The 56085-nt window shown below is 72.0% G+C and carries 53 protein-coding genes and 1 riboswitch (2 of these 54 only partly in view); of the genes, 26 read left to right on the forward strand and 27 right to left on the reverse strand.

Features of this window, described 5'->3' with window-relative positions; all coding sequences use genetic code 11:
- Positions 1 to 796, reverse strand: partial view of a DUF4349 domain-containing protein gene (locus tag BJ982_RS21385; protein WP_184882719.1) — the 5' portion only. 242 nt of this gene lie to the left of the window's left edge; the window shows 796 of its 1038 coding nt (coding positions 1-796); its start codon is at positions 794 to 796; the stop codon falls past the left edge of the window.
- A 202-nt stretch (positions 797 to 998) separates the two neighbouring features.
- Between BJ982_RS21385 and hemG the strand changes: the two genes are divergently transcribed.
- The 5 genes from hemG to ligD all read left to right on the forward strand — a co-directional run bounded on the left by hemG (position 999) and on the right by ligD (position 5989).
- A complete protein-coding gene (hemG, locus tag BJ982_RS21390) occupies positions 999 to 2459 on the forward strand; it encodes a protoporphyrinogen oxidase (RefSeq protein WP_184882721.1) in 1461 nt (486 codons plus the stop codon).
- A 95-nt stretch (positions 2460 to 2554) separates the two neighbouring features.
- Positions 2555 to 3256 carry a hydrogen peroxide-dependent heme synthase gene (gene hemQ / locus BJ982_RS21395; protein ID WP_311772282.1) on the forward strand — a complete coding sequence of 234 codons (702 nt, stop codon included), beginning with the start codon at positions 2555 to 2557 and terminating at the stop codon, positions 3254 to 3256.
- Between the two features lie 124 nt (positions 3257 to 3380).
- Complete coding sequence (locus BJ982_RS21400; RefSeq protein WP_184882723.1) at positions 3381 to 4031, forward strand: hypothetical protein; 651 nt, start codon at positions 3381 to 3383, stop codon at positions 4029 to 4031.
- 83 nt (positions 4032 to 4114) lie between these two features.
- Positions 4115 to 4516, forward strand: coding sequence for a peptide-methionine (R)-S-oxide reductase MsrB (msrB, locus tag BJ982_RS21405; RefSeq protein WP_184616887.1), 402 nt, complete (start codon positions 4115 to 4117; stop codon positions 4514 to 4516).
- A 459-nt stretch (positions 4517 to 4975) separates the two neighbouring features.
- Positions 4976 to 5989: a non-homologous end-joining DNA ligase gene (gene ligD, locus BJ982_RS21410; RefSeq protein WP_184882725.1), complete on the forward strand. Its 1014-nt coding sequence runs from the start codon at positions 4976 to 4978 to the stop codon at positions 5987 to 5989.
- Between the two features lie 66 nt (positions 5990 to 6055).
- On the opposite strand, the gene BJ982_RS21415 is transcribed toward ligD, so the two are convergent.
- The 3 genes from BJ982_RS21415 to BJ982_RS21425 form a co-directional block, all read right to left on the reverse strand.
- On the reverse strand, positions 6056 to 6271 hold the full coding sequence (locus BJ982_RS21415) for a hypothetical protein (protein ID WP_184882727.1): 216 nt from the start codon (positions 6269 to 6271) through the stop codon (positions 6056 to 6058).
- Positions 6272 to 6416: 145 nt separating this feature from the next.
- Complete coding sequence (locus BJ982_RS21420) at positions 6417 to 7259, reverse strand: LLM class F420-dependent oxidoreductase (RefSeq protein WP_184882729.1); 843 nt, start codon at positions 7257 to 7259, stop codon at positions 6417 to 6419.
- Positions 7260 to 7406: 147 nt separating this feature from the next.
- Positions 7407 to 8555, reverse strand: a complete 1149-nt coding sequence (locus tag BJ982_RS21425; protein WP_184882731.1) for a PfkB family carbohydrate kinase — start codon at positions 8553 to 8555, stop codon at positions 7407 to 7409.
- Positions 8556 to 8688: 133 nt separating this feature from the next.
- On the opposite strand from BJ982_RS21425, the gene BJ982_RS40535 reads away from it, so the two are divergent.
- Together BJ982_RS40535 and BJ982_RS21435 are read left to right on the forward strand one after the other, a co-directional pair.
- Positions 8689 to 9441 carry a DeoR/GlpR family DNA-binding transcription regulator gene (locus BJ982_RS40535; protein ID WP_184882733.1) on the forward strand — a complete coding sequence of 251 codons (753 nt, stop codon included), beginning with the start codon at positions 8689 to 8691 and terminating at the stop codon, positions 9439 to 9441.
- Between the two features lie 43 nt (positions 9442 to 9484).
- A complete protein-coding gene (locus tag BJ982_RS21435; protein ID WP_184882735.1) occupies positions 9485 to 10837 on the forward strand; it encodes a 6-phospho-beta-glucosidase in 1353 nt (450 codons plus the stop codon).
- 22 nt (positions 10838 to 10859) lie between these two features.
- Here the strand turns inward: BJ982_RS21435 and BJ982_RS21440 are convergent, their stop codons facing one another.
- Positions 10860 to 11426 carry a Clp protease N-terminal domain-containing protein gene (locus tag BJ982_RS21440; protein ID WP_184882737.1) on the reverse strand — a complete coding sequence of 189 codons (567 nt, stop codon included), beginning with the start codon at positions 11424 to 11426 and terminating at the stop codon, positions 10860 to 10862.
- A complete protein-coding gene (locus tag BJ982_RS21445; protein ID WP_184882739.1) occupies positions 11423 to 11662 on the reverse strand; it encodes a helix-turn-helix domain-containing protein in 240 nt (79 codons plus the stop codon). The genes BJ982_RS21440 and BJ982_RS21445 overlap by 4 nt, the downstream gene beginning before the upstream one ends.
- A gap of 275 nt (positions 11663 to 11937) precedes the next feature.
- Here BJ982_RS21445 and BJ982_RS21450 point away from each other — a divergent pair, with 275 nt between their 5' ends.
- Both BJ982_RS21450 and BJ982_RS21455 read left to right on the forward strand, forming a co-directional pair.
- Positions 11938 to 12672: an AfsR/SARP family transcriptional regulator gene (locus tag BJ982_RS21450; protein WP_184882741.1), complete on the forward strand. Its 735-nt coding sequence runs from the start codon at positions 11938 to 11940 to the stop codon at positions 12670 to 12672.
- A 143-nt stretch (positions 12673 to 12815) separates the two neighbouring features.
- Entirely contained in the window at positions 12816 to 13466 is a 651-nt protein-coding gene (locus tag BJ982_RS21455; protein WP_184882743.1) for a hypothetical protein, read from the forward strand.
- 67 nt (positions 13467 to 13533) lie between these two features.
- On the opposite strand, the gene BJ982_RS21460 is transcribed toward BJ982_RS21455, so the two are convergent.
- The 4 genes from BJ982_RS21460 to BJ982_RS21475 form a co-directional block, all read right to left on the reverse strand.
- Positions 13534 to 14637, reverse strand: a complete 1104-nt coding sequence (locus BJ982_RS21460; protein ID WP_239122808.1) for an ATP-dependent DNA ligase — start codon at positions 14635 to 14637, stop codon at positions 13534 to 13536.
- Positions 14637 to 15356, reverse strand: coding sequence for a pyrimidine reductase family protein (locus BJ982_RS21465; RefSeq protein WP_239122806.1), 720 nt, complete (start codon positions 15354 to 15356; stop codon positions 14637 to 14639). Before BJ982_RS21465 ends, BJ982_RS21460 begins: the two co-directional genes overlap by 1 nt.
- Before the next feature lie 57 nt (positions 15357 to 15413).
- Complete coding sequence (glgX, locus tag BJ982_RS21470) at positions 15414 to 17549, reverse strand: glycogen debranching protein GlgX (protein ID WP_184882745.1); 2136 nt, start codon at positions 17547 to 17549, stop codon at positions 15414 to 15416.
- A gap of 419 nt (positions 17550 to 17968) precedes the next feature.
- Positions 17969 to 18397: an OsmC family peroxiredoxin gene (locus BJ982_RS21475; RefSeq protein WP_184882747.1), complete on the reverse strand. Its 429-nt coding sequence runs from the start codon at positions 18395 to 18397 to the stop codon at positions 17969 to 17971.
- A gap of 438 nt (positions 18398 to 18835) precedes the next feature.
- Between BJ982_RS21475 and BJ982_RS21480 the strand changes: the two genes are divergently transcribed.
- On the forward strand, positions 18836 to 19378 hold the full coding sequence (locus tag BJ982_RS21480) for a hypothetical protein (protein WP_184882749.1): 543 nt from the start codon (positions 18836 to 18838) through the stop codon (positions 19376 to 19378).
- A 183-nt stretch (positions 19379 to 19561) separates the two neighbouring features.
- Positions 19562 to 21577 carry an ABC1 kinase family protein gene (locus tag BJ982_RS21485; protein WP_203958917.1) on the forward strand — a complete coding sequence of 672 codons (2016 nt, stop codon included), beginning with the start codon at positions 19562 to 19564 and terminating at the stop codon, positions 21575 to 21577.
- 71 nt (positions 21578 to 21648) lie between these two features.
- Here the strand turns inward: BJ982_RS21485 and BJ982_RS21490 are convergent, their stop codons facing one another.
- The gene (locus BJ982_RS21490; protein WP_184882751.1) at positions 21649 to 22173 is read right to left on the reverse strand and encodes a DUF4396 domain-containing protein; all 525 of its coding nucleotides are present in this window, start codon (positions 22171 to 22173) and stop codon (positions 21649 to 21651) included.
- 346 nt (positions 22174 to 22519) lie between these two features.
- On the opposite strand from BJ982_RS21490, the gene BJ982_RS21495 reads away from it, so the two are divergent.
- Together BJ982_RS21495 and BJ982_RS21500 are read left to right on the forward strand one after the other, a co-directional pair.
- Positions 22520 to 22801 (forward strand): metal-sensitive transcriptional regulator, encoded by a 282-nt coding sequence (locus BJ982_RS21495; protein WP_184882753.1) that lies wholly within the window; start codon positions 22520 to 22522, stop codon positions 22799 to 22801.
- A 38-nt stretch (positions 22802 to 22839) separates the two neighbouring features.
- Complete coding sequence (locus tag BJ982_RS21500) at positions 22840 to 25089, forward strand: heavy metal translocating P-type ATPase (protein ID WP_184882755.1); 2250 nt, start codon at positions 22840 to 22842, stop codon at positions 25087 to 25089.
- A gap of 70 nt (positions 25090 to 25159) precedes the next feature.
- Here BJ982_RS21500 and BJ982_RS21505 read toward each other — a convergent pair whose 3' ends face one another.
- From BJ982_RS21505 to BJ982_RS21515, 3 genes are all read right to left on the reverse strand, one after another.
- A complete protein-coding gene (locus tag BJ982_RS21505; protein WP_184882757.1) occupies positions 25160 to 25741 on the reverse strand; it encodes a sigma-70 family RNA polymerase sigma factor in 582 nt (193 codons plus the stop codon).
- A gap of 123 nt (positions 25742 to 25864) precedes the next feature.
- Positions 25865 to 26410 carry an MFS transporter gene (locus BJ982_RS21510; RefSeq protein WP_184882759.1) on the reverse strand — a complete coding sequence of 182 codons (546 nt, stop codon included), beginning with the start codon at positions 26408 to 26410 and terminating at the stop codon, positions 25865 to 25867.
- Between the two features lie 239 nt (positions 26411 to 26649).
- On the reverse strand, positions 26650 to 27204 hold the full coding sequence (locus BJ982_RS21515) for a hypothetical protein (RefSeq protein ID WP_184882761.1): 555 nt from the start codon (positions 27202 to 27204) through the stop codon (positions 26650 to 26652).
- Positions 27205 to 27479: 275 nt separating this feature from the next.
- Here BJ982_RS21515 and BJ982_RS21520 point away from each other — a divergent pair, with 275 nt between their 5' ends.
- Together BJ982_RS21520 and BJ982_RS21525 are read left to right on the forward strand one after the other, a co-directional pair.
- Positions 27480 to 28535 carry an enolase C-terminal domain-like protein gene (locus tag BJ982_RS21520; protein ID WP_184882763.1) on the forward strand — a complete coding sequence of 352 codons (1056 nt, stop codon included), beginning with the start codon at positions 27480 to 27482 and terminating at the stop codon, positions 28533 to 28535.
- 318 nt (positions 28536 to 28853) lie between these two features.
- Positions 28854 to 29999 (forward strand): MFS transporter, encoded by a 1146-nt coding sequence (locus BJ982_RS21525; protein WP_203958916.1) that lies wholly within the window; start codon positions 28854 to 28856, stop codon positions 29997 to 29999.
- On the opposite strand, the gene BJ982_RS21530 is transcribed toward BJ982_RS21525, so the two are convergent.
- Positions 30000 to 31004 carry a pyridoxal-phosphate dependent enzyme gene (locus BJ982_RS21530; RefSeq protein ID WP_203958946.1) on the reverse strand — a complete coding sequence of 335 codons (1005 nt, stop codon included), beginning with the start codon at positions 31002 to 31004 and terminating at the stop codon, positions 30000 to 30002.
- Positions 31005 to 31427: 423 nt separating this feature from the next.
- Between BJ982_RS21530 and BJ982_RS21535 the strand changes: the two genes are divergently transcribed.
- From BJ982_RS21535 to BJ982_RS21545, 3 genes are read left to right on the forward strand one after another with little or no spacing between them, the layout of a single operon-like run.
- Complete coding sequence (locus tag BJ982_RS21535; protein ID WP_184882769.1) at positions 31428 to 32189, forward strand: class I SAM-dependent methyltransferase; 762 nt, start codon at positions 31428 to 31430, stop codon at positions 32187 to 32189.
- Positions 32186 to 33409 (forward strand): ATP-grasp domain-containing protein, encoded by a 1224-nt coding sequence (locus tag BJ982_RS21540; RefSeq protein WP_184882771.1) that lies wholly within the window; start codon positions 32186 to 32188, stop codon positions 33407 to 33409. Before BJ982_RS21535 ends, BJ982_RS21540 begins: the two co-directional genes overlap by 4 nt.
- An 18-nt stretch (positions 33410 to 33427) precedes the next feature.
- Positions 33428 to 34186 carry a class I SAM-dependent DNA methyltransferase gene (locus tag BJ982_RS21545; RefSeq protein WP_184882773.1) on the forward strand — a complete coding sequence of 253 codons (759 nt, stop codon included), beginning with the start codon at positions 33428 to 33430 and terminating at the stop codon, positions 34184 to 34186.
- Here BJ982_RS21545 and BJ982_RS21550 read toward each other — a convergent pair.
- Genes BJ982_RS21550 through BJ982_RS21565 form a run of 4 tightly spaced genes read right to left on the reverse strand, consistent with a single transcriptional unit; the run spans position 34156 to position 39534 of the window.
- Positions 34156 to 34959: an ATP-binding cassette domain-containing protein gene (locus tag BJ982_RS21550; RefSeq protein WP_184882775.1), complete on the reverse strand. Its 804-nt coding sequence runs from the start codon at positions 34957 to 34959 to the stop codon at positions 34156 to 34158. The two genes, BJ982_RS21545 and BJ982_RS21550, sit on opposite strands and share 31 nt — an antisense overlap.
- A gap of 2 nt (positions 34960 to 34961) precedes the next feature.
- Positions 34962 to 36950 carry a dipeptide/oligopeptide/nickel ABC transporter permease/ATP-binding protein gene (locus tag BJ982_RS21555; protein WP_184882777.1) on the reverse strand — a complete coding sequence of 663 codons (1989 nt, stop codon included), beginning with the start codon at positions 36948 to 36950 and terminating at the stop codon, positions 34962 to 34964.
- Positions 36947 to 37963 (reverse strand): ABC transporter permease, encoded by a 1017-nt coding sequence (locus BJ982_RS21560; protein WP_184882779.1) that lies wholly within the window; start codon positions 37961 to 37963, stop codon positions 36947 to 36949. Before BJ982_RS21560 ends, BJ982_RS21555 begins: the two co-directional genes overlap by 4 nt.
- Entirely contained in the window at positions 37960 to 39534 is a 1575-nt protein-coding gene (locus BJ982_RS21565; protein ID WP_184882781.1) for an ABC transporter substrate-binding protein, read from the reverse strand. Before BJ982_RS21565 ends, BJ982_RS21560 begins: the two co-directional genes overlap by 4 nt.
- Before the next feature lie 514 nt (positions 39535 to 40048).
- Between BJ982_RS21565 and BJ982_RS21570 the strand changes: the two genes are divergently transcribed.
- Positions 40049 to 41635, forward strand: a complete 1587-nt coding sequence (locus BJ982_RS21570) for a tetratricopeptide repeat protein (RefSeq protein ID WP_184882783.1) — start codon at positions 40049 to 40051, stop codon at positions 41633 to 41635.
- A gap of 2 nt (positions 41636 to 41637) precedes the next feature.
- Complete coding sequence (locus BJ982_RS21575) at positions 41638 to 42636, forward strand: hypothetical protein (RefSeq protein ID WP_184882785.1); 999 nt, start codon at positions 41638 to 41640, stop codon at positions 42634 to 42636.
- A 335-nt stretch (positions 42637 to 42971) separates the two neighbouring features.
- Here BJ982_RS21575 and BJ982_RS21580 read toward each other — a convergent pair whose 3' ends face one another.
- Positions 42972 to 44600, reverse strand: a complete 1629-nt coding sequence (locus tag BJ982_RS21580; protein WP_239122801.1) for an isovaleryl-CoA dehydrogenase — start codon at positions 44598 to 44600, stop codon at positions 42972 to 42974.
- Positions 44601 to 44748: 148 nt separating this feature from the next.
- Between BJ982_RS21580 and BJ982_RS21585 the strand changes: the two genes are divergently transcribed.
- The 3 genes from BJ982_RS21585 (at position 44749) to BJ982_RS21595 (ending at position 47146) form a co-directional block, all read left to right on the forward strand.
- Positions 44749 to 45309 (forward strand): RNA polymerase sigma factor, encoded by a 561-nt coding sequence (locus BJ982_RS21585; protein ID WP_184882788.1) that lies wholly within the window; start codon positions 44749 to 44751, stop codon positions 45307 to 45309.
- A complete protein-coding gene (locus BJ982_RS21590; RefSeq protein WP_184882790.1) occupies positions 45309 to 46250 on the forward strand; it encodes a maleylpyruvate isomerase family mycothiol-dependent enzyme in 942 nt (313 codons plus the stop codon). The genes BJ982_RS21585 and BJ982_RS21590 overlap by 1 nt, the downstream gene beginning before the upstream one ends.
- Positions 46251 to 46330: 80 nt before the next feature.
- Positions 46331 to 47146, forward strand: a complete 816-nt coding sequence (locus tag BJ982_RS21595; protein ID WP_184882792.1) for a DUF1707 SHOCT-like domain-containing protein — start codon at positions 46331 to 46333, stop codon at positions 47144 to 47146.
- Positions 47147 to 47322: 176 nt separating this feature from the next.
- On the opposite strand, the gene BJ982_RS21600 is transcribed toward BJ982_RS21595, so the two are convergent.
- Genes BJ982_RS21600 through BJ982_RS21610 form a run of 3 tightly spaced genes read right to left on the reverse strand, consistent with a single transcriptional unit; the run spans position 47323 to position 49186 of the window.
- Positions 47323 to 47955 (reverse strand): GOLPH3/VPS74 family protein, encoded by a 633-nt coding sequence (locus BJ982_RS21600; protein ID WP_184882794.1) that lies wholly within the window; start codon positions 47953 to 47955, stop codon positions 47323 to 47325.
- Positions 47955 to 48242: a type II toxin-antitoxin system antitoxin gene (locus tag BJ982_RS21605; protein WP_239122799.1), complete on the reverse strand. Its 288-nt coding sequence runs from the start codon at positions 48240 to 48242 to the stop codon at positions 47955 to 47957. Before BJ982_RS21605 ends, BJ982_RS21600 begins: the two co-directional genes overlap by 1 nt.
- Positions 48239 to 49186, reverse strand: a complete 948-nt coding sequence (locus BJ982_RS21610) for an SPFH domain-containing protein (RefSeq protein WP_184882796.1) — start codon at positions 49184 to 49186, stop codon at positions 48239 to 48241. The genes BJ982_RS21605 and BJ982_RS21610 overlap by 4 nt, the downstream gene beginning before the upstream one ends.
- 635 nt (positions 49187 to 49821) lie before the next feature.
- Between BJ982_RS21610 and BJ982_RS21615 the strand changes: the two genes are divergently transcribed.
- Positions 49822 to 50115, forward strand: a complete 294-nt coding sequence (locus BJ982_RS21615) for a hypothetical protein (RefSeq protein ID WP_184882798.1) — start codon at positions 49822 to 49824, stop codon at positions 50113 to 50115.
- 18 nt (positions 50116 to 50133) lie between these two features.
- On the opposite strand, the gene BJ982_RS21620 is transcribed toward BJ982_RS21615, so the two are convergent.
- From BJ982_RS21620 to BJ982_RS21635, 4 genes are all read right to left on the reverse strand, one after another.
- Positions 50134 to 50937, reverse strand: a complete 804-nt coding sequence (locus BJ982_RS21620) for a sirohydrochlorin chelatase (RefSeq protein WP_239122798.1) — start codon at positions 50935 to 50937, stop codon at positions 50134 to 50136.
- An 86-nt stretch (positions 50938 to 51023) separates the two neighbouring features.
- A complete protein-coding gene (locus tag BJ982_RS21625; RefSeq protein WP_184882802.1) occupies positions 51024 to 51752 on the reverse strand; it encodes a phosphoadenylyl-sulfate reductase in 729 nt (242 codons plus the stop codon).
- A gap of 89 nt (positions 51753 to 51841) precedes the next feature.
- Entirely contained in the window at positions 51842 to 51985 is a 144-nt protein-coding gene (locus BJ982_RS21630; RefSeq protein WP_184616917.1) for an Insertion element protein, read from the reverse strand.
- 37 nt (positions 51986 to 52022) lie between these two features.
- The gene (locus tag BJ982_RS21635; protein ID WP_184882804.1) at positions 52023 to 53705 is read right to left on the reverse strand and encodes a nitrite/sulfite reductase; all 1683 of its coding nucleotides are present in this window, start codon (positions 53703 to 53705) and stop codon (positions 52023 to 52025) included.
- 637 nt (positions 53706 to 54342) lie between these two features.
- On the opposite strand from BJ982_RS21635, the gene BJ982_RS21640 reads away from it, so the two are divergent.
- Entirely contained in the window at positions 54343 to 55341 is a 999-nt protein-coding gene (locus BJ982_RS21640) for a YihY/virulence factor BrkB family protein (protein ID WP_184882806.1), read from the forward strand.
- A riboswitch (ZMP/ZTP riboswitch) is annotated at positions 55338 to 55419 on the forward strand. Its footprint overlaps the gene before it by 4 nt.
- A gap of 27 nt (positions 55420 to 55446) precedes the next feature.
- Positions 55447 to 56085: the 5' portion of a serine hydroxymethyltransferase gene (glyA, locus tag BJ982_RS21645; protein WP_184882808.1), read on the forward strand. 618 nt of this gene lie beyond the right edge of the window; only the first 639 of its 1257 coding nucleotides appear in the window; its start codon is at positions 55447 to 55449; its stop codon lies off the right edge, out of view.

Raw genomic sequence — 56085 nt, forward strand, 5'->3', positions numbered from 1 at the left:
CGTCCCGCAGTCCGCTCAGGAAGCCCTGTTCCTCCGGCTCCGGCTCGGTGACCACGGCGGCGGGCCCGATGAGGCGCAGCGTCAGCGTGGCGGCGGCCGTCTGCGCGGCCAGGGCCTTCTGGCGGGCCTGCAGGGACTCCAGGTCGGCCTCGCGGGAGGAGATCTCGCGCTCGACCGACAGGACCTCCCCGATGGTCTTGGCCTTGCCCAGCAGCGTGCGAAGCTGGCCCAGGGACGCCTGAGCCGACTTCAGCCGGCTCTCGACGTCGGCGACCTGCTCGGTCACGTCCTCGGTGGACTGGCGCAGCGACCTGCGCTCGCCGAGGTCCTTGCCCAGCTGGGCGACGACGCGCTGGTACGCGTCCGGGGGGACCTTGAAGACCAGCGTCGCGTCCCCGTGCCGTCCGGACGAGGACGACTCCTCGCTGTCCAGGCGCCCGCCCGCCGCGGTGACGATCTGCTTGGCGTTCTCGGCCGCCGCGGTGACGTCCTTGGCCCGGACCGTCATCTCGCCCGTGTAGACGATCGTCCGCGCGGGCCCGGCGATCTCCACGCCGGAGCCGGTCCCGGTGGCGGCCTTCGTCCGCCCGGCCGCGGGCCTGCGCTGGGCGGCCTCTCCGGAGCCCCCGCTCTGGTCGGCGCTCTCGGCCTTGGCCGCGGGCACCGGCGCCCCGGCCGGGGCCTGGTCGTTGGTGGCGATGGAGCCGCGGTCGCCCCCGCCGCAGCCTGACAGCAGCAGGAGGCCGGCCACCACGAAAGCCGCCGGCAGCGCCGTGCGGCACCGTAATCTGCTCATGCCTTGTTGACGGGCGCGGCGCGCCCCTGGTTGGGCGGCCCGCGTCACAATGCCGTCACGGTCCCCGGCGCCCGGGTCGCGGGGCCGTTCGCCGTCCGGTGGGGGGCGGCCGTCCCCAGGCCCGGCCGGATTTGGCCGCGTCGTCCACAGCAGGCCCGGCCGCCGCGCGGGGCGGCGGCACCGGCGGGTAACGTCTTGGGACATGGAAGGCACTCGGCGGCACGTCGTGGTCGTGGGCGGGGGAATCGCGGGGCTGGCGGCGGCGTGGCATCTGCGCCAGGACGGTGACGATCTCGCGGTCACCGTCCTCGACGGCGCCCCGCGGATCGGCGGCAAGCTCCGCGTCTCTGAGATCGCGGGCATCCCCGTCGACGAGGGGGCCGAGGCCATGCTCGCCCGCCGCCCCGAGGGCCGCGAGCTCGCCCGCGCCGCCGGGCTGGCCGGCGAACTGGTCGGCCCCGCGTCCGTCGGCGCCGCCGTCTGGAGCAGGGGCGCGCTGCGCGCCATGCCCAAGGGCCAGGTCATGGGCGTCCCCGCCGACCTCGGCGAGCTGGCCCGTTCGGGCATCCTCTCCCCGGCCGGGCTCGCCCGCGTCCCCGCCGACCAGATCCTCCCGGCCACCCTCATCACCTCCGACGTCTCCGTGGCCGCCTACATCCGGGCCCGCATGGGCGGCGAGGTCGTCGACCGCCTGGTCGAGCCGCTGCTCGGCGGCGTGTACGCGGGCCGCTCGGAGTCCCTCTCGCTGGACGCGACCATGCCGCACATCGCGGCCCTGGCCCGCACCGAGCGCTCCCTGCTGAAGGGCGCCCGCGGCATCGTCGGCGACGCCCCGAAGGACGCCGGGCCGGTCTTCACGACGCTCAAGGGCGGCCTCGGCGGCCTGCCCGAGGCCGTCGCCCGCGCCTCGGGCGCCGAGATCAGGACCGGCGTCATGGTGCGCGAGCTGCGGCGCACGGCCGAGGGCTGGCGCCTGGTGGCCGGCCCCACCAGGGCGCCCGAGACCATCGAGGCCGACGCCGTGGTGGTCGCGGTCCCGGCCCCCGCCGCGAGCCGGCTGCTCGCCCCCGACGTCCCCAAGGCCGCCGCCGAGCTCTCCCGCGTCGAGTACGCCAGCATGGCGATCGTCACCCTGGCCTACCCGCGCGCCGCGTTCCCCGAGCCGCCCTCCGGCAGCGGCTACCTGGTGCCGCCGGTCGAGGGCCGTCCGGTCAAGGCGGTCACGTTCAGCACGGTCAAGTGGCCTCATCTGGCCGAGGCCGATCCCGGCGTGCTGGTCCTGCGCTGCTCCATCGGCCGCCTCGGCGAGGAGTTCCTGCTCCAGCGCGACGACGACGAGCTGGTGGCCCTCGCGATGAACGAGATGGCCGAGATCATGGGCGTGCGCGGCCTTCCCCTGGACACCCGGGTCACCCGCTGGGGCGGCGCCCTGCCGCAGTACGAGGTCGGCCATCTGGACCGCGTGGCCCGCGTCCGGGCGGCGGTCGCGGTCCAGCCCGGCCTGGCCGTCTGCGGGGCCGCCTACGACGGTCTCGGCGTCCCCGCGTGCGTCGCCTCGGCCCGCGCCGCGGCGGCGAGCGTCCTGGCCTACTTCGCCGACCGCCACGACGACGAACGGCACACCCCGGGGCGGCGGAGCGCCCCCGCCCCCGGCCCCCACTGACCCCTATGCCCACCTGGGGGTGGGGGACGAAGTGGTGCGGGCGGGTGGTTGGGTTGTGGTAAGAGCAGTGTTCTGATGGAAGGCGAGTGCGTTCAGTGACGGAGAGCAGTCCGCGGCCGAAGGCCCGCGATCTCAACCAGGTCATCCGCTACACCATGTGGTCGGTCTTCCGGGCGCGCGATCCTCTGCAGGGCGACCGTCAGCAGATGGCGCACGAGGTCGAGGCCGTGTTCACGCAGGCCGCGGAGAAGGACGTCGTGACCCGGGGCGCGTACGAGGTGGCGGGCTTCCGTGCCGACGCCGACTACATGTTCTGGTGGCACGCCTCGACCCCGGAGGATCTTCAGGAGGTCTACGGCCGCTTCCGGCGCACCGCCGTCGGCCGCGCGGGCGAGCCTGTGTGGTCGGTCATGGCGCTGCACCGCCCGGCAGAGTTCAACAAGTCGCACATCCCGGCGTTCCTGGCCGAGGAGGAGCCGCGCGGCTACGTCTGCGTCTACCCGTTCGTGCGCTCCCTGGAGTGGTACCTCCTGGAGGACTCCGAGCGCCGGGCCATGCTCGCCGAGCACGGGAAGATGGCGCGCGACTACCCCGACGTACGGGCCAACACGGTGTCGTCGTTCGCGCTCAACGACTTCGAGTGGATCCTCGCCTTCGAGGCCGACGAGCTGCACCGCATCGTGGACCTGATGCGCCACCTGCGCGGGGCCACGGCCCGCAGGCACACCCGGCTGGAGATCCCCTTCTACACCGGCACGCGCAAGCCGCTGGAGGAATTGCTGGCCGCGCTGCCGTAGCCCCAAAACTGGATAATGCGGACAACTGTCACTGAAGCCCCAAACGTCACCATGTCTGATATTGCCGGAACAAGTCACGCGCGTTCCTGATCTTTGGCATACTCAGGTTGATTCCGGTGTCGACGTGAGGCAGACGGTGAACGGGGGCAAAGGGGTGGCGCGTTCCACGCGCGGGGGGCATCGGCGGCGCAGGCCGCGCCGGGTGCTGGTGCTGGAGGTCTTCTCGGGAGCGACCGCCGTCGCGGTGGTCGGCCTGGCCGTGGGCGGGGTGCTGGCGCGCCCGGGCGACCTCGCGGCCGCGGCGCCCGTGCCGTCCGCGCCCGCCGTCTCGCCGGGCGCGGACGCCCCGGCGGTCCCGGGTGAGGCGGGCGGCGAGGTGACGGCCGCGAGCGCGGGGACGGCGAAGAAGGCCGCCAAGAAGCGGCGCGACGCCGAGGACAAGGCCTCGGGGCCGTCGAAGCACACCGACGCCAAGGCGGTCAGCTACTTCAAGGAGCGCTGGGCGGGCGACAAGGCCGTCAAGCGCATCACCGACATCAGGTCGGGAGGGAAGTACCTGCGCATCTACACCAACCTTCCCGAGACGGCGCACAACTCCAAGGCCGCGCTGGACCTGTGCAAGCGCGGCATGGAGTACCTCCTGCAGGAGGTCGGCGACCAGAGCCCGGTGGTGTTCGTCCAGGCCCGGTACGGCCAGAACGGCAACCCCGTCCTCGCCAACATCGCCGGCTCGCGCGACACCTCCTGCCGCCTCAGCGCCCCGCGTCCGCGCTGACGCTCCGCCGCCCGCGCCGGCGGCCCGGGCGGAACGGCGTTCCCGCGAGGGCGCCGGGGTCGGGCCGCGCATAGGCTGAGGGCATGGAAAAGGTGGTCAAGAGCGACGCCGAGTGGCGCGTCCAGCTGTCCCCCGAAGAGTTCCACGTGCTGCGCGAGGCGGGCACCGAGCGCGCGTTCACGGGCGAGTACGTCGACACCAAGGTCGAGGGCGTCTACTCGTGCCGCGCCTGCGGCGCCGAGCTGTTCCGCTCGGACGGCAAGTTCGAGTCGCACTGCGGGTGGCCCTCGTTCTTCGAGCCGTCGAAGTCGGAGGCGGTGACCCTGGTCGAGGACCGCTCGCACGGCATGGTGCGCGTCGAGGTGCGCTGCGCCCGCTGCGACTCCCACCTCGGGCACGTCTTCCACGGCGAGGGGTACCCGACGCCCACCGACGACCGGTACTGCATCAACTCGATCTCCCTGCGCCTCGAACCGGCCGGCTGACGGCCCGGTAGCCCTCCACCGAGCGGGGCGGGCCGCCGCGGCGGCCCGCCCTGCCGGCGCGCCCGCGCGCCCATCCGGGAGTGATCGTGTGCCTGCGAAGAGTAATGAAGGGCGCATGAGCGCGCCGGGGGAGGGTAAACCCGCAACGGGGGTGCGGCACCCGCAGACTCTGGTTCCGTGATGTCTGGAGCTCTGTGCACATACGCCACAGGTGGGAGACCATCGAGGCCATCGGCCAGGTGGTGACCCAGCGATGCGAGATCTGTGGCAAGACCCGGGTACGGGTGATGAAGCCCCCGAAACCCCCCGAAACGCCGCCTGAATGACGAGACCGGACCACTCCGGCGGTTCGCCCCGCGTCATCGCGGGACGCCCCCCGTGCCCCCGATTTCCGGACCGCCGCCGGGCCGATCGGAGCCCGGCCGCTTTCTGTCGTCCCGGCGGGGTACGGTCGGAACCATGGCGTCGCCGTTCATCGAGCTCACCGTCGGGGACCGGATCATCAAGGTCACGAACCCGGACAAGATCTACTTCCCCGAGATCGGGGCGACCAAGCGCGAGCTGGTCGAGTACTACCTATCCGTGGGCGACGGCGCGCTGCGCGCGCTCAGAGACCGGCCCACCTACCTCAAGCGCCATCCGGACGGCGTCGCCACCGAGGCGATCTACCAGAAGCGCATCCCCCCGAAACACCCCGACTGGCTCCAGACCGTCACGATCCGCTTCCCGAGCGGCCGCTCGGCCGACGCCCTGCGGGTCACCGAGCTGGCCGCGATCGCCTACTGCGCCAACCTGGCCACGATCGACTTCCACCCCTGGCCCACCCGCGCCGACGACGTCGAGCATCCCGACGAGCTGCGCATCGACATCGACCCCCAGCCCGGCACCGGCTTCGACGAGGCGCGCGTCACCGCCTTCGCCGTCCGCGAGGTCCTCGACGAGCTCGGCATGCGCGGCTTCCCCAAGACCTCGGGCACCCGCGGCATCCACATCAACGTGCGCATCGAGCGCCGGTGGTCGTTCACCGAGGTCCGCCAGAGCGCCATCGCCCTGGCCCGCGAGGTCGAGCGCCGCCGCCCGGACCTCGCCACCACGGCCTGGTGGAAGGAGGAACGCGGCGAGAAGGTCTTCATCGACTACAACCAGAACGCCCGCGACCGCACCATCGCCAGCGCCTACTCCGTGCGCGCCCGCCCGCACGCCCCCGTCTCCACCCCGGTGACCTGGGAGGAACTGGCCGACGTCGACCCGCGCGACTTCGACATCCGCACGGTGCCGCCGCGCTTCGCCCGGCTCGGCGACGTCCACGGCGAGATCGACGACCGCGCCTTCACCATCGAGCCGCTGCTGGAGTGGTACGCCAAGGACGAGCGCGGCGACATGCCGTACCCGCCGAACTACCCCAAGATGCCCGGCGAGCCGCCGCGCGTCCAGCCCTCACGAGCCCGTCCCCAGGCGGAGGACGCCGGCTGAGCCCGCCGCGGGCGCTGTCCGCCGTGCTCCGCGGCGCCTGGTCAGGGGAACGCGGCGCGGGGCGGGTCAGCCGAAGACGATGTGCCAGCCGAACCAGCCGAGGAAGCCGAGCAGGGCCGCGCCGGTGGCGAGCCGCCAGTGTTTCACCGGCCTGATGCCGAGCCACTCGCGCAGGCGCTCCGACAGCGTGTCGCCCTCCTGCTTGGTGAGCAGCGCCCACGTCTCCAGAATGGCGAACGAACCCAGCGCCAGACCGGCCCACCACAGCCACACCGTGTTCATCGGCTTCACCGTCCGTCGGTTCCGCGCCTCGTCGGCCCGTCGCCCGCGGACGGGTGTCGCCCGGCGGGCGACACCACAATAACCGCCGGACCCGCCCCGGACGGAGGGCGTTCGTCCGGACATCCGCCCCGGGCCAGGGCTTCGGTCAGGAGGGGAGCAGGGCCTCGGCGAGGGCGCGGTAGCCGTCCAGGGGGTCCTGCCCGGATGAGGTCAGGAGCTGGATGTTCACGTGGTCGGCGCCCGCGGCGAGGTGGGCGTCCACGCGTTGCCTGATCGTGGACGGGTCGCCCAGCGCGACCACCGCCTCGATCAGCCGGTCACTGCCCCCGCCCGCCAGGTCCTCGTCGCCGAACCCGAGCCTGCGCAGGTTGGCCGCGTAGTTGGCGAGGCCCAGGTACGGCGCCACGGCCCGCCGGGCGACCGCCCGCGCCTCCCGCGGGTCGTCCGACACCACGACCTTCTGCTCGGGCGCGAGCAGCGGCCCCGCGCCGAGGATCTCGCGGGCCTGCCGCGTGTGCTCAGGGGTGGTCAGGTAGGGGTGGGCCCCGGCGCTGCGCGCGGCCGACAGCCGCAGCACCCGCGGCCCGAGCGCGGCCAGCGCCCTGCCCTCCACCGGCACCCCGGCCGCGTCCAGGCCGTCGAGGTAGGCGTTCAGCGCCTCGTACGGCTTGGCGTAGTGCGCCGTGGCCTCGCGGTGCCCGGCGCCGACGCCGAGCAGGAACCGCCCCGGGTGGGCCTCGGCGATACGCCGGTAGGCGGCCCCGATGGCGGCGGCGTCGTCGTTCCAGATGTTGACGATGCCGGTCGCGACGGTGAGCGTGGAGGTCGCCGCGAGCACCTCGTCCACCTTGCGCAGGTCGCCGCCGGGGGACCCGCCGAGCCAGATCGCGCCGTAGCCGAGCTCTTCGAGCGACGACGCCAGGGCGGGCGTGACCTGCGCGGCGACGCGCCACACCCCCACCTCGCCGAGCGCGGGCCATGTCGTCATGGTGCTCCTTCACGGTCGGTCGGTCATCCGAGAGCGCGGACGTCCCGCAGGACGTTCCCGATCATCGGGTGTCAGTGCCAACCCTGCCATGCGACCGGCCATTCCCGGGGGCGCCGGCCGGAGTCCGCGCGGCACGCCCGGCGGGCGTCAGCCCTTGCGCCGGTCGGGCAGGTCGGCCCCCGCCGCCACGTCGGCGTGCAGGGACATGGTGGCCGCCGCGCGCCGCACGGCGCCGACGGGCACGGTCGGGACGAGCCTGTCGAGGAAGGCGTAGCGGCGGGCCAGCGACTCGACGTAGGCGCCGCCGTGCCCCGCGGCCTCCCGCACGTCGTGCCACCAGTCCGCGATGTCCCCCCAGCCGGGCGCGGCGAGCGACCCGCCGAACTGCTGCACGGCCAGCGCCGAGCAGACCCCCGCGAACGCCAGCCGGTCGGCCAGCGGCCAGCGCGCCAGCGTTCCCAGCACGAGCCCGGCGCCGAACACGTCCCCCGCGCCCGTCGGGTCCAGCGCGGTGACCCGCAGGGCGGGCACGTACGCCTCCTCGCCGCTGGTGGAGTCGATGGCCATCGCGCCGTTGGCGCCGTCGGTCACCACGGCCAGCGGCACCCGGTCGGCGATCGCGTACAGCGCCTCACGGGGCGTCTCGGTGTGGGTGTAGGCCATGGCCTCGACGGCGTTCGGCATGAACGCGTGGCAGACCTCAAGCTGGTCGAGCAGCGAGGGGGCCCAGGTCTCCGAGGGGTCCCAGCCCACGTCGGCGAAGACCAGCGCGCCGTCCTTGCGCGCCAGGTCGGCCCAGGTGCCGGAGTCGGAGCTGCCGAGCGGCTCCTCGACCGACAGCGGCGCGATGACGGCGCTGGAGCGCGGCGGGCGGCCGATCATCTCCGTGGCGCCCATGGGCGGCGGGTGGCCGTGGGTGACCATGCTGCGGTCGCGGTTGACGGCCATGGAGACGGTGACGGGGGAGTGCCACTGCCGGAACCTGCGCGACCGGGACAGGTCCACCGACTCCTGCTCGGACAGGATGCGCCAGTTGAAGGCGGCGTAGTCGTCGTCGCCGAACGCGGCGGCCATGGAGGTGCGCAGTCCGAGGCGGCTGGCGGCGATGGCGAGGTTGGCGATGCCGCCGGGGCAGGACCCCATCCCCTCCGCCCACACCTCGGTGCCGGCGGCGGGCATCGCATGCAGGCCGGTGAAGACGATGTCCAGGAACACGGTTCCGGCGGTGAACACGTCGAACTCCGGCCCGCCGGGAGTGCGTAGTGCGGCCAGTGGGTCGTAGGACTTGACTGACACGAAGCGGGCCCTCCTCGACACTGCGAAGAATGTGCGCACTCTTGCATGTTTTGGTTGCCCGTATCAAGAGTCGACGGTCATTGGTGCTCATTTTTGCTTAGTTGTGCGCGCTGATGACTGATACGATCCTCGCGTGCTCCAGCGCGCCCGGCATGCCGAGATCATGCGGCGTGTCCGTCTCGCCGGGGCGACGAGCGTCCGCGAGCTGGCCGCCCAGTTCGGCGTCAGCCCCTCGACCATCCGCCGCGACCTTCGCGTCCTCGACCGCGACGGCACGCTCCGGCGTGTGCGCGGCGGGGCGCTGGCCGACGCCGATCCATCTGCCGGGCCCGCCGCCTCCGCGGCCGATCCCGACCCCGAGGAGGAGGCGGTGGCCGCCCGCGCCGCCGCGCTCGTCGGCGACGGCGACGTCGTGCTGCTCGACGCCGGCACGACCACCACCCGCCTCGCCCGCCACCTGCGCGGCCGGCCCGTCACGGTGGTCACCTCCAGCGTGGCCGTCCTCGACGTCCTGCGCGGCGATCCCGCGGTCGAGATGCTGCTGCTCGGCGGCATGCTGCGCCGCGCGCGCCACTCGCTGGTCGGCGTGCTCACCGAGCAGGCCCTGCGCCAGGTGTCCGCCGACCACGTCTTCCTGGGCGCCGGCGGGGTACGGCCCGACGGGCGGGTCACCGACTCCGCCCGCGCCGAGGTGCCGCTGAAACGCGCCATGATGGCGGCGGCGAGCCGTGTGGTCCTGCTGGTGGACCGGCACAAGTTCCCCGGCACCGGCGCCCTGCGGGTGTGCGGGCCCGACGAGATCGACATCGTGGTGACCAACGACGGCGCCGACGAGGCCACGCTCCGCGCGCTCCGCGGGGCGGGCGCGCAGGTGCTGCTCACATGACCGGCCGGCCCGCGCCCGGGCCCGGCGAGCACGAGGAGCAGGCATGAGGTTGACCATCCTCGGGGGCGGCGGCTTCCGCGTCCCGCTGGTGTACGGCGCGCTGCTGCGCGACGCCGGCCGTCCACGGGTGGAGGAGGTCGTCCTGCACGACCTGTCGCCCGAGCGCCTGACCGCCGTCGGCCACGTCTGCGCCCAGCTCGCCGCCGGGCACGACGACGCGCCCCGCGTGCGCCTCACCACCGACCTGGACGAGGCCCTGCGCGACGCGGCGTTCGTCTTCTCCGCGATCCGCGTCGGCGGCCTGGAAGGGCGCACGGCGGACGAGCGGGTCGCGCTGGACCTGGGGCTGCTCGGCCAGGAGACCACGGGACCCGGCGGCGTCGCGTTCGGGCTGCGCACGATCCCGGTGGCCCTGCGCGTCGCCGAGCGCGTCGCCGCCGTGGCGCCCCGCGCGTGGGTCATCAACTTCACCAACCCGGCCGGCATGATCACCGAGGCCATGCAGCGGGTGCTGGGCGACCGCGTGATCGGCATCTGCGACTCCCCGCTGGGGCTGGTCCGGCGGGCGGCGCGGGCCCTCGGCGTGGAACCCGGCCGCGTGGCGGCCGACTACGCCGGGCTCAACCATCTCGGCTGGCTGCGGGGCCTGACCTACGAGGGCAGGGACGTGCTGCCCGACCTGCTCGCCGACGACGCCGCGCTCACGGGGGTGGAGGAGGCGCGGCTGTTCGGCGCCGACTGGGTGCGCTCGATCGGCGCGCTGCCCAACGAATACCTCTATTACTACTACTTCACCCGCGAGGCCGTGGCCGCCATCGGCGGCGCTCCGCGCACCCGGGGCGAGGCGCTGCTGGAGCAGCAGTCCCGGTTCTACGCCGCCGTCGCCCGCGAGCCCGGGCACGCCCTCGCCGAGTGGCGGCGGGCGCGCCGGGAGCGCGACGCCTCCTACATGGCCGAGACCCGCGACGCGGCGCAGGCGGGGGAGCGCGACGCGGCGGACCTCCAGGCGGGCGGGTACGAGGGCATCGCGCTCGCGCTCATGTCCGCCATCGCGCGGGGCGGCACCACCACCATGATCCTCAACGTGCGCAACGGCTCGGCGGTGGCCGGGCTGCCGCAGGAGGCGGTGGTGGAGGTGCCGTGCGTCGTGGACCCGGGCGGCGTGCGGCCCCTGGCGGCCCGCCCCCTGCACGGCCAGTTCCTCGGCCTGATCCAGCAGGTCAAGGCGGTCGAGCAGCTCGCTATCGAGGCGGCAGTCACCGGCTCGGCGCGCGTCGCCCTGCGGGCCTTCGCCGCACACCCGCTGGTCGACTCCGTCCCGGTGGCCCGCGCCCTTCTGGACGGCTACCGCACCCGCATCCCCGAACTGGCATCCGTCCTCCACCCGGCCGGGTAGCCCTCCGACCGCGCGGCGTGGGTCAGGCGGCCGGGCGTGCGGAGCCCAGCTCGGCGGCGAGGCCGCAGATGTCCACTCCGCCGGCGCGCAGCACGCGCAGTGCGGGGTTGGTGTGGTCGCAGAGCACGCCCCACAGCAGGTCCTCGCCGCGCACCGGCCCCGGCGCGCGCCAGGCGGCGACCTCGATCACCTTCCTGGCCTTGCCGGTGAGGACCAGATCGCCCGGAGGGCCGGACAGGGTCACCCGCAGGGGGCGCAGCCGGGCCCGGTGGAGCCTCCACAGCGCCGGGTCGCCGGAGGGCGCCGGCCCGCGCAGGCGGCGGCGCACCTCGTCCAGGTCGATGCCCAGCGTGGCGAGCAGGACGCGGTCGCGCGCGTCCTGATCGTCCGTGATCTCCATGACGGCCCGCGCCGCCTTCGGGGTCAGGGTGAAGGCGGTGGGGGGTCGTTCGAAGGGGCGGGTCTCGGTCAGGGCGAGGAGGAGGTGGACGTCGTCGACCGTCCGGTGTCCGGCGCCGGCGGCGAGCACGCCCGCCCGGGCCATGGCCCGCCGGGCCGCGGTCGTGTAGGTGTCCAGGGCGTTGGTCATTCGTGTTCCCCCGTCACGGGCGTGATGATCCGGCGCGCGTGCTTGCGGTGGGCGGTCTGCCGTTTGACGCCGAGGGCGGCGGCGATGGCCTCCCAGGACCATCCCTGGGCCCGGGCGTTGCCGACGTGCGCCGCCTCCACCTCCTCCAGCAGGCGGCGCAGGGCGGCCACGGCGGCCAGGCCGACGGCGGGGTCACGGCTGTCGACCGCCTCGGCGAGTCGGGTCGCTGTCGTCATGTACGTCAGCATAAGCTGACATATGGCTCTCTGTCAGCATCAGCTGACATCCCGATCGCGCGTCCGGGCCGACCCCCGCAGGCGCATGCCGGCGCGGGAACCCGGCCATGACGCGGGCATGACGTCCGCGTGACGCCGCCGCCGCGCCTGAGTTCCGCAAACGATGCGCAAGACCGGACGAATGCCCACAAACCCGGGTACATAGCGGGGAGGAACGGCGACGGGAGGGGCTGCTAACCAGACGATTCGCTTTCCGCGTGAGAGGTAGCGGAGCTATGGAGAGCGGCGACCGGCCCGCGATGCGGGTCGTTCTTCTGGGTGGCTTCCGGCTGCTTGCCGGAGACGAGCAGGTGACGGTCTCGGGCGGATCCGAACGCCTTCTGTCCTTCGTGGCCCTGTCAGGCCAGGCCGTCCCCCGCACGCTCATGGCCGGCCGGTTGTGGCCGGACAGGCCGGAGCGGCGCGCGTACGCGAGCCTGAGGTCCGCGCTGGCCAGGCTGGAGGACGCCGGGCGGCGGGCCCTGGACATCGCCGCGGGCGAGGTGCGCCTCAGCCAGGACGCCAGGGTCGACGTCGAGGAGGCGCGGGCGCTGGCCCGCCGCGTCCTGGACCCCGGGCTCGCCACGCCCGTGCGCGACCTCAGCGCCGACTCGGTGGAGACCCTGTCGGTGGACCTGCTCCCCGGCTGGTACGACGACTGGGCCGTCCAGGAGGCCGAGGAGTGGCACCAGCTGCGCCTGCACGCGCTGGAGGCGCTCGCCGACGACTTCGTCGCGGCGGGCAGGTTCGCCGACGCCGTCGCCGCCGCGGGCGTGGCCGTCCGGGCCGAGCCCCTGCGCGAGAGCTCCCACGCCGCGCTCATCCGCGCCCACCTGGCCGAGGGCAACCAGGCCGAGGCGCTGCGCGACTACGAGCGCTACGAGCAGCTCCTGGATGCCGAGATGGGGCTGCGTCCCACCGCGCTCGTCAGCGATCTCGTCGCCGGGCTGCGCGCGGTCGCTCAGCCCTGACGCCGGCGGGCGGGACGCTCGCCGGTCACGTCCGCGTCACGGTGCCGTGGCGGGCCGCCCGTAAGGCTGAGGTTCGACGCCACGAGGCCACCAGGAGCGTCCGAACGATCAGCATGGGTGGCCCGCGACGAAAGGATTCGGCCATGGTCAGCAAGCGTCGCCTGATGGTTCTGGGGCCGGCGGTCCTGTCGCTCGGCCTCTTGTCGGCAGGGGTCGCGCAGGCATCCGCCGCACAGCCCTCCCTCGCGCGGCCGGTGGTCGCCTCCGGCGCCGTCACGACGGCGAACCCGGACCTCTTCCCGCGTGACGCGAAGGACGAGGCCGACTTCAACCGGGGCTACACCGCCGGGCACGCCAGCGGGCGGACGGCCTGTCTGGCGTCGCTGCGCAGCTCGCAGGAGATGCCGAGCGTCGCCGGCGTCTCCGAGTTCTACAAGTCCGGCGTACGCCAGGGCTTCGCCGACGGGCTCGCCGTGTGCGAGGCCAACAAGAAGGCACCGGGGGAGACCCCCGGCGAGACCCCGGGGGAGACCCCTGGCGAGACGCCGGGTGAGGCGCCGGGCGAGGGCCTGCCTCCGCAGGGCGAGGAGCCCGGCGAGATCACTCCTCCGCGGTCACAGCAGGAGAAGCCCGGCCACAGCTCCGGATCGGAGAAGGGCCAGACCTCCGAGAAGCCGGGCAAGACCTCCCAGACCACCGGTGAGATCGGCGGCATCTCCCGCGAGCGCATCGCCACCGGCGGGATCTCGCAGCAGCCCCTCCAGAAGCCGATGACCGAGCGGTCCGGGGAGTAGCCCCGGCGGCCGGGACCGGACGAGGGACGCGGGCGGCCGCCCGTGTCCCTCCTGCCCGCCCCGGCGCTCAGCGCGCCAGGATGTCGTCCAGGTTGTAGCCGAGCGGCAGGTCGAGCTGGTCGTAGGTGCAGGACTCGGGGGTGCGGTCGGGGCGCCACCGGCGGAACTGCGCGGTGTGCCGGATCCTGTTCCCCTCCATCTGCCCGTAGGCGACCTCGACCACCAGGCGGGGCTCCAGCGGGATGAACGACAGGTCCTTGGTGGCGTTCCACCGGGAGATCGCGCCCGGCATGCGCTGGGTGGTGTTCTCGTCCTGCGACGTCCACGAGCTCCACGGGTGGGCGCTCAGATCGGTGAGAAGGTACGGCTTGAGCTCGTCGATCAGCTCGGCCCTGCGCTTCATCGGGAAGGACGCCGACACCCCCACGTGGTGCAGCACGCCCGCCGCGTCGTACAGGCCGAGCAGCAGCGACCCGACGATCGGGCCGGACTTGTGCTCGCGGTACCCGGCCACGACGCAGTCGGCGGTGCGCTCGTGCTTGACCTTCAGCATGGTGCGTTTGTCCGGCTCGTACGGCTGGTCGGCGCGTTTGGCGACGAGGCCGTCCAGCCCGGCGCCCTCGAACATCTCGAACCACTCCGCCGCCCGCTCGTCGTCGGCGGTGACCGGGGTCAGCCGGATCCGCGCGCCCGCCCCGGCCAGCGCCTCGACCAGGCGGGCGCGCCGCTCGGCGAACGGGGCCTCCATGAGGTTGTCGTCGCCGAGGGCGAGCAGGTCGAAGGCGATGAACGACGCCGGGGTGGCCTCGGCGAGCAGCCGGACCCGCGAGGCGGCCGGGTGGATGCGCTGCTGCAGGGCGTCGAAGTCCAGGATCTGACCCTTGCGCAGCACGATCTCGCCGTCGACCACACAGCGCTCGGGCAGCTCCCGCTTGACCGCCTCGATCAGCTCGGGGAAGTAGCGGTTGAACGGGCGCTCGTTGCGGCTGCCCAGGTACACCTCGTCGCCGTCGCGGAACACGATGCAGCGGAAGCCATCCCATTTCGGCTCGTACAGCATCGCCCCGTCCTGCGCGGGCACGCTCTTGATCGCCTTGGCGAGCATCGGCGCGACCGGCGGGACGACCGGCAGGCTCATCTCGGGGAACGTCGGTTCCTGCGGCGCTGGCATCACGGCTCCCGGGTGTACTTGCAGAAGAGGAAGCCATCTTCCTCAAGGACGTGCGCGAGGGCGAGGCGGACGAGCGAGGCGGGGCCGTTGAGGATGCGGGCGGCGTCCCCTCCGGTCAGGACCGGGCTGATCGTCAGGCACAGCTCGTCCACCTGCCCGGCCGCGGCGAGCTGGGCGTTCAGCCGGGGGCCGCCCTCGCACAGCACCCGGCCGAGGCCGCGCTCGCGCAGCGCCTCGACGGCCAGGGCGAGGTCGACGCGCTCGGCCCCCGCCACGATGACCTCGGCGTTCTCGGCGGCCTCCGCGCGGCGGCCGGCGGGCGCGCCCTCGGTGGTGATCACGATGGTGCGCGCGGTGGGCTCGGCCTCGGTGAACAGCGGCCCGCCGAGGTCCAGGTCCAGCTGGCGGGTCACGACGGCGACGGGCGGGACGGGCGGGCGTCCCTCGCGCAGCGCCGGCCACGACGGGCCCGGGCGGGCCGGGCCGTACCCCTCGGTGCGCACGGTGGAGGCCCCGGCCAGCACGACGTCCGCCAGCCCCCGCAGGACGTGGAAGACCCGGCGGTCGCCCGGCCCGGAGAGCCCCTTGGACACCCCTTTCAGCCAGGCGCCGCCGTCGGCTCCGGCGACCATGTTGAGGCGCAGCCAGTGGTCACGCGGGTAGGCGTAGGCCTCGGCGAGATCCACTTCGCCCGCGGGGGTGGGAAGGACGCGTCGCACGCTCTCTACCTTGGCACACGGGCCGGGTGGGGCGTGCGCGCGGCCCCATCGGCGCCGTCAGCGCCGCGCGGTGGAGCGCAGGACGCGTATCGAGCGGCCGGTCACCGGGACCGCGGCCCCCGGCTCCCACTTCTCGCCCGTGCGGTCGTCCCGGCAGGGCTCCTCGTCGGCGGTGTCCAGCACGGCCTGCCATCCGGGGGCGAACTCGGGGCCGGGCAGCGTGAAGGTGATGTGCTCGTGGTGGCCGTTCACCGCCAGCAGGAACGAGTCGTCGGTGATGCGCTCGCCGCGCGGCCCCGGCTCGCTGATCGCCTCCCCGTTGAGGAACACGGCCATCGCCTTGCCGAACCCGCTGTGCCAGTCGCCGGGCGTCATCTCCTTGCCCGAGGGGGTGAGCCAGACGATGTCCCCGAGGTCGCCGCGGTCGGCGCCGCCGGGCGCGCGGCCCTGGAAGAAGCGGCGGCGCCGGAACACCGGGTGGTCCCTGCGGAAGCGGGCCAGCGTCCTGACGAACTCCAGCAGGTCCTGCTCGTGCCGCAGGGTCGACCAGTCGACCCAGGAGACCTCGTTGTCCTGGCAGTAGGCGTTGTTATTGCCCCCCTGGGTGCGGCCGATCTCGTCGCCGTGCAGCAGCATCGGCACGCCCTGCGAGACGAACAGGGTGGTGAGCAGGTTGCGGCGTTGCCGCCGCCGCAGCCGGACGACCGCCGGGTCCTCGACCGGGCCCTCGGCGCCGCAGTTCCACGAGCGGTTGTCGTCGGTGCCGTCGCGGTTGTTCTCGGCGTTGGCCTCGTTGTGCTTGCGGTTGTAGGAGACCAGGTCGGTGAGGGGGAAGCCGTCGTGGCAGGTGACGAAGTTGATGGAGGCGACCGGGCGGCGCCCGCTGGAGGCGTACAGGTCGGAGGACCCGGCCAGGCGCGAGGCGAACTCCGGCAGCACCGAGGGGCTGCCCCGCCAGAAGTCGCGCACGCTGTCGCGGTACTTGCCGTTCCACTCGGTCCACAGCGGCGGGAAGTTGCCGACCTGGTACCCGCCCGGCCCGACGTCCCACGGCTCGGCGATCAGCTTGACCTGGGAGATCACCGGGTCCTGCTGGATGAGGTCGAAGAACGCCGACAGCCGGTCGACGTCGTGCAGCTCGCGGGCCAGGGCGGCGGCCAGGTCGAACCGGAAGCCGTCGACGTGCATCTCCATCACCCAGTAGCGCAGCGAGTCCATGATGAGCTGCAGCGCGTGGGGGGAGCGGACGTTCAGGGAGTTGCCGCAGCCGGTGTAGTCGAGCAGCAGGCGGCGGTCGCCGTCGATCAGGCGGTAGTAGGAGGCGTTGTCGATGCCGCGGTAGGCGAGGGTGGGCCCCATGTGGTCGCCCTCGGCGGTGTGGTTGTAGACGACGTCGAGGATCACCTCGATGCCGGCCTCGTGCAGGGCCTTGACCATGGCCTTGAACTCCAAGACCTGCTCGCCGCGCTGCCCCGAGCCGGAGTAGGCGTTGTGCGGGGCCAGGAAGGCGATGGTGTTGTAGCCCCAGTAGTTGGTGAGGCCGCGCGCCACCATGGCGTGCTCGGGCACGAACTGGTGCACCGGCATGAGCTCGACGGCGGTCACGCCCAGGCTCTTCAGGTGGTCGATCACGGCGGGGTGCGCCAGGCCGGCGTAGGTGCCGCGCTGGGCCTCGGGCACCTCGGGGTGGCGCATGGTGAGCCCGCGCACGTGCGCCTCGTAGATCACGGTCTCGTGGTACGGCGTGCGGGGCGGGCGGTCGTTGCCCCAGTCGAAGAACGGGTTGACGACGACGTTCTTCGGCATGTTCGGCGCGCTGTCCTCGGTGTTGCGCAGGCCGGGGTCGGAGAACTGGTAGGAGAACAGCGAGCGGTCCCAGCGGACCTCGCCCTCGATCGCCTTGGCGTAGGGGTCGAGGAGGAGCTTGGCGGGGTCGCAGCGGTGCCCGGCCGCCGGGGCGTACGGCCCGTGGACGCGGTAGCCGTAGCGCTGCCCGGGCAGGACGCCGGGCAGGTAGCCGTGCCAGACGAAGCCGTCGACCTCGGGGAGGTCGACGCGGCTCTCGTGGCCGTCGTCGTCGAAAAGGCAGAGCTCGACCCGCTCGGCGACCTCGGAGAAGAGCGAGAAGCTCGTTCCGACGCCGTCCCAGGTGGCGCCGAGGGGGTACGGCTCTCCCGGCCAGACCTCACGCATGTAGCCTCATTGTCGTCGTGGAACGGTCCGCGGTGCCGCTCGATCGCGTGCCTTGTCTCGCTCGTCTCCCTCTCATGTTCCGGTGCCTCGTGTCGCCTCCTTGAAGGCTCCGTCCGCGTCGTCGTGCGGGAAGTGCGGGGGTCATGCCTGCGTCCGGCTCTACCGTCGATAGTAGGGCCGGTGGTCCGAATTTCCAGACACTTCCGAGCAGGTGGGGGCGCTCGCCGGACGTCCGCGGGATCGGTGGCGGCGAACCCCGACTTCCGGGTCGCGGGCCAACAATGTACAACAAAACGGACAGCGGTGTATATACCGCTTTTACTATCCGTTAACCCGACAGATAGGATCAAGTCGGACGTGGCGCGGCCCCCGTGCGCCGGGTCGCGCGCGGGGGCCGCGGGCCGGGTCCCGGGTGGGGCTCAGCCGGCCAGTTCGGCGTTCAGAGTGATCGTGGTGCCGGCGAGGGCCTTGCTGACCGGGCAGTTGGCCTTGGCGTTCTCGGCGGCGGCCTGGAAGTCCTCCGCGGAGATGCCCGGGACCTGCGCCCGCACCGACAGCACGATGCCGGTGATGCCCTCGCCCGGCTGGAAGGTCACGTCGGCCCTGGTCTCGACGCTCTGCGGCGGCGTGCCGGCCTGGGCCAGGCCGTGCGACAGGGCCATCGAGAAGCAGGACGAGTGGGCGGCGGCGATCAGCTCCTCGGGGCTGGTCTTGCCGCCGGCCTGCTCGGCGCGCGAGGGCCAGGAGACCTCGAACCTCCCGGCCCCGGAGGTGTTCAGCGCGACGGTGCCATAGCCGTCCAGCAGCGCGCCCTTCCACTCCGTGGTCGCGGTACGTGTCGTCGCCATAGCGATCATCCCTTCGATCATGAGGTGATTCCTAGCCGAACCTACACGCGCTCCCGTCGCGCGTGACGCTCGGCTCGGACCACATCCTCCCGCCCGGCCGGTCCCCGCCGGGCCTTCCCCGGCTCGTGCCGCGAGGCGCCCGTCCCGAAAATGTTTTTCGTCTCATCCCAATCGCCGGGAAGAACGTGAACGACGCGACCCGACGCGTGCGGAAACTTCTCTAGAAAGCGGGGGCCCATAGCACATTGTCAAAATTGCCCTGACTTCTGGGGTGCGGTAGGGGTTGTGTGGGGTGTTGAATATGCCCCGAAGGTCCCATTGGAGAAGGGAGGTCCGGGACCGACGCCGGCCCTCCGGCGCCTGGAACCGCAGCCAGCGGATCGGCGTACCGGGAGGCGTAAGAAACAGTCGCAAGTGGTAAATGGAAAGGGGCCTACTATGGCCATCGCCGAAGGACGCACACCCCCCCTCGTCCGTGCCGGCTCCTCGGAGGTCACAGTCCCCGCCCAGTACATCTGGGCAACCGCACGTATCGCCCTGGGATGGGTCTTCCTGTGGCCGTTCCTCGACAAGCTGTTCGGCCTGGGGTACGCCACCCCGGCCGACCGCGCGTGGATCGCGGGCGGCAGCCCGACCACAGGATTCCTCAAGGGCGCCGGCGAGAACAGCCTCGGCGGGTTCTTCACCGGCCTCGCCGGGCACGCCTGGGTCGACTGGCTGTACATGCTCGGATCGCTGGGCATCGGCGGCGCGTTGATCGTCGGAGCCGGCGTGCGGATCGCCGCGATCACCGGCACCATGCTGCTGCTCATGCTGTGGGCGGCCCAGCTCCCGCTCGTCTACAACCCCTTCCTGGACGAGCACCTGCTCTACGCCATCGTGCTGATCGGCCTCGCGTCGGTCTCCGCCGGGGACACCTTCGGCATCGGCAGGTGGTGGGGCGAGACCGCCCTCGTGCACAGGTATCCCATCCTCAAGTGACCGATACCTGACGATCCTCGCAGTGCCCGTCGCGGACGGGCACTGCGGTACGACGCCCGGAACCCCGCTCCGGGCGTCACCCTCCGGCGACATGCATATCCCCAAAATCCCGATAAGTAGCGCGATAGGGTCGGCGCAGCGACGGTGGAGGCCGTCACCGGAGTTCCCGGGGGAGGGACGTCTGTGGACTTCGTGGCGACGATCGTCATCGTCGTCGCGATCCTCGTCCTGATCGGCCTGTTCTCGCTGGTCGCCAGGCGGCTGCTCGACCTGCGGTTCGGCCTGGTGCGGGCCTTCCTGGCCGGGGCGCTCGCCTACCTGCTGGCCGGGCCGCTCGCCCAGGCGCTCGCCGGGTCCGTCCCGCTGGGAAGCCCCGGCATCACGCCGCTGTGGTTCCTGATCCTCGCCATCGCCTGCGCGCTGCTCGCGGCCATGACGTTCCTCGCCATCGCCGAGGCCCTGGTGCCCACCGGGTCCGTGCCGGGCCCCATCGAGCTGGCCCGGTCGCTGCGCGGCAGGGTCGTGCGGTCGCGCCGCTACTTCGCCATCGTGCGCGTCCTGGTCCGCCACGGCCTCGGCCCGTACCTGCGCGGCCGGCGCCCGGACGTCGAGGCCCCCTCCGGGCGGGCGCGGCTCGCCCGGTCGCTGCGCGGCGCCCTGGACGACGCGGGCGTCACCTTCGTCAAGCTCGGCCAGATCCTCTCCACCCGCCCCGACCTGCTCTCACCCGAGTTCATCGACGAGCTGACCCTGCTGCGGGACAGGGCGGCGCCCGCGCCCTGGGACGAGGTCGAGAGCGTGCTCGCCGCCGAGCTGCCCGGCCCCGTCGAGGAGGTCTTCGCGGAGTTCGACCGCCGTCCGCTCGCCTCGGCGTCGATCGCCCAGGTCTACGCGGCGCGGCTGCGCTCGGGCGAACGGGTGGTGGTCAAGGTGCAGCGTCCCGGCATCGCCGACGTCGTGGAACGCGACCTCGACATCATGGCCAGGCTGGCCGGCTCGCTGGAGGTCCGCACGCGGTGGGGGCGCGCCCTCGGGGTGCGCGACCTGGTGCGCGGGTTCGCCGACGCGCTGCGCGAGGAGCTGGACTTCCGCATCGAGACGGCCAACATGACGGCGGTGGCGGCGGTCTCGGCCGGCACGGCGGTGCGCGTGCCCGCCGTCCACGCCCCGCTCTGCGGGCGACGGGTGCTCGTCATGGAACGCCTGGACGGCACCCCCCTCGGCGAGGACCCGGCCCCCTCCCGCGCCCACGCCGCGTCAGGGGAGCCCGCCGGTCGGCCGCCGGGCAGGCCGGAGACGACCCCCGCGGACGCCGGCCGCGCCGAGCTGGCCCGGACGCTGCTGGACGCGCTGCTCCGGCAGATCATGCTGGACGGCGTCTTCCACGCCGACCCCCATCCGGGCAACATCATGCTGCTGACCGACGGCCGGCTCGGCCTGCTGGACTTCGGGTCGGTGGGACGGCTCGACGCCTCCCTGCGGGCCTCCCTCCAGCGGCTGCTGCTTGCGATGGATCGCGGCGACCCCCTCGGCGTGTCCGACGCGTTGCTGGAGGTCGTCCCGCGCCCCGGCGAGATCGACGAGCCGCGCCTGGAACGCGAGCTGGGGCGCTTCATGGCCCGCCACATGAACCACGGCCCGGCGGGCGGCGTCCGGATGTTCACCGACCTGTTCCGGATCGTGTCCGGCCACGGCCTGGCCGTCCCGCCCGAGGTGGCGGCCGTCTTCCGGACGCTCGCCACCGTCGAGGGGACGCTCACCGGGCTGGCCCCCGGCTTCGACCTGATCGGCGAGGCGCGGGCGTTCGCCGCCCGGCACTTCGCCGAGCGGCGCGACCCCGCGGCGATGAGGAAGGCCGCCACCGACGAGCTCGCGGCCCTGCTGCCCATGCTGCGCAGGCTGCCCCGCCGCGTGGAGCGGATCGTCGGCGCGGCCGAGCAGGGCAGGCTCACCGTCAACGTCCGGCTGCTCGCCGACGAGCGCGACCGGCGGCACGTCACCGGGATGCTCCACCAGGTGCTGCTGACCGTCCTGGCCGCCACCACGGGCCTGATGGCCGTCCTGCTGCTCGGCGTCGAGTCGGGGCCGAAGGTGACCGGCGCGGTCACCCTCTACCAGCTCTTCGCCTACAACCTCCTGGTCGTCGCCGCCGTCCTGGCCCTGCGCGTCCTCGTCCTGATCTTCCGCCGCGATCCGTGACCGCCGCTACAGGGCTCCCTGGCCGGCGGACCGGGACGACGAGAGGCCGGTCGCCCCTGTTCTCGCGGTGATCAGTGGTAGGCGTGGACCACGGCATGGCCCTTGCCGCGGCCGATCAGCCAGCGGTTGACCGGCAGGGTCACCGTGAACGCGAGCGCCAGGGAGAAGGCGAGCGCGGCCCAGAACAGGACGGTGCCGAGTCCCGCGTCCATGGCGCCGGGCACGGCCACCATGACGGTGTTGTCGATGATCTCCATCACGGCGATGGACACGGTGTCGGCCGCGATCGCGACCTTCAGGGCCTGCCGCAGCGGCACGTTCGCACGAAGGACCCCGCGGACGGTGAGCGCGTAGCCGAAGACGAAGGCCAGCGCGATCGAGATCACCACCGTGGCGGCATTGTGCAGGCCGGCCGCGGTGCCGATCACCATGCCGAGCACCTCGCCGATGGCGCAGCCCGTCAGGCAGTGCAACGTCGCCTGGGCGGCCGTCCGCCACGAGGTCCTGGCGCCGCTTCCGTGGCGCTCGCCGTGCCCCCCGTGCCCCTCGGTTCCGTGTCCGGGGCTTTCGTGGTGAACGTGCGCGGAGTGGTCCATGACGTGTCTGCCTTTCCTAGCCGGTCGATGTGACCGGGTCTGCCCGAGATGCTTCTCTTCACACCCCTAGGGGGTATGGTAGCGTACCGCCGAGCGATACCCCCAGTAGGTAAATGAAAGGGACATCATGTGCACTGCGTGTGCTTGTGGCACCGAGGACCGGACCCCGGAGCCGGTCGCCGTCGCCGACGCCGACGAGAAGGCCGGTGACGAGTTCGCCGAGGCCGCGTCCTAGGCGATCGGGCGGTGGGCGCGTACTCATGCGCGCCCACCAGCGAACTTCCCGGAATACCTTATAGGGGTATGGTGTTCCCTACATAGAACGTCAACGGGGGGAGGCCGCGAGATGGCGGGATACAGCGGTACCAAGCAGGACCATATGCGGCGGCTGCGCAGGATCGAAGGTCAGGTGCGCGGCCTGCAGCGGATGGTCGAAGAGGACAAGTACTGCATCGACGTCCTCACACAGGTCTCGGCGAGCACGAGCGCCCTTCGATCCTTCGCGCTCGCCCTGTTGGAAGAGCACCTGGCGCACTGCGTCGCGGACGCCACCGCCAAGGGAGGCGACGAGGCCGCGCTCAAGGTCAAAGAGGCGTCCGACGCCATAGAGCGCCTCGTGCGCTCCTGAGATCGTTGAAATGCCCCGATCACCAGAGGAGGGAAAGAATGTCCTCGTTCACCGATGAAAGGCCGCCGGGCGCCGGCGGGTCGGTCGAGCTCTCGATCGGCGGCATGACCTGCGCGTCGTGTGCCAACCGCATCGAACGCAAGCTCAACAAACTCGACGGCGTGACGGCGACCGTCAACTACGCGACCGAGAAGGCCAAGGTCAGCTTCCCTGAGGGCCTGGATCCGCAGGCGTTGGTCGCCGAGGTGGAGAAGGCCGGGTACACCGCCGAACTGCCCGCTCCGCCCGCCCGGGAGGGCGAGCCGCAGACCGAGAGCACCGACGAGCCGGCTCCCCTGCGGCAGCGGCTCATCACGGCCGTCGTCCTGTCGGTCCCGGTCATCGCGATGGCCATGATCCCGGCGCTGCAGTTCTCCAACTGGCAGTGGCTGTCGCTCACCCTCGCCGCACCCGTCGTGGTGTACGCGGGATGGCCGTTCCACAAGGCCGCCTGGACGAACCTGCGCCACGGCGCCGCCACCATGGACACCCTGGTCTCGCTGGGCACGATCGCCGCGCTCGGCTGGTCGTTGTGGGCGCTGTTCCTCGGCCGGGCGGGCATGCCGGGCATGACCCACCCGTTCGCGTTCACCATCGAGCGCACCGACGGCTCGGGCAACATCTACCTGGAGGCCGCCGCGGGCGTGACGGCGTTCATCCTGGCGGGCCGCTACTTCGAGGCCCGCTCCAAGCGCCGGGCGGGCGCCGCGCTGCGGGCGCTGCTGGAACTGGGCGCCAAGGACGTCGCCGTGCTGCGCGGCGGCGCGGAGGTGCGCGTCCCCAGCGATCAACTGGTGGCCGGCGACCGGTTCGTCGTCAGGCCGGGGGAGAAGATCGCGACCGACGGCGTGGTCGAGGAGGGCTCCTCGGCGGTGGACGCCTCGATGCTGACCGGCGAGTCGGTCCCGGTGGAGGTCGGCCCCGGTGACGCGGTGACCGGCGCGACCGTCAACGCGGGCGGGCGGCTGGTCGTGCGCGCCACCCGCGTCGGGTCCGACACGCAGCTCGCGCAGATGGCCAGGCTGGTGGAGGAGGCGCAGACCGGCAAGGCCGCAGTGCAGAGGCTCGCCGACCGCATCTCGGGGGTGTTCGTCCCTGTCGTGATCGCGCTCGCGCTCGGCACGCTCGGATTCTGGCTGGGCGCCGGCGCCGGCCCCGCGGCCGCCTTCACCGCGGCGGTCGCCGTGCTGATCATCGCCTGCCCGTGCGCCCTCGGCCTCGCGACGCCCACGGCCCTGCTCGTCGGCACCGGCAGGGGCGCCCAGCTCGGCATCCTCATCAAGGGTCCCGAGGTGCTGGAATCCACGCGGGCGGTCGACACGGTCGTCCTGGACAAGACCGGCACCGTGACCGAGGGCAAGATGTCGCTGGCCGAGATCCACGTGGCCGAGGGCGAGGACGAGACCGAGGTGCTCCGCCTCGCCGGCGCGCTGGAGCACGCCTCCGAACACCCCATCGCCCAGGCCGTCGCACGGAGCGCGGCGGAGCGGACGGGCCGGCTGCCCGCGCCGGAGGAGTTCGCCAATATCGAAGGGCTCGGCGTCCAGGGAATCGTCGACGGGCACGCCGTGCTGGTCGGCCGCCGGCGGCTGCTGGAGGAGTGGTCCCAGCGTCTTCCGGCCGACCTGGAGCGCGCCGCCCACGCCGCCGAGGCGGCCGGCCGTACCGCCGTCGCCGTGGGATGGGACGGCCGGGCCCGCGCGGTCCTGGTCGTCGCCGACACCGTCAAAGCCACCAGCGGGCAGGCCGTACGGGACCTGCGGGCCCTCGGCCTCACGCCCGTCCTGCTGACCGGCGACAACGAGGCGGTCGCCCGCACGGTGGCCGCCGAGGTCGGCATCGAGGAGGTCATCGCCGAGGTGCTCCCCGCGGACAAGGTCGACGTCGTCAAGCGCCTGCAGTCCGAGGGCCGTACGGTCGCGATGGTGGGGGACGGCGTCAACGACGCCGCCGCGCTCGCTCAGGCCGACCTGGGCCTGGCCATGGGAACCGGCACCGACGCCGCCATCGAGGCGTCCGACCTGACCCTGGTGCGCGGCGACCTGCGGGTGGCCGCGGACGCCATCCGCCTGTCCCGCCGCACTCTCGCCACCATCAAGGGCAACCTGTTCTGGGCCTTCGCCTACAACGTCGCCGCCCTGCCCTTGGCGGCCGCGGGCCTCCTCAACCCGATGATCGCCGGCGCCGCCATGGCCTTCTCGTCGGTCTTCGTGGTGACCAACAGCCTGCGCCTGCGCCGCTTCACCTGAACGACACGGCGGACGCGCGGACGATGCCCGCCGGGCCGGGGCACGGTGGCCCGGCCCGGCGGGCATCCGGTCAGGCGGCCTTCTCGGCCTCTGTCAGTGAGGTGAGAAGCTGGTCGCGGGCCCGGGCCACCCGGGAGCGTACGGTGCCGACCGGGCAGCCGATCAGTTCCGCCGCCTCGGAGTAGGGGAGGCCGAGGAGTTGGGTGAGGACGAAGGCCGCGCGCCGGTCGCCGGGAACCTTGTCCAGCAGGTCGGCGAGCGCCACGCCGTCATCCGCGCCGGGCAGGCCGCGCGGCTGGCGTCGTTCGGCGGCGAACTGCCAGTCGGGGACGTCGGCGATGACCGGGCGCGCCGCCGCCATGCGGAAGCGGTCGATGACGACCCGGCGGACGATGGACAGGAGCCAGGTGCGGGCGGAGGAACGTCCGGCGAACCCGGGCAGGCTGCCCAAGATGCGCACGAACGACTCCTGGGTGAGGTCCTCGGCCGATTGGGGGTCGGTCAGGTAGGTGGTGAACCGCTGGACATCCGGATAGATCTCGCGGGTGAAGGCCTCGATGTCGGCGGGGCCTCCTTCGCGCGCGGCCAGGGCGAGGACCGTCAGGCGCCGGTCCTCGTCGGGGGTGCGGTGCCGGGTGCCGGCAGAAGTCATGGTGATCGTTCCTTACCGTCGTGGGGAGTGCGCTCCGGGCGCGTTCGGGCGCGGGACGGCGGCCGGGCGGGTCCGGCTCGGTCCGGAGGGCACGGTGAGGAGAGCGGCTTGCCGCGGAAGGTGTCAGGCGGCCTGCGACGGAGGGGCACGTCCGATCACCACGTGCCGGAGCGCGGCGGAGCGGAGGGACGACGGCGTGGAGACGGGGATCCGGCGGTCGCGCGGTGAAACGGGCGGATCCGCGAGCGGCATGGTCAGGAGACGGACGGCGAGGCGGCGCAGCATCGCCCAGAGAGCGGCCTCGCCGCGTGACAGCCACAAGGCGGTCATCACGATGGCCCACCCGTGCGTCAGCGCCATTCCGAGGTCGGGGACCAGCTTCGCGTGCGTGTGGCCGGTCGCCTCGGCCAGAGGAGGCAGAAGCGGTGCGGTGGAGAACAGCACGTGCAGCGCCGCCTGCGCTCCGGTCAGCAGCGCGAGCACCGCCCCGGTGCCTCTTTCGCGGCCGGTCGCCGGCAGTGCCGCCGCCAGCGCGACGACCGCGCCCAGTACCGCGGTGCGCGGGGAGACGGTGCCTCCGCCGGCCAGGTGCCCGACGGCGCTCAGCCCGAGGCAGACCACGGCGAAGGCCACGGCGCGGGCCAGGCGCAACGTCAGCCCGGCGGTCACGGCGCGAAAAGACGCTCGTGGACGGTACGCGGGCCGGAGACGCGACGTGGCGGCGCGTGAGCCGGCGTGGTGATCAGTGCGACGGGTGAACCGGATGAACCCGATAAGCCGGATAAGTGCGACGGAGAAGCCAACACGGACTCCAGGGGAAAGATCCCGGACGACTGCCGGGCATGACCGGACCGGCGCCGCGCGAAGACGCGTGGTGCCTGCTCACGGTGATCGGCCGGCCTTAAGGCTCAGCCGATGATCGCCGGGGGTCCGCGCCGGTGGATCGCGGCCGGGACGGTCCACGCGGGCCGGGGCTGAGGGAACGAGACGGGCACGGCGGGCGGGGCGGGCGGGGTGGTCCGGCCGGCCGTGGTGAACAGCCATCGGAGCACGGGGAACGGAGCCGTGGCCCACAGGCGCAGCATGAGCCACGCCGCCTGTTCGCCCCGGTACAGCCACCATCCCGACGCCATGGCGACCATGAGGTGGGCCAGCGTCATGCCGAAGGTGCGGTGACCGTGCTCGGTCCCGAGAGCGGTCGGCACGGAATGAGTGGTCCAGCCGAATACTTCGTGGAGCGAGATCTGGGCCACGGCCGACGCGGCGAGCACCACCTCGGGCTCGCGCTCACGTCCGTTGATCGCGTATGCCAGCCCCATGGTGCCGGCGAGCCCGGCGAGCAGAACCGCGGGGTCGACGCCGCCGCCTCCGGCGAAGGCGTGCCCTGCCGTGGAAAGGAAGAGGCACACCGTCGCGAACACGGCGGCCCGTGCCAGGCGCAGCAGCGGCTCCTCTGCGGACACAACCGACATACTGTCAGCCGTCCGCAGCGCTGAGAAGTCCCCGGGCGGACGGCACGACCACGGCCCTGATCAACCGGCGCCCGGAACACGGATCGGGCGCCGTCGTGGCGGCCATGACGGGGAACGCGGGCGTCACCCCTGTGTTCTCCATCATGGCCGTCCTCGTCGCTCCCCAGCGTTGCTTCACTAGTCGGACGTGATCGCCGGAGAGTTCCCGGCGAACGGTCCACGATCCGCCGTGGATCGCTCATCCAGGTCGTGACATCCTCGCTCCCATGGAGGTACGCGTTCGTCGTATGACCTTGCGCCTGCTCTCGGTGTTCCGGAGCTCACGCCTCGCCTACGACTCGACCGACACCTGTATCGCGACCATCGTTCACGATGGCGTGGCCGGTCACGGGGAGGGGACGCCCGCCTGGGCACACGGCGAGACCCTGGACGAGGTCATCGACGCGGTCGCGGCGCAGGGCGAGAGAATACTCGGACCCGGCCTGTCCGATCCCGGGAAGGTCCTTGACCGGATAGCGGGGTGGGAGGCGCCGGTGGGCGCCCGGATGGCCCTCGACGGCGCGGTGCGTGACTGGCTCGGCCGGTCCGCCGGGCAGCCGACCTGGCGGATGCTCGGCGTGCCTCGCACCCTGACGGAGCCGACGGGGTACACGATCGGGATCGCCGGCCTGGAGGAGACCCTGGCGGCGGTGGTGAACGCTCCGCCCGTGGGCGCGCTGAAAATGAAGGTGCGCGGCGCCGACGATCTCGATCGGCTGATCGCCGTCCGGGAAGTGACCGCCCTTCCGGTCCGGATCGACGCCAATGAGGCGTGGGATTTCGATACGGCCCGAGAGCTGACCCCGCACCTGCGCGGCCTCGACATCCAGCTCATCGAGCAGCCTTTTCCCGCGGAAGCGGTCGACGCCTACCGCCGTTACCAGGAGCTGCCGGACCGGCTGCCGGTCTTCCTGGACGAGGGCTGCACCGACGTGGCCAGTGTCCACTCCGCGCGAGGGCTCGCCGACGGCGTCGTGGTCAAACTGGCCAAGTCAGGGGGCGTCCGGGCCACCCGCAGGGTGATGGAGACCGCACGGCGGCTCGGCCTGTCGGTGATGCTCAGCTGCAACTGCGAGTCCGAGCTGGCACTGAGTCAGGCGGCGCTGCTGGCGCCCCTGGCCGACCGGATAGATCTCGACAGCCAGTTCCTCTTGCGCGACCCGCCCTTCCGGGGACTGGGACTCGACCGCGGGCGGATCGTCCTCGGGGACGCCCCCGGTCTCGGGGTCGTGTCCCGGGAAGACGACTCGGCCCTCGGGTCCGGATCGGCCGCGCGAATCTGACCCATCCCGCGCGGAGGCCGATCTCGTCACGGGCCCAGGAACTTTCCCGGCTCTCCGGACGACCGACTCTTCGCCGGCCGGCACGGTGTCGCCATAGGGTCTCCTCGGCGAGCGTGGGCCCGGTCGTCGCGGACGAGATCGGACGGGGAGGTCGCGGGTGGACTGGTATGAGGTATCGGATCGGCTCGCTCGGGCGGCCTCGGCCGCTCACCGCGGCTCGGCCGGCTGATGGCGACGCCGGCTCCGTCCCGGTCGGGGGTGCGCGTCGGCCGACGAGGGACCCCGCGTGGTCGCACCCTGACGGGTGCTCGCCTCGCGGTGCTGGTGGGCGGCTTCCTGGTCAACGTCGGTTCGTTCTCGGTCTATCCGTACATGGCCGTGCTGCTCCGTGAGCGGATGGACATGAGGATGGCGCAGGTCGGCGTGGTGCTCGGGCTGGCGACCCTGGTGCAGTTCGCCGGCGCACCGGTCACCGCGGCGGTGGCCGAGCGGGTGGGATTGCAGCGATCCCTGGTCGTCGCCTTGGTCTTGTACAGTCTCGGCGGCGGGGCCTTCCTCGCGGGAGAGGGCATCCCGGCGCTCACCATCGCGGGCCTGCTCCTCATCTCCGGGGGCGGGTCACTCTATTCGCCGGCGTACCGCAGCTACCTGGTTCACGGCGCCGGCAGCGAGCAGCGGCCCCGGCTGGTGTCCGCGGGGAACGCCGCCGGGAACCTCGGCATCGCGCTCGGGCCGGTGGTGGGCGCTCTGCTCATCCAGCGTCCGGGCGAGATGTTCGCCGTCGTCACGGCCGTCTACACCGGCGTGGCGGTCGGGCACGTCTTCCTGCGCCGGGAGCGGCGCGCCGAGGACGCCCCGGCGGTGGAGCCGTTCCGGCGGATGCTGCATGGCCTGGCGGTGCCGCCTTTCGTGGTCACCGCCCTGACCTTCTGCGTGCACATGCAGTTCTACCAGTACCTTTCCAGCTACGCCCAGGGCCGGGTGGACACCCTGATCTTCGGCGTGGCCATGATGGGATATTCCCTCATCCTGGTGCTCGTTCAGCCACTGGTGGCACAGCGGGTCGAGCGGATGGGCTATCCGGCCGCGATGGCGATCGGGTTCGGCTGCCTGGCGGCGGGGATGGTCGCCTTCGCCGGCGGGAACGGTCTCACGATCATGGCCGGGGTCGCCGCGATCAGCGTCGGCAGCGCGGTGCTGTTCCTCAAGAACGACCTCGAAGCGCTGGCCAGGTCGAGACGGTCGGCGACCGTGGTCTTCGGCCAGCAGCGGCTGGCCATCGGCGTCGGCTCCTTCCTCAGCGGCGTGGTCGGGGGCACCGTGTACGGGCTGTTCGAGCGCGGCGGGTACCTCCCGGGGTTCTGGCTGGTCGTGGCCGCGCAGTGCGTCCTTTACCCGGTGCTCATGTCGGCGGGGAGACGGTGGGCGGGCCGGCGTGGCCCCGCGCCCGAGTCGTCCACCTGATCAGCGCGGGCCCGCGGACCCGCGTCGCGCCCAGGACATGGCCGACCACGGTGGGGCCAGCTCATCGAGGGAAGTGATCTCGGTAGGCGCGAGCGTGCCCGCGTCCGTGGCCTCACGGTGGCGGGTGAAGACCTGCTCGACGTAGCGGTGCCCGGTGTCGGCTCCGACCACCAGGTGCACCCGCTCCGGATGACGCCGGGCCTCCCACCGCGCGGCGAGGTATGCCGCGCCGGTGGAGAGCCCGGCGAAGACGGCGTGCGCGCGCATCAGCGCGATCGTGCCGGCCATGGCGTGGTGGAAGGTCATCCAGTGGATCCGGTCGTAGAGCTCGTGGCGGACGTTGTCGAAGGGGATGGCGCTGCCGATGCCGGCGATGATGGCCTCCGGGTCCGAGAACCGTTCGCTGCCGAAGCTCACGCTGCCGAAGGGCTGGATCCCGACCAGCCGGGCCGAGGGATCCTCCTCCCGCATCGGCCGGATCAGGCCGGCGCTCGACGCGCCCGTGCCGACGCCGGCGACCAGCGTGAGAGAGGCGTCGGGGAGGGCCGTCCGCACCAGCGCCGCCATCTCGGCGTACCCGTGACAGTGCACCGGGTCGTGGTACTGGCGCATCCAGTGCATGCCGGGGTCGCTTCCCAGGAGTTCCTGGACCCGGGCCACCCTCCGGTGCTGATCGAGCCGCAGGTTCTCCTCAGGGGGCATCTGGTCCACGGTGGCGCCGAGGATCTCCAGTTGCGACCGGATGGCCGGGGTCACCGTGGTCGACGCGACGATGTGGCAGCGCAGTCCGTAGCGGTGGCAGACCATGGCGAGGGCGAGTGCGTAGATGCCGCTGGAGCTGTCGACAAGGGTGTCACCCGGGCGTACGGTTCCCGCTTTCAGCAGCGCCTGTACCGCCCCGAGAGCGGCGTAGATCTTCAGGGTCTCGAAGCGGGCGAGGACCATGTTCTCCGACAGGCGGATGAGGCTCGGAGCCTTGACGGCGTCGGTGACATGGGAGTGCAGCAGCGGCGTGCTCGTCGATGTGCCCATGGACGGCATGGCGGATCGCTCCTCGGCGTGCTCGATCGGGTCGGGGTGGGCCGTGGCGGTGGACGCACGATGACGCGCCTTCCTGGCCGACGGGAACGTCGGCGCGGTGTCCCCGCCAGACGGGGGGGAGGACGGTCACGTTCTCGGCGAGAGGGTCAAGGCTCCGGCTTCCTTGGCCCCTAGGTGGTCGCCCTGGCGGTGGGGTTAGTTCCGGATCTATGGAAAAGATCTAGGAATCGCCGCTGGCGGGCGCTATAGGCGGATGGTGAGGTGATGGGGTAGTTCGTTGGGTGTCCGGTAATCGCGTCGGGCGCGGTTTCTCTGCGCTGGGGGGAACTTTTTCGCGCCGCCGCGCGACCTGTGGTGCGTAGGTCGTCACAGGAGTCGGAGCTGCCGGTGGACTGGTTCGAGGACGACACGTTCTGGGCGGACTTCTCCGGGGTGTTGTTCGCGCCGGAACGCCTGGTACAGGCACGGAGGTGGGTGGCGTCCTCCCCGCTGCTGGACCTGCCGCCCGGAACCACGGTGCTCGACCTGGGCTGCGGCCCGGGCACCTATGCCGTGCCTCTCGCCGAGCGGGGCGCCCAGGTCACGGGCGTGGACCTCAGCGCGGTGATGCTGGACCGCGCCCGGGAGGCGGCCAGGACGGCCGGTCTGACGGTCCGCCTGGTCCGCGCCGACATGCGGGAGTTCGTCGAACCGAACTACTACGACCTGATCATCAGCATGTACACCTCATTCGGGTACTTCCCCGACCCGGCGCAGAACCAGCGCGTACTTCGCAACGCGTGGCAGAGCCTGGTGCCCGGCGGGCGGCTGCTGATGGACCTGTTCAGCAAGGAGATCTTCGCCCGGTGGGCCGGCACCCCGAAGGTGGTCGAGGTCGACGGAGGTGCCCTGTTCATGCGGGACACCATCCTGGACGACTGGACCCGGTTCCGCAGTGACTGGACCCTCGTGCGGGGGGACACCGCCCGGCACGGGTTCTTCGAGCAGTTCGTCTACAGCGCCGCCGAGATCCGCTCCATGCTGGCCGCCGCCGGATTCACCGACATCCTCTGCTTCGGGGGCTTCGCCGGGGAGCCCTACGACGACAACGCCAAGCGGCTGGTCGTGCGGGCGACCCGTCCGCTGGGAGCCGAGGAGACCCGGCCGTGACCATCGTGCTCCTGGAGGCGCTCACTTTCGGTCTCGCCCGCCTGCGGGACGCCGCCGCCGAGGCCGGACACCGGCTGTGCCTGCTCACCGGCAACCGGTCGGCGTACTCGTACGAACTCGGCCGCCTTCGTCCAGAGGACCTGGACGTGGTCGACGTGGACACCACCGACGTGCGCGCCTGCGCCGCGGTCCTCGAACGGATTCCCGACCTGGCCGGGCTGGTCAACTCCACCGACACCTGGATGCTCCCCGGGGCGGAACTGGCCGGACGGTTCGGCCTGGCCACCCTTGGCCTCGACGTCGCCCGTGTCCTGCGGGACAAGGCCGAGGTCCGCACCCTGCTGCACCGGGCAGGGCTGAGCCGGGCGGGCGCGACCCGGGTGAAGGCGACGCCCGAAGCGGTCATCGAAGCCGTCTCGGCGATCGGCTACCCCGTGATCGTGAAGGACTCGGCGGGCACGTCCTCCCGCGCGGTCTGGCTGATCCGCGACGACGACGAGCGCGACCGGGCCGCCCGCGAGGTCACGGAGGCCACCCTGATGGGCGCTCACCTCGTGACCGAGCCGTACTTCCCCGGCCCCGTCTACAGTGCCGAGACGGTCGGCTGGCAGGGGCGCACGAGGTTGCTCGGCGTCGGCGTGCACATCCACACCCCGGAGCCGGTCCGGCGAGAGGAAGCCGTCGCCTTCCCGGTGACGTTCCCCAAGGGCGAGTCGGACCGCCTGGAGACCTGGATCGGCGAGGTCCTTGACGCGGTCGGGTTCTCCTCCGGCGTCGCCCACACCGAGTTCGCCCAGACCCCGGACGGTCCCGAGGTCGTGGAGATCAACGGCCGGATCGCCGGCGCGGTCATCGGGGAGATGATGTGCCGCTCCCTGCGCGTGAACGTGTACGCCGCCGTCATCGACGCCGCGCTGGGCCGTAGACCCCGGCTGCTGGACGCGCCGCTGACCTCTGGGCGGGGTTACGGCATGACCTTCCTGCACCCGCCGGCCTCGGGCCGGCTCGCCGGCTGGCGGGGCACCGAACGGCTGCCGCTCTTCCCCGGCTCCCCTGAGTTCTTCCCGACCGCCCAGGCCGGGGACCGAATCGTCCACCTCGCCGACCAGCGGGGCTGCACCGCCCTCGTGATGGCCGGGGGAGCCACCGCCGAACTGGGCCTGTACAACTCGCTGGCCGCCGCCGGCACCGTCACGCACGACATGCGACCGCTGGACTGACCCGGACAGGAGCGCCCCATGAGCGAGTACGGACCCGAGACCTATGGCGAGCGCAACGCCGACGTCTACGACGAGTGGCACGCCGACCTCGACCCGGCCGACGCCGTGCGCCGCCTGGCCGAGCTGATCAAGGAAGGGCCGGCGGGCCCGGTCCTCGAACTCGCCGTGGGGACCGGCCGGGTCACCATCCCCCTGGCCGAGCACGGATTCGACCTGCGAGGCATCGACGCCTCCGAGGCGATGGTCGCCCGCCTGCGGGCCAAACCCGGTGGCGAGCGGATCCCCGTCACCATCGGCGACATGGTCGACGTCGACCCGGACACCACGGACCGGTTCGCCATGATCTTCGTCGTCTTCACCACCTTCTTCTTCCTCCTGACCCAGGAGGACCAGGTGCGCTGCTTCGCCAACGTCGCCCGGCGCCTCCTCCCGGGCGGACGCTTCGTCCTGGAGTGCCTGGTGCCCGACCTCGCCCGCTACCAGCGCAACCAGAGCGTCGACGCCCACCGGGTCGACCGCGACCACGTACGCCTGGTCGCGGTCCGCCACGACCCGATCGGCCAGCGTTTCGAAGGACAGCACATCCTCATCACCGACGAGGGGATCCGGCTGGCCCCCGTCTCCATGCGCTACGCCTGGCCGTCCGAACTCGACTTGATGGCCCGCCTCGCCGGGCTGGGACTTCGCCACCGCTGGGGCGGCTGGCGCCGCGAACCGTACCTCGGCACCGGCGCCCACGTCACCGTCTACGAGAAGCCGGCCGAGCCCGTCGCCTGACCGGCGGCCGGTCCGAGGCGGATCGCGGGGGTCGCCGCGAGCAGGGCCCGGGTGTAGGGGTGACGAGGGGACGTGGTCACCTCCAGGGTCGGGCCCTGCTCGACGACACGGCCGTCGCGCATGACCGCGACCCGATCCGTGAGCTGCCGGACCACGGCGAGATCGTGGGTGATGAACAGGCAGGCCAGACCGAGCCGGTCCCGTAGATCGCCCAGCAGGTTGAGCACCTTCGCCTGCACCGAGACGTCGAGCGCGGTGACGGGTTCGTCGCACACGAGCAGGCGGGGCCCCAGGGCGAGCGCCCGGGCGATCGCCACCCGCTGCCGCTGCCCCCCGGACAGCCGCCGCGGGCGGCGCTCGCCCACCTCGGCATCGAGCCCGACGAGGTCGAGCAGCTCGTCCACGCGCGCCGACCGGGACCGGGAGTCGCCGATCCGGTGGATCTGGAGCGGCTCGGCGAGGGCTTGCCGTACCGTCTGCCGGGGACTGAGGGTGAGATACGGGTCCTGGAACACCATCTGGACGTGCCGCCGATGCGCCCGCAGCGCGCGGCCACGGAGGGCGTGCACGTCCACCCCGGCGAAGCGCACCACGCCCGCGCTGGGCCGGGCGAGCCCGGTGATGACGCGCGCGAGCGTCGTCTTGCCGCAGCCCGACTCGCCGACCAGCCCGACGATCTCGCCCGCGTCGACGCGCATGGTGACGTCCTCGACCACGGTCACGGGGTGCCGGGGACCGAGGTAGCCGGCGGTGAGCCCTTCGACCTCCAGCATGATCAGAGCCCATCCCGCTCACGAGCCGTCACCGGGAGGAGCGCGGTCCCGCCGGGATGACGGGAACACGCCGACCGGTGCGCGGCGGACGCCAGAGCCTCCAGGGCCGGCCGGTCGTGCGCGCAGGCCGCGACGGCGATCGGGCACCGTGGGGCGAACGCGCAGCCGCCGGTGTCGTCGGGACCGGCGGCCGACCGTCCCGGCATGGTGCGGAAACGGGTGCCCGGTGCCGCTCCGGGGCGCGGCACGGCGTCGAGCAGGCCACGGGTGTAGGGGTGGTCGGGGTTCTCGATCACGGTGGCGAGCGGCCCGGATTCCACGACACGTCCGGCGTACATGACCGCCACGCTGTCGGCCAGCCGCGAGACCACCGCCAGGTCGTGGCTGACCAGGACCATGGCCATGGCCAGCTCGTCACGTAGCCGTCCCAGCAGGTCGAGCAGGCGCGCCTGCACGGTCACGTCGAGCGCGGAGGTCGGTTCGTCGGCGACGAGCACCTCCGGCTCGCCGGCGAGGGCGATGGCGATCTGCACGCGCTGGCGCATTCCCCCGGAGAGCCGGTGGGGCATCTCCCGGGCGATCGCGGCGGGGTCGGGCAGACCGGCCAGGCGCAGCAGCTCCTCGGTGACGCGGCGGGTGACGGCCCGCCGTCCACCCCGGCCCGCGTTGCCGACGGCCTCGTCGACGTGCGCGCCGACGGTACGCAGGGGATTGAGCGCGGCGAGGCTGTCCTGGAAGACCACACCCACGCGGCGGCCGTTGACCCGGCGACGCTCGTGCGGAGGGAGACCCACCAGTTCCCGGGCCCCGGCGCCGGCTCCCAGGGTCACCGAACCCGTGACGACCGCATCGGGGTCCAGCAGGCCGAAGGGCGCCAGCGCCGCCGTGGTCTTGCCGCTGCCGCTCTCGCCGACGATGGCCAGGACACGTCCGCGCCGGACCTCGTACGAGACTCCGGCGACGACGCGACGACGCCCGCCGCCGTGCGGATAGCAGACCGACAGGTCCCGCGCGCGTATCACGGCGTCGCCATCGGTGGCGGCGGCCGGAGCGGCATCGGTGGCGGCGGCCGGAGCGGTCAGGGTGGCCGACGACCCGGCGGGCGCCGTGCGGGCGGCGATCGGACGCCGTGGCCGGAGCGCGGGGAGCACCCACCGCAGGATCGAGGGCCGCTCGTCCCCGCCCGCCAGGCGCTCCCCGAGCAGATTGCTCGCGAACACGACGGCCGTGATCGCGACACCGGGCGGGTAGGCCAGCCACCAGGCGGAGGCCAGGTAGGGGCGGCCCTCGATGAGCATCTGACCCCATTCGGCGTGCGGCGGGGGGATGCCGAGGCCGAGGAAGCTCAGCGTGGCCACGCCGAGCACGATGGTGCCGACGTCGGTGCTGGCGTAGACAAGGCACGGCGCGAGGGCGGGCGGAAGCAGATGCCGGCCGATGACGCGCGCGGGCCCGGCGCCGAGCAGCCGCAGAGCGTCCAGGTGCGGACCGCCCCGGAGCCCGGCGACCCGCGCCCGCGCCATGCGGGCGTACGGCGCCCACGTCCACAGGGGCATCGCGATGACGAGGTTCTCCACACCCGGACCCCGAACTCCGATGATCGCCAGCGCCACGAGCATCCCGGGCAAGGAGACGGCCATGTCGATCACCCGGGAGATCACCCGGTCGATCGGGCCGCCCAGGTAACCGGCGACCGTGCCGACGACGACGCCGGCGGCCAGCGAGATCGCCAGGACCGCCGCCGCCACCGCGAGCGAGATGCGCGCACCGTACAGGATCCGGCTGAGCTGGTCCCGGCCGAGCTGATCGGTGCCGAGCAAGTGGTCCGCCGACGGCGGGAGCAGGCTGCCCGCGAGATCGTTGGCCGTTGGATCGGCCGGCGCGAGGACGGGCGCCAGCAGCCCCGCGACCACGAACACGATCAGCGGAAGGGCGACCAGCGTGGTACGCGCCGTCGCCGGAACGCCCCACGCGCGACGTCCCCGGGTCACGCCGCACGCTCCCGGATCCGAGGCGTCCGCCGGCTCGGCCGGTCGCGCCTGCCGGCGTCCCGGCGGGACCGCGGGTCGATGAGGGCCTGCAGAACGTCGGCGAGGCGGTTCGCCAGAATGAACCCCCCGCCCAAGATGAGCGTGCCGGCCTGGAGCGCCGGGACGTCCCGGGCCGCGGCCGCGTGGACGAAATAGGCGCCGAGACCGGGCCAGCCGAAGATCTGCTCCACGACGACCGTGCCCACCAGCAGACCGCCCACCATGACTCCGGCGACGGACAGGATCGGCCCCGCGGCGTTGGGCAGGCCGTCGCGGAGCACGATCGAGACCGGTCCGCTGCCCCGGGCCCGCGCGGCGAGGACGTACGGCCGGTCGAGCGCCTCGCGCAGCGTGACGGCCACCACCCGGCTGAGGGCACCGGCCGCCGGAAGGCCGAGCACCGCCACCGGCATCACCCACGTCGCGGGACCCGCCATCCCGGACGTCGGCACCAGGTTCAGGCGCAGGGCCAGCGCCAGCACCAGCAGATAGCTCAGCCAGAACGCCGGCACCGAGGTCGCCAGCAGGGCGCCACCGCGCAGGACCCCGCGCAGCAGGCCACGCCCGAGCACCGCTCCGGCGACGCCGACGGCCACCCCCGCCACGAGGGCCACCACGGCGGAGCCGGCCACCAACCCCAGCGTCACGCCCAGCCGGTCGGCGATCTCCGGTCCGACGGGGGTGTTCGTCCGCAGTGACAGCCCGAAGTCGCCGGTGCTCGCGCCGGCGAGCCAGCGCAGGTACCGCACCGCGGCGGGAGCGTCCAATCCCAGTTCCGTGCGGACGGCCTCGATCTGTTCGGGTGTCGCGGACCTGCCGGCTCTGGTCGCCGCCAGGATCGCCGCGGGGTCACCGCGTGCCAGAAGGACGAGCGCGAAGGTGCCGGCGGAGAGCGCGATGAGCACGCCGACGGTGTCGGCGGCCCATCGCGTGACGTGGCGTCCGACAGAGCGCAGCCGCCCCGGCGCTCTCATCCGACGGTGACCCCGGTCAGTTCCAGGTCGACGTCGGTGGGGGGAACCGTGAAGCCCTTCACATCGCCACGGACCGCCCACAGTCGTGGCCGGTAGAGCAGCGGCACGAACCCGGCGTCGCCGGCCACGGCGTCGTAGAGCTCCTGGTACGCCGCCGCCCGGGAGGTCGGGTCGCGGGCGAACAGCGCCTTGTCCACGAGGTCTTCGGTGGCCGGCGTCGCCCAGAGCGGTGCGCGTGCGCCGCTGGTGAACAGGGACACGATCGAGCTGGAGGGGTCGTAGGGCGCGCCGAGGGTCTCGAAGAACGTGATGTCGTAGGCGCCTTCCGCGCGTTCGTCGTAGTACGCGGCGGCGTCGACCGGAGTGATCTCGACGGCGATGCCCACCTCCGCGAGGGCCGCGGCGATCGCCGCGGCCATGGTCCGGGGATCGAGCTGCCCCTCGGCCGGGGTCGCGGGGATGAGCAGCCGCAGTGACAGGGGTTTTCCGTCCTTGACCCGGGTCTTCCCGTCGAGGGCGTATCCGGCGGCGTCCAGCACCGCGCGGGCGCCGGCCTGGTCGAAGCTCTGCCGCAGGTCGGTGCCGGAGTCGGGCACGTCCGGCGGGAACACCCGCCGGGCCGGCTCCGCATGACCCCGGAACAGCGCCTGCGCCAGGGACGCGGTGTCGATCGCCTTGACGACGGCCTGCCGTACCGCCTTGTCACCGGCCGGGCCCTTGGGATTGAACCCGAGAAGGATCGAGACATCGGGGGAGCCGGTGAGGAGCTCGACGTCGCCGCGCTCGCCGAGCGAACGCGCCTCCACAGGACCGATCGGGGCCAGATACGCGCCGCCGACCAGATCGATCTCACCGTTGGTCAACGCGTCGACGCGTGCCTGCGAGTCCGGGATGACCTTGAACTCAAGCCGTTCCAGACGTGGTTTCGCGCCCCAGTAGGTCTCGTTGCGTTCCAGCACCGCGCCGGTGGCGGCGCTGGACACGAGCTTCCAGGCTCCGGTGCCCACCGCGTCCTTGAAGGCGCCGTCGGCGGCGACCGACTTAGGGCTGAGAAGCCGGACGGGACGGACGATCGACATCTCCTGTAACAGAGGCGCGTACGGCTCGGACAGGTTCAGCAGGACGGTGTCCGGGTCCGGGGCCTCGACGGAGGATATGACCTTCGACGCCCGGAAGAACGAGTAGCGTTTGTCGCCCACCCACCGTTCGAAGTTCCACTTGACGGCGGCGGCGTCCACCGGTGAACCGTCGGTGAAGCGAACGCCGTCACGCAGGTCGAAGGTCACCTTCTTGCCGTCCTCGGCGACGGTCCACGACTCCGCCAGGGCCGGCTCCGGCCGGCCGTCCTCGCCGTAGCCGACCAGCGGCTCGTAGATGGCGTCGAGCAGCAGGAAGTTCCCGGTGAACCCATGCGGATCCAGGGCGCCCGACTCCGCGCTCAACCCGATGCGCAGCGTCGTGGACGCGGCGGGGCCGCCGGACGCGGCGGTGCCACCGGTTCCCGAGCTACAGGCGCCGGCGAACGTCATCGACACGACGAGGGCGGCAACGAGCGGACGTGGTCGCGGCACGGATTCTCCTGGGGCGGTAGCCGGCGCGTGCAGGGTGACGGGAACGCACCCGCATCAGTAGTCGGTGCCACACCACGCCTGGTTCCCACGACTTTCCCGCCGCCCGGCTTCCCGACCGAGGTCCCCGGTGGGGGGCCAGGAGATGTGGCCTGCCGGGGACGCCTACTTCGGCGCAGAGCCGGCCGCGATCTCCGCCGTGGCTCTGCCGATGATCGCGGAATCCTATGCGACTCGACAGATCATCGGGTCGACCAGATTCACGTGGGCAAGGGTTGTCCGGTCCGAGACTGCTCGATCAGGACATCAGGCTCATCGAACGTTATGAGGAACATGGCAACCCTTCTTGGCTGGGATCCTCAAGTGTTTCACCAAATCACGCCTCGGATAATCAGGGCAGTTCAGATCTAAACGGACGTTACGCGCCAATCAGGGATGTCTTTCTTTTTTTGCCGCCATAGCGGCTTGCTATGCGAGAATCTGTGCTGCCGAAGATCGGGCAGATGACGAGGATCCCGTGACCATCAGCGTCAAAGACCGTAAAACGCTCTGGACGCGCGCTCGGAACATCTGCTCCTATCCGGGGTGCCGGCAAGAGCTCACGGTTGATGGGGTTGACGCGGCCACCGGCACGATCACGGTGGCCGTCGTTGGGGAAGAGGCCCACATCCGGTCCGCCCGTCCGGCGGGGCCTCGGCATGATCCCGCTTATCCCAAGGACAGGCTGGATGCGTACGAGAACCTCATTCTGCTCTGTCCGACGCATCACTCGATCATCGACGCCAACGGCGGAGCCGGCTTCGGGGCCGGGGCGCTCGTCAGGATGCGTGCCGCTCATGAGCGGCGGTTTCGGCGACGCTGGTCACTGCCGATGTCGGCGGTGCTGGTGCTGGTGCTGGTGCTGGTCGTTGTCGGCGTCGGCTGGTGGATGGTCGGCACCGATCGGGAATGGCCGAGGCCGATGCGCGGGGATTTCAACATCGCGGTCGTCCGGTCTTCGCCCGGTGACCGGCTCCAGGATTTCGCCAACGAGGTTCCGGGTGAACTGCGGCAGCGGCTGCGCGCCCTCCATCCGGACCTGCGCACGGAGGTGATCGCGGTCACGTTGGACCGTTCGCTCGACACGGACGGGGCCATGTCCGAAGTGGCGGCACGGCTCAACGCGCACATCCTCATCTGGCCGGTGGTCCGAGTCGACGGCGACGAGACCATCGTCTCGCCACGGCTCTTCGTCACCCCCGCTCACGTGCGTGACGCGCCCGAAGTGGCGGGCGAGCTGGAACTCGACGATCTCCGGGTGCTGGGACGGCTTCCGCTGGACCCGCTGGCATCCGCCGAACTGCGCGGCGAACTACTCGCGGCGGCGGCGGCCATCGCCGAACTCGTGCCCGGTCTGGCCTATTACGAGCACCAGAATCACGAAAGAGCCCGGGAAGCGTTCCGCAGGGCAGCGGACGGGAAAAGCGCGGCCGTCCGAATCATCGCTCATCTGATGCTCGGAAATATCCAAATCCGCCAGGACGATCTCGTCGGCGCCGAACGGCACTACCGGCAGGCCTTCGCCGACCGCCCGGAGTTCGTACGGGCCGAGCTCGGGCTCGCCCAGCTCGTCTACCGGCGGTCCTTCCGGGAGTGCGACGGCCCCGACGCCGCCGGGCTCGACGAAAGCCAGCGGCTCTACCAGAAAATCCTGTCGAACGGTTTCGCGACACCGATGACCCGGGCACGGGCCGATTTCGGCCTCGGCCAGATCCACGTCTGCCGGAGTCAGGCCCTCCTGAGCGATGAATGGCAACAGGCGAGGACAGCCCTCACCAGCGTCATCCAGCTGTACCGGATGGACGGCAACCTGCTGATGCGCGAGCTGGCCAGCGAGGCGTACGCCCTGCTGGCGTTCGCCGACTCACCGGCCGAGGGCGGCGGGCCGCAGCGGGAGAAGACCCGACAGGCCATTCTCCAGTTCGACAGAGCCGCTCAGCTGGCTCTGGACAGCGAACGCAGAAAGCTTTTCCTCGACTTCAAAGCAAATCTACAGAAAAGACTCGGCGAAGCCCAATGTCCGAGCCTGTCCGCGCCGCCCCTGAATGCAACCGTAAGGTGTTGACGATGTCCCGAATCCTCGTCTCCGCTGTCCTTGCCCTCGCCCTGTCCGGGTGCCAGTCCCCGCCATCGCCGGTGGAGAGCGCATCGAAGCCGACGCCGCAGGCGACGGCCGCCGATAAAAGTCCCGCCTACAAAATCGGCGCGGACACCGCCGATGTATTCACGCGGCACGAAGCTCCGGAGAACGGTGTGCCCGCGCTTCTGACACAGAATATGGGTGGCGACGGATTCTACTGCTCCGATCCAGACGACAAGCCCGCGCGGGTGAGGATCTACAACGAATGGGTCACTGCCGGATTCAACGGTAACCTTCCGGGTAAGCGATGGACGAAGGAACCCGTGGATCGTGACATGTCGGAAATCGGCTGGCCGGTCCATCTGGAGTTGACGAACATGCCGCCCAGCGACGCCATGGCCGAATCACCGAAATCTGGCAAGGTGATCATCGAGACGCCGTCGGGCCAGAAGATCCAGTCGACCTTCAAGGATTGTCTTCTGAAGTTCGTTCTCTTCCCGTGGGGCGAATACCGGTTGGAGGGCTCGTCCGGCCTGCTGACGGGGCGACTGCTGGGCAGATACCGCATCACCCTCTCCTTCGACGAGATCACGGCGACAGGCGAGTTCCACATGCGACGAGCGCAGCACCCTCGCTTGATCACCACTATGCCGGAATGGCCCCTACCCAACCCAGGATCCGCCGTTCGCCTGGGTGTGGTCGGCGTTCCAGCCAACAGCCGACAGACCGTAGGCCTCTACCGCCCAAAATCCGTCGCTAGCACCGATTTCACCTTCCGCACCGCGGTTCCAGTGCAAACAGACGCGAACGGAGAGGCCACATTCGACCTCACCGTCCCCCCTCGGCCCGAATTCGGCTGCTACCTGTTCGCCCTCGACCCGGCCAACTACCCCACTGCGCAAGATGCGCCCATTCCCCAGCATCGGCTTCAGCTCTGTCCCGACGACCGCGCCCTGTACGGGGACCAGCCGACTCCACCGCTGTAGTTCATGAAGCGACGGTGATGGAACGCGTCGCCGTAGGGCGGCGATGCGGGCGGCCGTGCCGGGGATGCCAAGGTCGTGGACCAGGTCGGCGACGCCGAAGCGGGCGGGTCGGTCGTCTCGCGGATCGCCCCTGGAGGGGTAGAAACAGGGGCAGGATGCCCAGCAAGGTCGACCAAGACGCCAACCCCCACGCCATTTGGCTCAATGGATTCCCGCAGCACTCTCTAGGGCTGTCGACCAAGAGGATCAGTCGTGCATTGACGATGTAGCCACCTCGCATCCGTTTGACGGTTACTTTCTGTAGTCCTCCCCGCAGGGCTCCATCTCCTGCTGGTCTAGGCGCCCTTCGCTGTGGCTCTGCCGATGATCGCGGAGAGGTCCAGGCCGGGGGGAAGGGCGCCGAACGCCAGGGCTCGCTCCGAAGCCAGGCGGGAGGCGCAGAAGGCGTCGGCGACGGCTGGGGGGCTGTGTCTGACCAGCAAGGATCCCTGCAGGACCAAGGCGAGGCGTTCGGCCACCTGGCGGCCGCGGAACTCAAGGGTGGAGGTGTCGGTGAGGGAGTCCTTGGTCTCGCGGACGGCGGTGTCGAGGCGGGGGTCGGCGCCCTTGGCGAGCTCCACCTCGGTGAAGAACGCCTCCAGACCGTCCGGTTCCTTGGTGACCGACCGGAGCAGGTCGAGCGCGGCGACGTTGCCGGAGCCCTCCCAGATGCCGTTCAGCGGGGACTCGCGGAACAGGCGGGGCATCTGCGACTCCTCGACGTAGCCGTTGCCGCCCAGGCACTCCAGCGATTCGGCGGCGTGGGCGGGGGCCCGTTTGCACACCCAGTACTTCGCTGCCGCCAGGGCCGTGCGCCGCAGCGCGCCCTCGCCGCGCACGCCCCTGATGGCCTTGTCGGTCGCGCCGGCCAGCCGGATCATGAGGGCTGTGGCCGCCTCCGACTCAAGGGACAGGTCGGCGAGCACGTTGCGCATCAGCGGCTGATCGGCGAGCCGCACGCCGAACGCGGAGCGGTGGCGCGCGTGGTGGACGGCCTGCGTCACGCCGTACCGCATGCCGGCCGCCGAGCCGATCACGCAGTCCAGCCGGGTCATGTTGACCATCTCGATGATGGTCCGCACCCCGCGCCCCTCCTCGCCGACCAGGTGCGCGACCGCGCCCTCGTACTCCACCTCGGCCGAGGCGTTGGACCGGTTGCCGAGCTTGTCCTTCAGCCGAATGAGCCGCATCGCGTTGCGCGTGCCGTCCGGCAGCACCCGGGGGAGGAGGAAGCACGACAGCCCGCCGGGGGCCTGCGCCAGCACCAGGAACACGTCGCACATCGGCGCGGAGTTGAACCACTTGTGCCCGGTGAGCGCGTAGGTCCCGTCACCGAGCGGCTCGGCCCGCGTGGTGTTCGCGCGCACGTCCGACCCGCCCTGCTTCTCGGTCATCGCCATGCCCGCCAGCACACCCCGCTTGGCCGCGCGCGGGCGCAGGCCGGGGTCGTAGGCCCGCGAGGTGAGCAGCGGCTCCCACGCCCCGGCGAGCGCGGGGCTGTGCCGCAGCGCCGCCACGCTCGCGTACGTCATCGAGATCGGGCAGCCGTGCCCGGCCTCCACCTGCGACCACACGTAGAACTTGGCGGCACGGGCCACGTGCGCGCCGGGGCGGGGCGACGCCCACGGCGTGGCGTGCAGCCCGTGCTCCACCGCCACGCCCATCAGCTCGTGCCACGCCGGGTGGAACTCCACCTCGTCGATCCGGCCGCCGTACCGGTCGTGCGTGCGCAGCACGGGGGGATGCTCGTTGGCCAGCCGTCCCCACTCCTGTGCCCTGGCGGACCCGGCCAGCGTGCCGAGGGCGCGGAGCTCGCCCAGCGCCCAGTCGGCGCCCTCGCGGCGGGCGCCCTCCACCAGCGCCGGGTCGGCGGACACGTCGTGGCCGGTGAGCGGGGGCGCCTGGTTGAAGACGGCGTGTGTCACGGGATCCTCCCGGCGGGTCGCTGCGCGGTCGTCGTCCGACGGATCGCGCGGGGTTGCATTGCGCGCTCCGTCCTCCATCTCAGCATTTGTCGACAAGAATGGGGTGCGGGGGTGGCCGGACGGTGGCGGACCAACGGAAGGGGGCCCGGTGGAGACGCCTGGAACCGACGACCGGTCGCTACACCAGCGCGTCGTCGGCGGTGACGAGAGCGCGCTCGGTGAGGTGCACACCCGCCACTACCCGCTGGTCCTCAGCCTCGCGCTGCGCGTCACCCGCGACCGCGTGGTGGCCGAGGACATCGTCCAGGAGGTGTTCGTCACCTTCTGGGAGCGCCCGCTGGCCTTCGACCCCGACCGGGGCACGCTGCGCTCCTGGCTCGCCACGATCGCCCACCGGCGCGCCGTCGACCACGTGCGCAGCGAGCAGCGGCACCGCGTCTCGGTCCTCGGCCCCCGCCTGACCGACCCCGAGCCGAGCCCGAGCCCCTTGGAGGACTGGGTGCTGGCCGCCGACGAGGCCGCCCGGGTGCGGCGCGCGGTGGCGAGGCTCCCCGGGGGCTTACGCGAGCCCATCGAACTCGCCTACTACCGTGGCCGTACCTATCGGCAGACGGCCGAGGACCTCGGCCTGCCGGAGGGCACGGTCAAGTCCCGGATCCGCATGGGCCTTCGCAGGCTCGCCGACGAACTGGCCGAAGAGGAGGTGTGATGGAGCGCCATTACGGCCACGGCGACGAGATCCCCGGAACCACCGACCCCCTCACCCGCCTGAGCCTCGACGTGCTGGCAGAGACGGCCGCCCCCCCGCCGGGGGCCGTGGACCGGCTGCTGTCGGCGGCGCGCTCCGCCCGCCGTCCCGTGGCCGCCGCCGGGTTCACCGCGCCCTTCGCCGGCCGGGTCGCGGCCATGGACGCCCTGCTCGCCTCGGCGACGCGGGCCGACTGGTCCCAGAAGATCGTCGAAGGCTGGACGCTGCAGGAACTGGTGGCGCACCTCGCCGCCACCGACAGCCTGGTCGCGTGCGCGATCGACGCCCCGGTGGCGGGCCCGCCGCTCACCGCGAACGACGTCCTCGGCCGCACCGCCGACATGATCGCCTACACCGGCGGCCGGACGCCGCAGGAGACCCGCGCCGAGTGGCGCGCCCAGGCCGAGGCGATCCGCGCCCGCGCCGCCGAGATGGACCCGGGCACGCCGATCACGCCCGGCGGGATGTCCTTCGCGCTGTCGGACCATCTGCTGGCCCGCATGCTGGAGACCTGGCTTCACACCGTTGACGCGGCCGCGGTGCTGGGCGTGTCCCTTCCCCTGCCGGTGGCCGCCCACATCCACCCGACCGCCGACTTCTGCGCGCGGCTGATCCCCTGGACGATGCTGCTGTCCGGCGTGGACGGCGGCGGCGCGCGCGCCGTGCGGCTCACGCTGACCGGGCCGGGAGGCGGCGTGTGGCACGTGCCGCTCGACGTCCAGGTCGTGGCCCGGCCCGATGACGGGGCGCCCGCCGAGGTCGAGATCGCGTGTGACGTGGTGGACTTCTGCTTCCTGCTCGGTGGACGGCGGGCGCCCGACGAGTTCCCCGCGACGATCACCGGGGACGCCGGCCTGGCCCGGGACGTGCTGCATTGCGCGCCCGTCCTGTCCGGACCGTGAGGTCCTCGTTCTCAGGACCTAGCGCGTTTCCTCCTTCCGGAGGATCGGACGATTGTGCACGAACGCGCTAGATTCATGGCATGAACGATGCGGGTGGAATGCGGGCCTCGGACGCCGAGCGCGAGGCGGCCGTCGAAAGTCTGCGGCAGGCATCGGTCGAGGGCAGGCTCACGCTGGCCGAGCTGACGGACCGCACGGAGGCCGCCTACCTGGCGCGCACCCAGGCGGAGCTGGCCCAGCTCACCGCCGACCTGCCCGGCGCGCCCGCCCCCGCTCCGCCCCCGTACGCGGCGCCCGCCCGCGCGGGCGGCGCCCGGCGCTGGTTCGCGGCGATCATGAGCGAGACCAAGCGGCGGGGCAAGTGGCGGGTGGACCAGGAGATCGGCGCGGTCGCGGTCATGGGCGAGGTGACGCTCGACCTGCGCGAGGCCGAAGTTCGGTCCAACCAGATCGACATCGTCGCCACCGCGGTCATGGGCAGCGTCAAGATCATCGTGCCCGACGGCGTGGACGTCGACCTCGAAGGCGTCGCGATCATGGGGGAGAAGAAGGCCAACGTCATCGAGGCGCCCCCCGGGCAGAACGTGCCGGTCGTCCGGGTCCGCGCCTACGTCCTGATGGGCGAGATCAAGGTCGTCGGCGACTCCAAGGCCAAGCCGATCCGCCGCGCGCTGAACGAGTGGAGCGAGTGGTGGCTGGAGCGCAGGGCCGAGATCCACGGCGACGTCCGCGACGCCCTGCGCGACATGCGCGACCAGCGCCACGACCTGCACCGCTCCTTCCACCACACCCTGCGGGAACAGCGCCGCGAACAACAGGAACTCCGCCGCGAGTACCGCCGCGAGGCCCAGCGCGCCCGCCGCGAGGCCCGCAGAGAATGGAGAGACGGCACCTGACGTCCCCGTCCCCGGCCCACTGAGTCTCTCCCACCCCGGCCCGTCATCTCCCGCTACGGACGGCCCCGCCCACCTCCGCGCTATTGCCGTCCGGCTCCGTCCCATCCGATCCGCTCTGTCCCCATGCCGTGCGGCTCCGTCCCCGTGCCGGTGTCGCCAGGTGTCGCGTCGGCGGGTCAGCCCGCGGCCGCTGCGGCGGCCGCCTGGATCGCCTTGTTCAGGGCCCACGGGACGGGTGCGACCACCTGGGCCAGTTCATCGCTGCGACCCCGTCCCGCCCGCCACTCGGCCCTCGGCAGTACGGTCTTCAGCCGCACCGTCGCGGCCAGGGCCGCCAGCGCCGCGTCCCGGGGCTCCAGCCGCGAGAGCGGACGGGCGCCGCGCACGGCCGCCGACACCGTCGCCGCGAGCTGCCGCGGCACCCGCGAGTCCCGGACGGTCACGTTCGCCACGGGGATGAGTCCGAGCACGCGGCGGTGCTCCACGCGGATCCAGCCGTCCTTTTCCAGGCGGTCGCGCACCTGGCGCACGGCGGCCCCCGAGCCCTTGCTCACCCAGTGCTGCCAGGTGCGCCGCCGCGAGGCCGCGATCTGCTGGAGCGCCACGTCCAGCAGAGGATCGGCCACCGCGGGCCTCTTGGCGACCGGGCCGCCGGTGGCGTCGGCGAGATCGCCCCGCAGCAGCAGCTCGGCCAGGATGCCCGCGCGCATCAGGAGGCCGAGGTTGGACCGCGCGGTCACGCGCTTCCTGCGCGTGTCGTAGGCGAGCAGGTAGAGCCGCTCGGGCAGGGTGCCGGGCACGTCCACCATCACTCCTCCTCGTCGTCGCCGGCCGCACCGGCGCCCTCGGTGACGTCCGCGACGTCGGTCACTTCGTCGCCCCCTGCCGCGCCGTCCGCGGCGGGGGTCTTGCGGGGCCGGCCGCGCCTCGGGATGCCCTTGGCGTCGGCCGGTAGTCTGCCCGCCCCGGCCAGCGCCTTGCGGAGCAGGAACTCGATCTGGGCGTTGGCGCTGCGCAGCTCGTCCCCCGCCCACTTGACTATGGCGTCGTAGACGGCGGGGTCGAGCCGCAGGAGGATCTTCTTGCGTTCGCTCACTGGTACAGGGAGCCGGTGTTGACGACCGGCTGGACGTCCTTGTCCCCGCAGAGGACGACGAGCAGGTTGCTGACCATGGTCGCCTTGCGCTCGTCGTCGAGGTCCACCACGTCGGCCGCGTCGAGCCGCTGCAGGGCGGCCTCGACCATGCCGACCGCGCCCTCCACGATGCGCTGCCGCGCGGCGACGACCGCGCCGGCCTGCTGGCGGCGCAGCATGGCCTGGGCGATCTCCGGCGCGTACGACAGACGGGTGATGCGGGACTCGATGACCCGGACGCCGGCGGAGGAGACGCGGGCGGAGATCTCGGCCGACAGCTTGGCGGTGATCTCGTCGGCGTTGTCGCGCAGCGAGAGCTGGGCCTCGTCGTGGGCGTCGTAGGGGTAGTTGCCCGCGATGTGCCGGACGGCGGTCTCGGTCTGGATCGCGACGAACTCCACGAAGTCGTCCACCTCGAACGTCGCCTTGGCGGTGTCCTCCACCTGCCACACGACGACGGCGGCCATCTCGATGGGGTTGCCGTCCAGGTCGTTGACCTTGGCGACGTCGGTCTCGTGGTTGCGGATGCGGGTGGAGATCTTGCGCTTCTGGGTGAAGGGGATCACCCACCGCAGGCCGTCGGTGCGGACGGTGCCGAGGTAGCGCCCGAGGAGCTGGACGACCCTGGCCTCGCCCGGGGCCACCGCCATGAGGCTGCCGAGCACCAGGGCCGCGAGGATCACGAGCACGACCCCGGTGACGAGCAGCGCGGCGTTCCCGTCCCCCTGGGAGCCCTGCACGATCACCGCCACACCACCGGCCAGCATGACCACGCCGAGCCCCAGCATGGGCCACCCACTGACATCGAACGGCCGCCGCTCCCTCACCCGAGCCGCCGGCATCTCCACGGCCACTTCTTCGATCTCGTTCACGTCCGCCACCGTCCCGGGGGTCTGCTGTGTCATGGCACAACCATAGCAAAGTGATATCACTTTGCAAGCCCCGTCTCGGCTCGTCCTGCCCGCCTGGCCGCCGCCGTGCACGGGTGTCCCCGGAGCCGCTCCTGGTCCTCTCCGGAGTCGCGGGCGCTCCGGCGGAGTGACAGGAAAATTCAGGTGGCATGCAAGGCGCGGGTGTTTATCCTTGCCGTGTAAAGCCCCTCGCGCGTTCGCGGGCACGCGTGAAAAAGGCTCCCGGCGTCCGTGAATACGGTTCTCCGCGGCTCCGGCGTCGATTTCCCGCACCGGTCTGTCCCGGGGTGTCCCCAGCCCTGGGCGCGGTCGTCATTTCGCGATCGGCCTGGCAGGGCCGTCCGCCGCAGGTCCATGGTCGATGTTCGGAGGGTTCGATGTCCGGTAAAGGAGCGGCTGTCGCGGTCGCGCTCATTGGGGCGGGGGCGGCTATTGTTGCGGCGCTTATTACCTCGGATGCGCCGATTTGTCCGGATTTTATTTGCGGGCCTGACAAAGCGACCGCGCAGGAGCGTCCCAGCGGTGGGGGCGGGGGTAAGCAGATCATCAAGGTGCCCGGTGGTGCGGCGGGTGTTGAGATCACGCCTACCGAGATCACCTGTACTGCCGAGGGTGGCTGTGACGCTGAGGTGCGCATCGAGAGCGTGGGCGACGCCACGCTGAAGGTCACTTACATGGAGGTCACCGGGGAGGGCAGGGCGCACTTCGGTCAGGACGGTTCCTGTGCGCGCAAGAATCTCGCGCCCGGGGTGGTCTGCTCGTTCGGTGTGACGTTCACGCCTCCGGCCGACGGGGCCGCCGCGCAGGCCACCCTCGTCATCCACCACAACGTCGGCGCCCACCCCACCCGCGTCGCCCTTCACGGCGAGGCGTCCACCCCGCCCACGGAGGTCACGCCCAGCGAGTTCCCCACCAACGGCTGACCCGCCGGGCGGGGCGGATCAGGCGGTCGCCGGGACCGGGGCGCCCGCCTGGAAGGCCGCCACGGCATGCGCGTGCCGTTCCAGCAGGACTACGGCCACTTCGGGGGCCGGGCCGAGGGGGGCCGCCACGGTGTGGGCGCCCGCGTCCAGGGTGGTGCGGCTGACCTTGTCGGCGAAGTACCCGGGGGCCAGCAGGTACGGGGCCACGACCACGCGCGCGGGGCGCCCGGCGCGGGCGTGTGGTCCGGCGTGGCCGGCCAGGACGCGGAGTACGGCCTCCTCCGGGGTCGGCGAGGCCGCGGAGGCGTAGGCCGGGGTGACCGAGTGCCAGCCGCGGGCCCAGGCCCAGTCGCGGGCCATGCGGGCGATCACCGCGTTCGCCCGGGGGTCGCTGGACCCCGCGGAGACCAGGACCACGGCGGTGCCGGGGTCGCCGACCTCCACGCCCGCCTCGGCGAGCCTGCGCTCCAGGACCGTGAGGAGGAGGGGATGCGGGCCGAGCGCCGCCCCCTGGTGGACGCGGAGCGGCGGGCGGCCGTCCGGCACGCGGCGGGCCCGCTCCTCGCGCAGGGCGGCGGGGATGTCGACGCGGGTGTGGTAGGCCTCGGTGAGCAGGAGCGGCAGCACCACGGCCTCGTCCAGCCCGGCCAGGGCCTCGCCGAGCGACGGCCGGGAATGGTCCAGATACGTCCCGAGGACCCGCAGGCCGGGCCGTGCGCGTCGCACGTCCTCCAGCAGTGCCTCCACCGTCGCCGAGGCGCGCGGGTCGCGGGAGCCGTGCGCCACCGCCACCAGCGGCGGCGCGGAGCCGGAGGGAGGCACGACCGGCGGCGCCGGGAGCGCCCCATGAGTCAGGGCGCCTCCGATACCGTGCGGCCGCGTTCGCCCGGCCCCGGGCTGGTCGGGGGTCAGAGGTGGATACCGCATTCCGTCTTGCCCAGGCCCGCCCAGCGGCCGCTGCGTGGGTCTTCGCCGGGAGCGACGCGGCGGGTGCAGGGGGCGCAGCCGATCGAGGGGTAGTCGTCGTAGTGGAGCGGGTTGATGATGACGCCGTTGTCGGCCATGTAGTTGTCCACGTCGTCCTGGGTCCAGCGGGCGATGGGGTTCACCTTGACCATCTGGCGCTTGGCGTCCCACTCCACGACCCGGGTGTTGGCCCGCGTCGGCGACTCGTCGCGGCGGATGCCGGAGATCCACGCCAGGTACGGCTCCAGCGCGCGGTTCAGCGGCTCCACCTTGCGCAGGAAGCAGCACAGGTCGGGGTTGCGGTTGTGCAGGCGCGGGCCGAGCTCGCGGTCCTGCTCCTCGACGGTCCTGGACGGCTTCACGTTGATCACGTTGACGTCGTAGACCTGCTGCACCGCGTCGCGGGTGCCGACGGTCTCGGCGAAGTGGTAACCGGTGTCGATGAACAACACGTCGACGCCGGGCTTGACGCGGCTGACCAGGTCGATGAGGAGGGCGTCGCTCATCGAGGAGGTCAGGCAGAGACGGTCGCCGAACGTGGCCGCCGCCCAGCGGATGATCTCGCGCGCGGGGGCGTCCTCGAGGAACTCGGCGGCGGAGTCCACGATGCCACGAAGGTCCAGGACGCCGCGCTGGCGTTCAAGCCCGTTCTCGATCTCCACCAGTGTCATGAGTCGCTGCTCCTCGTTCGTGAAGTCCGTGAAGTCCGTGAAGTCCGTATGGGGCGCCGGGCTCAGGGGGGCCCGGGGCCGGCCGCCTGTCATGAGCGCACGCCGATGCCGAGAAATTTCAGCTTGAAGGCGCGGGCGCACGACCGGCAGTACCAGCCGCCGTCGCCCTCGTAGGGTTCGAGGTCCTCTTCGCCGCAGTACGGGCAGTGGAACGGGACCGCGCGCTCGCTCATGCGCGCGCCCCGTGCCGCCGTGGCGCCGGGCGGGGGCTCATTTGAGATCCGCCTCCTCGGCGCGCTGCACCCAGTCGGCGAAGGTCTCCCCGTCGTTCTTCTGGCTCTGGAAGTTCTTCAGGACCCGCTCGATGTAGTCGGGAAGCTCGGCGGCGGTGGCCTTGAGCCCGCGGACCTTGCGGCCGAAGCCGGGGTTCACGCCGAGCGAGCCGCCGAGGTGGATCTGGAAGCCCTCGACCTGCTCGCCGGAGCCGTCGGTGACGAGCTGGCCCTTCAGCCCGATGTCGGCGGTCTGGATGCGGGCGCAGGAGTTCGGGCATCCGTTGACGTTGATGGTCAGGGGGTCGGTGAAGTCCGGCAGGCGGCGCTCCAGCTCGTCGATGAGGCCGGAGGCGAGCCCCTTGGTCTCGACGATCGCCAGCTTGCAGTACTCGATGCCCGTGCAGGCCATCGTCTGGCGGCGGAACGTGCTGGGGTTGACCTGGAGGTCGGCGGCCTCCAGGTCGGCGACCAGACCTTCGACCTTGGACTGCTCGACGTCCAGGATCACCATCTTCTGCTCGACGGTGGTGCGGACGCGGTCCGAGCCGTACCGCTCGGCCAGGTCGGCGATGAGGTGGAGCTTGTCGCCGTCCAGCCGCCCGACCCGGGGCGCGAACCCGACGTAGTAGTTGCCGTCCTTCTGCCGGTGCACGCCGACGTGGTCGCGCCGGCCGTCGCGCGGCAGCACGGGCGCCGGGCCGTCGGGGAGGGTGTACCCGAGGTACTCCTTCTCCAGGATCTCGCGGAACCGCTCGGCGCCCCAGTCGCTGACCAGGAACTTGATGCGGGCCCTGTGCCGCAGCCTGCGGTAGCCGTAGTCGCGGAAGATGCCGGCGACCCCGGCCCACACCTCGTGGACCTGCTCGGGGCGGACGAACGCGCCGAGCCGCTTGGCCAGCATCGGGTTGGTGGACAGGCCGCCGCCCACCCAGATGTCGAAGCCCTTCTCGCCCTGCTCGTTCTCGACCCCGACGAACGCCACGTCGTTGATCTCGTGGACCGTGCAGTGCGCGGGGCAGCCGCTCATCGCCGACTTGAACTTGCGCGGCAGGTTGGAGAACAACGGGTCGCCGATGTACCGCGCGACCGTGTCGGCGAGCGGGCCGGTGGCGTCGAGCACCTCGTCGGCGTCGATGCCGGCCAGCGGGCAGCCGATCATGACGCGCGGGGTGTCGCCGCACGCCTCGGTGGTCGAGAGCCCGACGGACTCCAGCGCCTCCCAGATGGCCGGGACCGACTCGATGTCGATCCAGTGGAGCTGGATGTTCTGCCGGTCGGTGACGTCGGCCGTGCCCCGGGCGTAGGTGTTGGCGATGTCGGCGATCGTGCGGAGCTGCCGCAGGTCGAGCTGCCCGCCGTCGATGCGGACGCGCAGCATGAAGTAGCGGTCGTCGAGCTCCTCCGGCTCCAGGACGGCGGTCTTGCCGCCGTCGATGCCCGGCTTGCGCTGGGTGTAGAGGCCGAACCAGCGGAACCGGCCGCGAAGGTCCGCGGGGTCGATCGAGTCGAACCCCTGCTTGGAGTAGACGTCGATGATCCTCTGACGGACGTTCAGGCCGTCGTCGTTCTTCTTGTTCTCCTCGTTCTTGTTGAGCGGCTCACGGTAGCCGAGGGCCCACTGGCCTTCGCCTCGCGGGCGCTTGTGGTGGCGGTTCGCGGGCCTGGGCGGGCTGGTCATGAGGGCGGCGTCCTTTACCGAGGATGGTCGTCGGGGCGCGTGGACGCGCGCAGGCGAGCCGGCCCGGCTCCGATGGCTAGAGGCCGGTGGGCATGAAAAAGACGCCTGTCACGCGCCCAGGCTGGCAGAATTCGACAGCGGGGCGGCGGTCAACAAGCGTCGCTACAGATGGCACTGCGGACACGCAGGAAGTCGACGTGGCGTCGCACGACGAGAAGCGGGTCCGCTGGCATGTACCAAACCATACCCTCCGCGTGTCAGATGTCCAATATCCGGTCCAGAGTCTGGACAAACGACGGCTAAAGGGGGCGTCAGCCCTGGCGCCGCCAGGAGAGCACCGAGTCGTCCGGAGGGCGCGGCGGGCGGTGCTGGCAGTCGCACCACGAGCCGCCCCGGCACCTGTCGTGCCTGCCCTCCTTGCACTCCGGGCATATCACGGGCCCATTGTCCCCCAAGATGTACTGCTACCGCACATCACCGCAGGTCAGGTGGGTTGTCAGGGGTGAGGGGCGGATAGTATTGGGCGTTGCGCCGACCGCGCCGGATATGGAGGCGTCTCATCGGGTAGGCGCCACGACGGAGATCGTTCACAAGGTGGTGTCGTGGTGGAAGCGCGTTGCCAATACCTTGGGGTGCCATGACGTCCACGGGCGCGCCCACGAGGTCGTCCGCCTCTTCGGGGCGGGTGTCCCGGTGGCGGCTGGTCAGGGCCAAGGCCCGGCGCAACGCCGAGGCCGGCCTCTCGACCCTGCGCGGCGCCAGGGCGTGGGAGTCGCGGCTCTGGGCGCTCGTCCGCGCGACCACCGTCGCGAACTTCAACTACCGGGTGACCGGGCTGGCGGGGGAGGCCGCCTTCTTCGCGCTGCTGTCGCTGCCGCCGTTCGTCCTCGGCCTCATCGGCCTGCTCGGCCACCTGAGCGGCGTCCTCGGCCCCGGCACCGTCGCCGACACGCGCGGCTGGGTGCTGGACCAGGCCCAGCTCCTGTTCACCGACAACACGGTCGAGCGCGTGGTGCGCCCCCTGCTCGACGACGTCCTCAGGGGCGGCCAGGTCTCGCTGATCTCGCTGGGCTTCCTGCTCAGCCTGTGGTCGGGCTCGCGGGCGCTGTTCGTCTACGTGGACCTGATCTCCATCGCCTACGGCCTCGGCGAGGCGCGCGGCATCATCCGCACCCGCATCCTGTCGTTCGGGCTCTACCTGGCCGCGCTGGTGATCGCGCTGATCGTCATCCCGGTCCTGGTCGTGGGCCCCACTCTGCTGTCGGGGGCGTTACCCGAGTACAGCGGCGTCGTGGCGGTGCTGTACTGGCCCGTGGTGGTGATCGGCTCGGTCCTGGTGCTGACGCTGCTCTACCACGTGAGCGTGCCCGTGCGGACGCGCTGGTGGCGCGAGCTGCCCGGCGCCGTGCTCGCCCTGCTCATCTGGATCGCCTGCGCGGCCGTGCTGCGCGAGGTCCTGGCCGCGTGGTTCTCGCCCCTGTCGATCTACGGCTCGCTGGCGGCCCCCATCGCGGTGCTGCTGTGGCTGTACATCACGGCGCTGGCCGTGCTCATCGGCGCGACGCTCAACGCCGAGTTCGACCGCCTGTGGCCGGACGGCGGGGTCGGCAGAAACGGCGAGTCCGCTATCGTCTAACGCGACGTGACTGGCGCGTCTGGGTGGGCCACCACCAGGGAGCGAACAGGGCGGGGGCCGGGCGCCTGGGTCCTCGCCGGATCCAATCCAACGAAGGGTAGGGCCATGAGTTCTCTTTCCGACGTCGACCCGGAGATCGCCGAGCTGATCAGTGCGGAGGAACGGCGCCAGGCCGACACCGTCAAGCTGATCGCATCGGAGAACTACGTCTCCCGGGCCGTGCTGGAGGCGACGGGCACAGTCCTGACCAACAAGTACTCCGAGGGCTACGCGGGCAAGCGCTACTACGAGGGCCAGCAGGTCATCGACCAGGTCGAGGCCGTGGCCATCGAGCGCGCCAAGGCGCTGTTCGGCGTGAACCACGCCAACGTCCAGCCGTACTCGGGGTCGCCGGCCAACCTGGCGATCTACCTGGCGTTCCTGAACCCGGGCGACACGGTGATGGGCATGGGCCTGCCGTTCGGCGGCCACCTCACCCACGGCTGGACGGTGTCGGCGACCGGCAAGTGGTTCAACCCCGTGCACTACGGGGTGCGCCGCGACACCGGCCGCATCGACATGGACGAGGTGCGCTCCCTGGCCCTGGAGCACCGCCCCAAGCTGATCTTCTGCGGCGGCACCGCGATTCCCCGCACGATCGACTTCCCCGCCTTCGCCGAGATCGCCCGCGAGGTCGGCGCCATCCTGGCGGCGGACATCGCGCACATCGCCGGGCTCGTCGCCGGCGGCGCCCACCCCTCGCCG

The organism is Sphaerisporangium siamense (genome assembly GCF_014205275.1).
Lineage (GTDB): Bacteria > Actinomycetota > Actinomycetes > Streptosporangiales > Streptosporangiaceae > Sphaerisporangium > Sphaerisporangium siamense.

Excerpts from the sequence above, each read along its gene's own strand:
- BJ982_RS21625 (WP_184882802.1), bottom strand. The coding sequence starts at position 51,752 with ATGACACTGGTGGAGATCGAGAACGGGCTTGAACGCCAGCGCGGCGTC.
- BJ982_RS21550 (WP_184882775.1), bottom strand. The coding sequence starts at position 34,959 with ATGCTGGAGGTCGAAGGGCTCACCGCCGGCTACCTCGGTCCCCGGCAC.
- msrB (WP_184616887.1), top strand. The coding sequence starts at position 4,115 with ATGGAAAAGGTGGTCAAGAGCGACGCCGAGTGGCGCGTCCAGCTGTCC.
- BJ982_RS21610 (WP_184882796.1), bottom strand. The coding sequence starts at position 49,186 with ATGACACAGCAGACCCCCGGGACGGTGGCGGACGTGAACGAGATCGAA.
- BJ982_RS21460 (WP_239122808.1), bottom strand. The coding sequence starts at position 14,637 with ATGCCAGCGCCGCAGGAACCGACGTTCCCCGAGATGAGCCTGCCGGTC.
- BJ982_RS21475 (WP_184882747.1), bottom strand. The coding sequence starts at position 18,397 with ATGGCGACGACACGTACCGCGACCACGGAGTGGAAGGGCGCGCTGCTG.
- BJ982_RS21505 (WP_184882757.1), bottom strand. The coding sequence starts at position 25,741 with ATGACTTCTGCCGGCACCCGGCACCGCACCCCCGACGAGGACCGGCGC.
- BJ982_RS21490 (WP_184882751.1), bottom strand. The coding sequence starts at position 22,173 with ATGGACCACTCCGCGCACGTTCACCACGAAAGCCCCGGACACGGAACC.
- BJ982_RS21640 (WP_184882806.1), top strand. The coding sequence starts at position 54,343 with ATGACGTCCACGGGCGCGCCCACGAGGTCGTCCGCCTCTTCGGGGCGG.
- BJ982_RS21560 (WP_184882779.1), bottom strand. The coding sequence starts at position 37,963 with ATGAGAGCGCCGGGGCGGCTGCGCTCTGTCGGACGCCACGTCACGCGA.
- BJ982_RS21415 (WP_184882727.1), bottom strand. The coding sequence starts at position 6,271 with ATGAACACGGTGTGGCTGTGGTGGGCCGGTCTGGCGCTGGGTTCGTTC.
- BJ982_RS21495 (WP_184882753.1), top strand. The coding sequence starts at position 22,520 with ATGGCGGGATACAGCGGTACCAAGCAGGACCATATGCGGCGGCTGCGC.
- BJ982_RS21595 (WP_184882792.1), top strand. The coding sequence starts at position 46,331 with ATGAACGATGCGGGTGGAATGCGGGCCTCGGACGCCGAGCGCGAGGCG.
- BJ982_RS21450 (WP_184882741.1), top strand. The coding sequence starts at position 11,938 with ATGGAGAGCGGCGACCGGCCCGCGATGCGGGTCGTTCTTCTGGGTGGC.
- BJ982_RS21635 (WP_184882804.1), bottom strand. The coding sequence starts at position 53,705 with ATGACCAGCCCGCCCAGGCCCGCGAACCGCCACCACAAGCGCCCGCGA.
- BJ982_RS21500 (WP_184882755.1), top strand. The coding sequence starts at position 22,840 with ATGTCCTCGTTCACCGATGAAAGGCCGCCGGGCGCCGGCGGGTCGGTC.
- BJ982_RS21590 (WP_184882790.1), top strand. The coding sequence starts at position 45,309 with ATGGAGCGCCATTACGGCCACGGCGACGAGATCCCCGGAACCACCGAC.
- BJ982_RS21630 (WP_184616917.1), bottom strand. The coding sequence starts at position 51,985 with ATGAGCGAGCGCGCGGTCCCGTTCCACTGCCCGTACTGCGGCGAAGAG.
- BJ982_RS21445 (WP_184882739.1), bottom strand. The coding sequence starts at position 11,662 with ATGACGACAGCGACCCGACTCGCCGAGGCGGTCGACAGCCGTGACCCC.
- BJ982_RS21480 (WP_184882749.1), top strand. The coding sequence starts at position 18,836 with ATGGCCATCGCCGAAGGACGCACACCCCCCCTCGTCCGTGCCGGCTCC.
- BJ982_RS21455 (WP_184882743.1), top strand. The coding sequence starts at position 12,816 with ATGGTCAGCAAGCGTCGCCTGATGGTTCTGGGGCCGGCGGTCCTGTCG.
- BJ982_RS21575 (WP_184882785.1), top strand. The coding sequence starts at position 41,638 with ATGTCCCGAATCCTCGTCTCCGCTGTCCTTGCCCTCGCCCTGTCCGGG.
- ligD (WP_184882725.1), top strand. The coding sequence starts at position 4,976 with ATGGCGTCGCCGTTCATCGAGCTCACCGTCGGGGACCGGATCATCAAG.
- glgX (WP_184882745.1), bottom strand. The coding sequence starts at position 17,549 with ATGCGTGAGGTCTGGCCGGGAGAGCCGTACCCCCTCGGCGCCACCTGG.
- BJ982_RS21545 (WP_184882773.1), top strand. The coding sequence starts at position 33,428 with ATGAGCGAGTACGGACCCGAGACCTATGGCGAGCGCAACGCCGACGTC.
- BJ982_RS21420 (WP_184882729.1), bottom strand. The coding sequence starts at position 7,259 with ATGACGACATGGCCCGCGCTCGGCGAGGTGGGGGTGTGGCGCGTCGCC.
- BJ982_RS21600 (WP_184882794.1), bottom strand. The coding sequence starts at position 47,955 with ATGGTGGACGTGCCCGGCACCCTGCCCGAGCGGCTCTACCTGCTCGCC.
- BJ982_RS21520 (WP_184882763.1), top strand. The coding sequence starts at position 27,480 with ATGGAGGTACGCGTTCGTCGTATGACCTTGCGCCTGCTCTCGGTGTTC.
- BJ982_RS21440 (WP_184882737.1), bottom strand. The coding sequence starts at position 11,426 with ATGACCAACGCCCTGGACACCTACACGACCGCGGCCCGGCGGGCCATG.
- BJ982_RS21435 (WP_184882735.1), top strand. The coding sequence starts at position 9,485 with ATGAGGTTGACCATCCTCGGGGGCGGCGGCTTCCGCGTCCCGCTGGTG.
- hemG (WP_184882721.1), top strand. The coding sequence starts at position 999 with ATGGAAGGCACTCGGCGGCACGTCGTGGTCGTGGGCGGGGGAATCGCG.